Source organism: Dermacoccus sp. GAS27A (genome assembly GCF_044909235.1).
GTDB lineage: Bacteria > Actinomycetota > Actinomycetes > Actinomycetales > Dermatophilaceae > Dermacoccus > Dermacoccus nishinomiyaensis.
The window spans coordinates 1-57388 of sequence record NZ_JBIYDW010000011.1 but is presented as its reverse complement, the minus strand read 5'-3'; the positions used below and the strand labels follow the sequence as shown (position 1 = coordinate 57388).

The window sequence follows — 57388 nt, the reverse complement described above, 5'->3', positions numbered from 1 at the left end:
CCGACGAGCGCGATGAGCAGCGCGTTCTTGTACCAGGTGACGAACGGTCGCGCCTCGTTGCTGAACAGGTCGGAGAAGTTGTTGAGCGAGAAGCTCGTCGGCAGCAGCGTCGAAGAACTCAGCGTCCCCGCCTTGTTGAGTGCTGCCGAGAGCAGGAACAGGATCGGGAACAGCGCGAAGGCGAGCGCGCACAGCGCGAGCAGGTGGCGCCACCACACGCCGCCACCGAGGCGCGGCGCACGAGCATGCGTGCCACCGGGGGCAGCTTCGGGCACGCCCGTCACGGCTCCCGGTTCGGGCAGGCCGGCCGCAGGGGTGTTCATGGCAGACATCAGTTGACCTCCTCGAGGGCCTTGCTGCGCAGGAAGCCGGGGAAGCTCAGGAGCGCGACGATGATGAAGATGACGACGGCGACCGCGGATGCGAGACCGAAGTTCGGGTTCGTCCCGTCGATCGCGAGACGGTACGCGTAGGTGATGAGCAGGTCGGTCGAACCGATCTGGGCGCTGTCGCCGACGAACGGCCCGCCCTTGGTCAGCAGGTAGATGAGGCCGAAGTTGTTGAAGTTGAACGCGAACGACGCGATGAGCAGGGGGCCCACCGCGACGAGCAGCAGCGGCATCGTGATGGAGCGCAGCGTCCGGATCGGGCCGGCGCCGTCGATGCGTGCGGCCTCCATGACGTCACCCGGGATCGACTGCAGCGCGCCTGTGCACACGACGAACATGTAGGGGAAGCCCAGCCACAGGTTGGTCAGCAGGATGGCGGCGCGCGCGGCCCACGGGTCGCCGAACCAGTCGATGTCGAGGCCGGTCAGGTTGTTGATGAGGCCGTAGTCCTGGTTGAACATCGACGCCCACACGAGCGCGGAGACGAACACGGGCACGGCGTACGGCAGGATGAGCAGGCTGCGGTAGATGGCGCGGCCCTTGATGCGCGGGTCGTTGAGCAGCAGCGCGAGCAGCATGCCGAGCACGAAGGTCGACAGCACCGACAGGATGGCGAACGCCATGTTCCACGCGAAGATGCCGAAGAACCCCTTGCGAATCGTGTCGTTCGTCACGAGGTCGGTGTAGTTCTTGAACCCGACGCCCTGCTTCCACCCGACCGGCAGCGGGCTCGCGGAGCCGGACTGCGGCACCCAGCGTGCATCCTTCTCGACGTACACCGTGCCCGTGGCGGAGTCGGTGAGGGTGTTCTTCGCCTTGTCCCACTTCAGCGTCGGCGCGCCCTCGAAGGCCTGCGAGACACCACTGGCCTTGATGCCGTGGCCGTCACTCGTCGGCACCGCGAAGTTGGCGAGGTCCTTGCGCTTGTTCGCCTCGCCGAGCTTGAGGACGCGATAGCCCTCGGCCGACTTGAGGTGGCCGATGCCCATCTCCGTCTTGCCCGTGAGCGGCTGCAACCCCTTGGCGTCACCGACGAAGTGCTTGCCCTTCTCGTCGGTCAGCAGGAAGTGCAACGGCGCGGACGTCACGTCCTGGCCGTCCTTGACGGCGATCGACAGCCCGTACGTCGGCGACCCCGCGACCTGCTGGACGGAGTAGGCGATGTCCTGCTTCGTCGCCTCCTCCTTGGAGACGAGGTGGCCCTGGCCGTAGTTCGTGAACGACGTCGCGGCCGTGTACACGATGGGCCACACCTGCAGCCCGAGCAGCAGGATCAGGCCCGGGAACAGATACTTCGCGGGCACGTTGCGGCGCGTGCCGTACACGACGAGCACGGCCATCGCGACGAACGCGACACCGACGACGGCGAGGCCGTACCCCTTGTCGGCCAGCTGCGTCGCGAGATAGATGCAGAGGATGACGGCGGCCGCGACGAGCGCCCACTTGAGGATCGGCGCCCACACGGGGCTCTTGGCTGGCGGCAGACCCGACGTCTGCTCGGGGGCGGCGAGGGTCGCCATGTCCTTCTCCATCGCTCGGGGAATTCGTTCACCGGTGCTCACCGCACCAGCCTGGGGCGTGAGGCGCCTCGCGGGCGCCGTCAGGCCTGTCGTGATGGGCGTCGTCGTCGACGCTCGACGCGCCGTGAGCCGGCGACCGACGTGGTCACCGGCTCACGGATGCGACGTAGGTGGATCGTCAGCTGCCTGCCTTGATGGCGGCCTCGATCTCCTTCTGCGCCGCATTGAAGCGGGCGTCGGGGGCTGCCTTGCCGGAGATGACGTCGGCCATCGCCTGACCCATCGGGCCCCAGACGGCATTCATCGCGGGGATGTTCGGCATGAGCTTCGCGCCCTTGCCGGCCTCGGCCCACTTCGCGACGTCGGGGTTGGACTTGATGACCTCGTCGTACGCCGCCGTCAGTGCCGGCGGACGCTTGCCGACCTCGAACAGCGCCTTCTGCGCGGCCGCCGTGGTGAGGAAGGACGTCGTGAACGTCTGAGCGACGGTCGCATTCTTCGCCTTCGAGCTGACGTAGAACATCTGCACGCCGAGGAACGGCGTCATCTTTCCGCCACCGGCGACGGTGGGCAGCGAGGAGACCTCGTACTTGATGCCGGCCTTGTCGAACGTCGGCAGCGACCACGGGCCGGTGACGATGTACGGCGCCTTCTTGTCGGCGAACAGGGCATCACCGTTGGTCTTGTCGACGTTGGTCGACAGCACCTTCTTCTTGCCGAGCTCGGCGAGCAGGTTGGCGCCCTTGAGGCTCTCGGGCGAGTTGACGAGCAGCTTGCTCGCGTCGTAGTCGCCGTTGGCCTTCGTGCCGAAGATGCCGCCGCCGAAGCCGGTGAGGAACGGGATGCCGTGGTAGGCGTCGCCCTGCTTGCCCATCTCGAGGGAGAGGACGTTCGTCGCCTTCTTCTCGTCGACGACCTTCTGACCGGTGGAGACGAGCTCGTCGATCGTCTTCGGCGCGTCCTTGACCATGTCGGTGTTGCGCACGAGCGCCATGTTCTCGACGGCGTAGGGCACGCCGTAGGACTGGTTGTTGTACTTCGTCGCGGCGATGGCCTCCTTGTTGAAGCCGGAAGCGACGTTGGCGGGGATCTGCACGGGCGCGACGGAGCCGTTGGAGACGAGCTCACCCATCCAGTCGTGAGCGCCGACGATGACGTCCGGGGCCTGGCCCGCCTTGAAGGCCGTGCCGTAGTTGCCGCGCACGTCCGTCGAGACCTGGACGGAAACCTTGACGTCGTTCTCGTCCGCGAACTGCTTCGCGAGCTTGGAGACGACGGGGGCCGCGGTGCCGTCAGCCCAGATGACGAGGTCGGCGTTGGCGTCGCGCTTCGGGTCCTTGGCGTTGACGTCACTGCCGGCGGCAGCACTGCCCGACGCCTTCGCGTCGCCGGACTTCGACGAAGCCGCAGAGGTGTCGCTCTTCGACGAGTCGGACGAGGACGAGCCGCCGCCGCACGCGGAGACGGAGAGGGCGAGGACGCCCGCGAATGCGACAGCCACACTGCGCTTGGTCATGAGTACTCCGATTGTTCAGGGCCACACCTCGAGTGTGGCCTGCTTCACAGCATGCAGCGTGTACTCAGGGTCTGCAAAGTTTTTCATGGTCACGATTTGATCAAGGAGCGTTGACCGGGTGATAGGCAGGGCCGAGCGAGCATGCAGATCGACGCACCTACCCCTCGAGACGGGACGCTCAGATGAGCACTACTGAAACAAATGTGCAGAAGGGCTGGTCAAGAGCCACTCCCATCAGGCATGCTGTGTGCGGCGTCACATCCGTGCGCCGCCCGTTCACAACGGATCGTCCGGCACGTTCCTGCCGGTGAGCGCTAAGGAAAACCCCATGGCAACCGTCACGTACGACAACGTCACCCTCACCTACCCCGGGGCCGATCGTCCCAGCGTCAGCGACCTCAACATCGAGATCGCCGACGGCGAGTTCCTCGTCCTCGTCGGCCCGTCGGGCTGCGGCAAGTCGACCTCGCTGCGCATGCTCGCCGGCCTGGAAGAGGTGACGAGCGGCCGCATCCTCATCGACGGACGCGACGTCACGGCGCTGTCGCCGAAGGATCGCGACGTCGCGATGGTGTTCCAGAACTACGCGCTCTACCCGCACATGAGCGTCGCTGACAACATGGGCTTCGCGCTCAAGATCGCCGGCGTCGACAAGGGCGAGATCCGCAAGCGCGTCGAGGAGGCCGCGCAGATCCTCGACCTCACGCAGTACCTCGAGCGCAAGCCGAAGGACCTGTCGGGTGGCCAGCGTCAGCGCGTCGCGATGGGTCGCGCAATCGTGCGTCAGCCGCAGGTGTTCCTCATGGACGAGCCACTGTCGAACCTCGACGCCAAGCTGCGCGTGCAGACGCGCACGCAGATCGCCGACCTGCAGCGTCGCCTCGGCGTGACGACCGTCTACGTCACCCACGATCAGGTCGAGGCCATGACGATGGGTGACCGCGTCGCCGTCCTCAAGGACGGTCTGCTGCAGCAGTGCGACACGCCGCGCAACATGTACGACCACCCGAAGAACGTCTTCGTCGCGGGCTTCATCGGCAGCCCCGCGATGAACCTGTTCGAGGTGCCGGTCAAGGACAACAAGGTGCTGCTCGGTACCGCGTCGATTCCGCTGCCCGCGGACGCCCGCCCCGGTTCGAACCGTGTCACGCTCGGCATCCGCCCGGAGGACCTCGCGCCGTCCGACGCGGGTCTCGAGGTCGACGTCGTCATGGTCGAGGAGCTCGGCGCCGACGCGTACGTCTACGGCAAGACGACCGTTGAGGGCGAGGACCAGCAGGTCATGGCCCGCGTCGACGGCCGCCGCCCCCCGATGAAGGGCGACACGCTGTACTTCGCGCCGAAGACCGATCACATCCACCTCTTCGACGTCGAGACCGGCGAGCGCATCAACGACTGAACGCGCACCCGCGAGGGGCTGACATGACGATCGAGCGGACGATGGCGAGCGGACATCGTCCGCTCGACGTATCGACGGGTGGCCGACGCACCGTTTCGGGTGAAACACACCGTCACGCGGATGCAGGCAGCCGCCCCCGCGCGGTGGGAGGATGACGAGGTGGCACTCGACATCAAGGCAGCACGCCCCTACCCCGCGCTGTTCGCACTGCCGTGGAGCGTGCCCCTCGAGCAGTGGCCAGAGGATCAACTCGCGGCACTGCCGCGCGGCATCTCGCGTCACATCGTCCGCTTCGCGAAGGTCGACGGCCGCATCCTCGCCGTCAAGGAGATCAAGGCCGACATCGCGCTGCGCGAGTACGCGATGCTCAAGCAGCTGCGGCGCCTGCACCTGCCGTGCGTCGAGGCGATCGCCGTCGTCACCGGACGCACCGACGTGCACGGCGAACCGCTCGACGCGTGCCTGCTGACGCGGCACCTGCAGTTCTCGCTGCCGTACCGCGCGATGATCAGCCAGACGCTGCGCCCGGACGCGGCGACCCGCCTCATCGACGCCCTCGCGGTCCTGCTCGTCAAGGTGCACCTCGTCGGTTTCTGGTGGGGTGATGTGTCACTGTCGAACGCCCTGTTCCGTCGTGACGCGGGCGAGTTCGCCGCCTACCTCGTCGACGCGGAGACCGGTGAGCTGCGCGAGAAGCTGTCGAAGGGCCAGCGCGAGCACGACCTCGACATCGCGCAGGTCAACATCGCCGGGGAGCTGATGGATCTGCAGGCTGGCGGCATGGTGCCCGACGACATGGACCCCATCGAGGTGAGCAACACGATCGTCGAGCGCTATCACGAGCTGTGGGAGGCACTCACGCAGGCCGAGCGTTTCGACGCCTCGGACGCGTGGCGCGTCGAACAGCGCATCCGCTCGCTGAACGACCTCGGCTTCGACGTCGGCGAGCTCGACATCACGACCGACATCGACGGCACGACGATGTCGATCAAGCCCCAGATCGTCGAGGCCGGCTACCACACGCGCCGCCTGCGTCACCTCACCGGTCTCGAGGTCGGCGAGAACCAGGCGCGACGACTGCTCAACGACCTCGTCAGCTTCACGGCGAGCAAGAACCGCCAGAGCGACGACGAACGCGCCGTCGCGCATGACTGGCTCGCGACGATCTACGAACCGATCACCCGCACGGTACCGCCGCAGTTGCGTCAGAAGCTCGAACCAGCCGAGATGTTCCACGAGGTGCTCGAGCACCGCTGGTACATGTCGGAGCGTCTGCAGCGTGGCGTGACGATCGAGGAAGCCGTCGCCGACTACGTCGAGAACATCCTGCCGACGAAACCGGACGAGCAGAACGTCATCGCCCCCGACGCAACGCCCCTGCAGATGACCGCGCGCTGAGCGCGGCGCCCCGGTAACCTCGTGTGCGAAGGAGCACAGGAGGGAATCATCATGAGCAACAACACGAATGGATACGGCAGCCAGCCGTACGGTCAGAATCCGCACGACCCCGCCGCGCAGCCGGGCCAGTACGGCCGCGCGCTGCAGGGCCAGCCTGCTTACGGACAGCCGAGCCATGACCAGCAGGGTTACGGCCAGCAGGAATACCAGGAACAGAGCTACGGCCAGCCTGCCCAGCAGTACGGTGACGCGCAGTACGGCGCGCAGGGCCAGCAGTACGGCGGCGGCTACGGCCAGCCGGACGCCTACGGCGCACCGGGCTACGCCCAGCAGTACGGTCAGGGCGCGCCGAACATGCCGATCCTCGCGAGCTGGGGTTCGCGTGTCGGTGCGGCGTTGCTGGATTGGCTCATCACGATCCTGCCGACCATCATCTGCGTCGGCATCGCGCTCGGCACCGGAGATTTCCTCAAGGACGGCTGGGACGCGCCGGGCGCCGACCCCACCGATCCCTTCACGGACCGGGCCTGGGCGTTCATGGGCGCGGGCACGCTGCTCGGTCTGCTGTTCCGTCTCTGGAACGAGGGATACCTGCAGGGCAAGCGAGGCCAGAGCGTCGGCAAGAAGGTGCTCAAGATCGGCGTCATCAACGAGCGGACCGGCCAGTACCTGGGTGTCGGCCGTGGTCTCGGCCGCCTCGCCGTCGACATCCTGATCTCGCTGCCGTCGCAGCTGATCCCGCTGCTGTTCTTCATCCCGCTCGTCAACTACCTGTGGCCGCTGTGGGACGACAAGAACCAGACGTGGCACGACAAGGCCGTCCACTCGCTCGTCGTCCGCACGGCCTGAGCGGCCCACCCGCCATCGACGCCTGACGAGAAGGAACGGACATGAGCAACGGATACGACCCCTACGTTCCGCCGCCCGAGCACGGTGGCGCCCAGGGGTACGGCAGCGGCGCGCAGTCGCAGCCGGGCCCCCAGTACCAGCAGTACCAGGGCCAGCCGTACCAACCGCAGGGCTACCAGGGTGCGCCGCAGCCCGGCCAGCCGTACCAGAACCAGCCATATCAGGGGCAGCAGTACGGCGCGCCCGCTCGACGGGCGGGGTCTGCGCCCTACGGTTCATGGGGGTCGCGCGTGGGCGCCTACCTCATCGACAGCCTGCTGTCGGCCGTCCCGATGATCGTCATCTCCGGTCTCGGATTGTGGCTGGCGTTCAAGGACAGCTACTCGGTGGAAGACATCAATGGCAACTCGACGCTGCACAACGTCTCCGGCGGCGGTGTCGCGTTGGCGCTGCTCGGTCCGCTCGTCGCGTTGCTGTTCAACCTCTGGAACCGCGCCATCCGTCAGGGCAGGACTGGCCAGAGCCTCGGCAAGAAGATGCTGCACCTCAAGGTCGTCGACGAGCGCACGGGTCAGCCGACGGGCGCCGGTGTCGGCTTCGGGCGTTACCTGCTCGAAGCCGTCGCCGGCGGTATCAGCGGCGGACTCCTGCTCATCGTCGACCTGCTGTGGCCGCTGTGGGATGACACGAAGCAGACGCTGCACGACAAGATCGTCCACACGATCGTGGTGCGCGGCGACTGACGCCCGCCCACCGCGGGCGAGCCTCCAGCTCGCCAGACGTGAAACGGCCCGGTTCCCCTCTCCGAGGGAACCGGGCCGTTTCGCGTCAGGGCACGCGTCAGCGCAGACGCTGGTGGATGTCCTCGCTCATGCGAACGATCGCGACGTAGAACTCGAGCGTCATCCGGATGAAGACGAGGTACAGCAAGATGAGGACGGGGCCGATGATGAGAGCGAGCAAACCCGACGCCGCGTTGTCCGCGAAGCCGCCGATCACCATGAAGACCCACAACAGCCCCAGAGCGCCAACGGAGATGGCGTAGGCGAACTTGACGATCTTCGGCGTGATGAACGTCGAGAACGAGAAGTCGAACAGCGCCTTGAAGAACCCGGTGCCGGACAGGGACTGATCAGCGGGCACCTGCTGCCCGTACGCCTGGGCGCCGGCCGTGGGGTTGGCCTGCGTCTGGTCGTAGGACGTGTGGGCGCCGTACTGGTTCGACTGGCTCTGGTGCGGCTGACCGTACTGCCCGTACTGCCCCTGGTCACCGGTCTGGTCGTACTGGTTCGGCTGACCGTAGTGACCGGGGTTCTGGCCATCGCCGGGCTGGTATCCGTCGTAGGAGTCGTGGTTCGACATGGTGAAGGTCTCCCTCTCGTTCATCATGGTGCCTGGACGTACCACGATACGGGTCTGGAGCCTCCCGCATCCGACCTCCGGGGCTCAGCGCGTCGAGCCCAGCCCGCGGTTGACGGCCACCTGATACAGCGTCACGGACGTCGCGATGCCGGCGTTGAGCGACTCGACCGCGGAGCTCATCGGCACAGAGACGATCTGGTCGCACGTCTCGCTGACGAGACGCGACAGGCCCTTGCCCTCGGAGCCGACGACGACGACGAGCGGCCGGTCGGCGAGCTCGAGGCCGGGCAGGTCGACGTCACCGTCCATGTCGAGGCCGATGACGAAAAAGCCCGCCTTCTTGAACTCCTTGAGCGCGGCCGTCAGGTTGCTCGCCTGCGCGACGGGGATGCGTGCCGCGGCGCCCGCCGATGTCTTCCACGCCGACGCGGTCATGCCCGCGCTGCGACGCTGCGGGATGACGACGCCGTGGCCGCCGAACGCCGCCGTCGAACGCACGATGGCGCCGAGGTTGCGGGGATCGGTGATGCCGTCGAGCGCGACGACGAGCGGCGTGCCGGGCAATTCGGGGTCGATGAGGTCGCTCGGATGCGCGTACTCGTACGGCGGCACCTGCAGCGCGAGGCCCTGGTGCACCGCGCCGTCCGTGAGCCGATCAAGTTCACCGCGCGGCGTCTCGAGCATCGCGACGCCCTGCTCCTGCGCGATCTTGAGCGTCTCGCGCACGCGGTCGTCGGAGTCGATGCGGCTCGCGACGTACAGCGTCGCGGCAGGCACGCCGACACGCAACGCCTCGAGCACCGAGTTGCGCCCGGCGATGATCTCGCTCGACGTCCGGTCGCGGCGCGCACCGCTCGAACGTCGCGCGTTGGGCGCGTTCTTGGCGGCGCCGGAGCGCTGCGCCGACTTGTACGCCTTGTGGTTCGGGCGCTCCTCCGCGCGCGGCGTCGGGCCCTTGCCCTCGAGCCCGCGTCGGCGCTGACCGCCGCTGCCGGTCGTCGCGCCCTTCTTCGACGCTCCCTTGCGGATCGCACCGCGGCGCGATGAGTTGCCTGGCATCAGTCGTTGTCCTTTCGACCCGTACGCGCCACGCTCCAGCGGGCGCCGTCGGGGGTGTCTTCGACCACGACGCCGGCGTCGGCCAGCTGGTCGCGGATGATGTCTGCCGTCGCGAAGTCCTTCGCCGCACGTGCGGTCTTGCGTTGCTCGACGAGAGCGTCGACGAGTGCGCCGAGCGCACGCTTCGTCTCGTCACCGCCGGCCGATCCGTTGCTCGACCACTTCGGGTCGAGCGGGTTGACGCCGTGGACGTCGGTCATCGCGGCGACCTGCAGCGCGAGCTCTTCGACGCGCCGCACATCGGCCTCGTCGATGGCGGTGTTGCCCTCGCGGATGGCGTCGAAGCACGCTGCGAGCGCGCCGGAGACGTTGAGGTCGTCGTCCATCGTCGCGACGAACGCCTCGGGCAGTTCGACGTCGGCGAGGTCGGCGCTCGTCAGGACGGCGTCCTCGCCGAGGGCGCGACGCAGGAAACCCTCGATTCGCTCGACGGCGGCGTTCGCTTCCGCCAGCGAATCGGACGTGTACTCGATCGTCGAACGGTAGTGCACCGAGCCGAGGTAGTAGCGCAGCACGAGCGGGCGCACCGTCTTCGTCAGCTCCGTGACGGACAGCGTGTTGCCGAGCGACTTGCTCATCTTCTCGCCGCTCAGCGTCACCCAGCCGTTGTGCATCCAGTAGCGCGCGAAACCGAGACCTGCGGCGCGTGACTGCGCCTGCTCGTTCTCGTGGTGCGGGAAGCGCAGGTCGATGCCGCCGCCGTGGATGTCGAACGTGTCACCGAGCCAACGACGCGCCATCGCGGAGCACTCGAGGTGCCAACCGGGGCGCCCCTCACCCCACGGCGTCGGCCAGTTCGCGGACGCCGGCTCGTCGGCCTTGCGGCCCTTCCACAGCGCGAAGTCGCGGGGGTCGCGCTTCGCACGCGGGTCGGCGTCAGCGGCGTCTTCCATGTCGTCGAGCTTCTGCCGCGTCAGCGCGCCGTACTCGTCGAAGCTCTTCACGTCGAAGTAGACGTCGCCCGAACCGTCGGCTGCCGGGTAGGCATGGCCGCGTTCGATGAGCAGTTCCATGAGTTCGACCATGTCGGTGACGTGCCCTGTCGCGCGCGGCTCGTACGTCGGTCGCTGAACGCCGAGGATGTCGAGCGCGTCGCTCGTCTCACGTTCGTGAAGGTAGCTCCACGCGAACCAGGGCTCCCCCGCCTCCGCGGACTTGCGCAGGATCTTGTCGTCGATGTCGGTGACGTTGCGCACGAGCGTGACGTCGTAGCCGTGACCGCGCGTCAGCCAGTTGCGCAGCACGTCGAACGCGACGGCGAAGCGCAGGTGACCGATGTGCGGCGAACCCTGCGTCGTCAGCCCACAGATGTAGATGCCGACCTTGCCGGGCTCAACTGGTTCGAAGTCGCGCAGTTCGCGCGTGGCGGTGTCGAAGATCTGCAGGCTCACGCCGCACAGTCTATCGGCGACGCGCAGCCCTGACGCCCCGCCCGGGCGCCTGCCCACCATCGAGCGGCGCAGCGTCGATCAGTGGCTCAGGAGATCCACTGCTGCCAGGTGAGGTTCCAGTCGCCCTCGCCGTTCGTCACGGAGACGGGGTTGTTCGTGCCCTTGGAGACGAACAGGTTGCCGGGCAGCACCTTGTCGTAGAACCACTTCGCGTCGGCGGCCGACAGGTGGAAGCATCCGTGCGATGTGTCCGCCTTGCCGATGAGGTCGTCCCAGGGTGCGGCGTGCAGGTAGGTGCCCGATTCGGAGACCTGAACGGCGTTGTTGATCTGCTCGTCGTAGTAGTTCGCCTCGCCGGGCGTGCAGGAGATGCCGACGCTGCACGACGTCATGCGTACCGTCCGCTCCTTGCCCGTCACGACCATCTTGCCGGTGAGGCTCTCGAAGCCCTTCTTGCCACCACCCGACTTCATGACGCGGGTGACCTTGCCACCCTCGCTGACGGTGACCTCGTGCGTCGCGGGGTCGTACACCGCCTCGAGGTCGGAGGTGACGTCGAAGCCGACGTCACCGAGCGTGCCCGCGCCCCAGGTCTGGCCGATCGGCATGCCCTGGATCGAGCCGGTGACGGTGACGCTGTCGCCGACCGGCCACTTGTTCTTCGGGCGGTAGTCGAGGCGCGTCGGGCTTACCCAACGCCACGCGCCCTCCACGTTCGCCGTGTCCTTCACGGTGAACCGCTTGGCGACCTCGGCGCGCTGCGCCTGCGGCACGGCCTGGCTGAACGTCAGCACGACCGGCTGAGCGTTGCCGACGTTCGAGCGCTTGAACGGCGTGACGGCGTAGAGGCCGGTCGTGCTCTCACCGTTCGCGGCAGCGAGGAGGGTCCGCGAGTTCGTCGCGCTCTGCCCGTCCGAGGTCTTGGCCGTGGCCGTCACGGTGTACGAGCCGCTCTTGGTCAACAGGCCGGCCGGCGTCCAGGTGCCCGCGCTCGCGTCGTAGTTGCCCTCGACGCTCTTGCCCGCCGCGTCGGTGACGGTGACGTCCGTGACCTGTGCCGGGCTCGAATCGGCGCCCTTCGCACTCACCGTCACCGGCTGCGACAACCCCAGGGGCGAGCCCTGGGCGACGTTCGAGGCGATGGTGATGGTCGCCGCAGGCGCGGCACTCGACGAACTCGCCGGCGACCCGGGCGGTTCAGCGCCCGAGTGCGTTCCCGCCGCCGAGCCCCCAGCGCCCGACGACACGTTCGCCGCGGGCGCCGAGTGATTCGTGTCCGAGGAGCATCCGGCGCCGACGGCCCCGAGCGTGATGACGCCGACCAGGATCGCCCCGGTGTGCACGAGGCGACGATCGGGGCGGGTGTGGGCGAGGGGCAGGCTCGACGGGCGACGCATCCTCTCAGTCTGCGCCACGTCCGTCGAACCACCGCGCAGGAACACGCGGGTCACCCTCGGATGCTCACTGCTCGGACCCGGCTCCGATCGTGGCGCTCTCGGCCGCGATGCTCGTCGCGTCACCGTGGCCCGTCAGGACGGTGGTGTGGCCCGGCAGCGTGAACAACGACGTGCGGATCGAGGCGAGCAGCGTGTCCTCGTCCGAGTACGACCGACCGGTCGCACCGGGGCCGCCCTGGAACAACGTGTCGCCCGTGAACACGACGTCGAGCGCCTCGAGGTACAGACAACACGCGCCCGGCGCATGCCCCGGGGTGTGGATGACGCGCAGGGTGGCCCCTGCGACCCGCAGCTCGTCCCCGTCGCTCAGCGACTCGTCGGGCGCCCAGTCGTACGTCATGTCCCACAGCACGCGGTCGCCCGGGTGCAGGTGGACGGGCGCACCTGTCGCGGCGCGCACGTCGGCGGCGGCCGTGATGTGGTCATTGTGGGCGTGCGTGCACACGATGGCGACGACCTCGCGGCCCGCGACGGCGTCGAGGATGGGCGCCGCCTCGTGAGCCGGGTCGACGATTATCACCTGCTCGTCGTCGCCGATGAGCCAGACGTTGTTGTCGACGTCCCACTTACCGCCGTCGAGCTCGAAGGTGCCGGAGGTGACGACGCGTTCGATGCGCAGATCGCCGTCGGCGACGACGGCTTCCGGGCCCGCGGGGGCGCTCACAGTTCCACCACCGAACGCAGCACCGAACCCTCGTGCAGCTTCTCGAACGCCGACTCGACGGCGTCGATGCTGATGCGCTCGGTGACGAAGGCGTCGAGGTCGAAGCGGCCCTGCTTGTAGAGGGCCACAAGCGCCGGGAAGTCGCGCTCGGGCAGGCAGTCGCCGTACCAGCTCGACTTGAGCGCGCCACCGCGACCGAAGATCTCGATCATCGGCAGTTCGATCTTCAGATCGGGCGTCGGCACGCCGACCATGACGACGCGGCCGGCGAGGTCACGGGCGTAGAACGCCTGCTCGTACGTCTCGGGGCGTGCGACGGCGTCGATGACGACGTCGGCGCCGAACCCGCCGGTGAGTTCGCGGATCTTCTCGACGGCGTCGACGTTCTTCGAGTTGATCGTGTCGGTCGCGCCGAACTTCTTCGCCGTCTCGAGCTTCGCGTCGTCGATGTCGACGGCGATGATGCGCGCCGCACCGGCGATCTCGGCACCGGCGATGGCCGCGCACCCCACCCCACCGCAGCCGATGACGGCGACGGACTCACCGCGTTCGACCTGGCCGGTGTTGACGGCCGCACCGAACCCGGCCATGACGCCACAGCCGAGCAGGCCGACCGCGGCTGCGTCGGACTCCTCGACCTTCGTGCACTGGCCGGCGGCGACGAGAGTCTTGTCGATGAACGCGCCGATCCCGAGAGCGGGCGTCAGCTCCGTGCCGTCCTCGGCCAGCGTCATCTTCTGCGTCGCGTTGGCCGTGTCGAAGCAGTACCAGGGCTGACCCTTCTTGCACGCACGGCATTCGCCGCACACGGCGCGCCAGTTGAGCACGACGAAGTCGCCGACCTCGACGTTCGTCACGCCCTCGCCGATCTTCTCGACGCGCCCGGCCGCCTCGTGGCCGAGCAGGAACGGGAACTCGTCGTTGATGCCGCCGTCGCGGTACGACAGGTCGGTGTGGCAGACGCCGCACGCCTCGACGTCGACGACCACCTCACCGGGGCCGGGGTCGGGCACGACGATGTCGACGAGTTCGACCGGGGCGTTCTTGCTGCGGGCGATGACGCCCTTGACCGTCTGGGACATATCGAAAGATCTCCTCGTGTGGAAGGTGGCTCGACGGGTCGGTGCACCGCTTCGAGGTGGCTTCGGCGGATGTGCCCGACTTTGGTTCCAATGTAGTACCCGGCGCTGATAACCCCGTCATCACAAGGGTTTCAGCGCCCGAGGCGGGGAATCAGGAAACCGCCATCACGGCGTGACACAGCTCGAACGGGTGGCGCCTCAGGCGCGCGGCACGATGAGCGCGGTCGCGATGGCCGCGATTCCCTCGCCTCGGCCCGTCAGCCCGAGCCCGTCGCTCGTCGTGCCGCTGACCGAGACGGTCGCGCCGCCGAGCGCATCCGATAGCGCGGCCTGTGCCTCGTCGCGACGCGATCCGATCTTGGGGCGGTTTCCGACGATCTGCACGGCGGCGTTGCCGATCTCGTACCCGGCCTCGCGCACGAGGCGCGCCGCCTCGGCGAGCAGCGTCACGCCGCGGGCGCCGGCGAGTTCGGGGCGGTCGACGCCGAAGTGCTGCCCCAGGTCGCCCAGCCCGGCAGCCGAGAAGAGCGCGTCGCACAGGGCGTGCGAGGCGACGTCGCCGTCCGAGTGACCTTCGATGCCACGCTCCCCCGGCCATGTCAGACCTGCGAGGGACAGCTCCCGCTCGTCGTCGGCGAGCGGGTGGATGTCGACACCGATCCCGGTGCGCGGCAACGACGTCGACACCGGCGACTCAGGCTGACCGGACGATGAGACGGTGTGCGTCATGACTGACCTCTCGGGTGGGTGTCGGTGACCTCGCCGGCGACGGCATCGTCCGCGGCGAGCAGGTGCTCGGCCAGCACCATGTCGAGCGGCGTCGTCACCTTGAGGGCGAGATCGTCACCGGCGACGACGACGACGTCCGCTCCTGCGAGCTCGACGAGCGCGGCGTCGTCGGTGGCGTCGGCGCCGCAGGCGTGGGCCGCGAGCAGCGCCGAGCGCCGAAAGCCCTGCGGCGTCTGGATCGCGCGCAACGCGGCGCGTGCGGGAGTCGACGCGACGACCGTCTGTGCCGCCCGCGCCTCGACGAGCTTGATCGTGTCGACGACGGCGACGCCCGGCACGACCGCGTCAGCGCCGTCGTCGAGAGCCGCCAGCACCCGAGCCACGAGCGACGGCGGCGCGAGGCACCGCGCTGCGTCGTGGACGAGGACGGCGTCGCACGACGCATCGAGCGCGGCGAGGCCCGCCCGCACCGAGTCGCTGCGCTCCGCGCCGCCGCCGACGCGCGTGACGAGGGTGGGGTCGAACTCAGCGAGAGCTTCGTCGAAGTCGCTCTCGTGCGTCGCCGGAGTGACGACGACGACGTGCGACACGCCGCCCGCCGCGAGGATGCGGCGGACGGCGTGCGTCACGAGGGGAGCCCCCCTCAGGGTCACGAGCGCCTTGGGTCGGCCCGCCTTGAGACGGGTGCCGAGCCCGGCGGCGACGACGACGGCTCCGGCGTTCAGGACGCGAGGACCTCGTCGAGCGTGGCTTCGGCCTTGTCCTCGTTCGTGTGCTCGGCGAGCGCCAGCTCGGAGACGAGGATCTGGCGGGCCTTGGCGAGCATGCGCTTCTCGCCGGCGGACAGGCCGCGATCCTGGTCGCGGCGCCACAGGTCGCGCACGACCTCGGCGACCTTGATGACGTCACCGGAGGCGAGCTTCTCGAGATTTGCCTTGTACCGGCGCGACCAGTTGGTCGGCTCCTCGGTGTGCTCGGCGCGCAGCACCTCGAACACCTTCTCGAGGCCGGCCTTGTCGACCACGTCACGCACGCCGACGAGGTCGCAGTTCTCTGCAGGGACTTCGATGGTCAGGTCGCCCTGAGCCACGTTGAGCACGAGGTACTGCTTGTCCTCGCCCTTGATCTTGCGCACCTTGATCTCTTCGATCGTGGCGGCTCCATGGTGCGGGTAAACGACGGTCTCGCCGACTTTGAATTCCATGTGGTAATAGCCCCTTTCGCGACCCCAAGAATACCACGCAGCCGCGCCATTCCGGGCAAAACGACGGCGTCCCCAACCTCGCCACCGGCCCATAGCACACCCCGATGAGGCCCCTTCGCAGGTGCGTGCGGTGCGCGACACGCGGCGAATGGCGAAAAAGTTGTGTGTCGATTCGGTCACCTCTGCACCCGGTGCGCGCATGCGCGCGGCGGTGGCGATACTCTTGGGCACGTGACGCGACGAATCATGAACCCCCAGCGCCGCCGCGCAGGCGTGCTTCTTGCCGCCGTGACGCTCGGCGCCACCCTGACCGGCTGCGGCCAGGTCATCAACCCGTACACGACGGAGCTGCAGTACGACCCCGCTGACGGTGTCTCTGCCACGGTGGGTGACCTCAAGGCCGTCAACCTGCTCATCGTCAACGACGACAAGACGCACAAGGGTGCTCTCGAGGGCCTCGTCTACAACAAGGCGAACGAAGATCGTCAACTGACGCTCTCCGTCGCGGGCACCGACACGCAGGTCACCGTTCCCGCAGGCCAGAGCGTGCGCCTCGACGGCAAGGCGAACGGCAACGGCTCCGCCAAGGTCAGCCCCGTCGAGGTCGCCTCGATCGGCGACTCGAAGCCGGGCGACCAGATCGACATGACGCTCAAGGCCACGCCCGGCGGCTCGACGCAGGTCGCCGTCCCGGTCGTGCTCGACCAGTACCCGTACGGCTCAGCCTCGGTCGAGCACGCCGAGGACGTCGAGCCGAAGGAGGGCCACGACGTAGGCATCAGCGAATCGACCCCCGCCCCCACGGGCGAAGAGGAGAAGGGCACGTCCGTCACGAGCCACTAGTGTTCGCGTCCCACGCCTGACGAAGGCCGGCATCCTGCGCGGGATGCCGGCCTTCGTCGTGCGCCGGGGGTGCGGGTGGTACGCAGGGTCCTCCGCGTCAGGCCTCGAGCTTGTAGCCGAGCCCACGCACCGTCAGGATGTGCTGTGGCGAGCCAGGGTCGGGTTCGATCTTGGCGCGCAGGCGCTTGATGTGGACGTCGAGGGTCTTGGTGTCACCGACGTAGTCGCTGCCCCAGACACGGTCGATGAGCTGCATGCGAGTGAGGACGCGCCCCTCGTTGCGCATGAGCATCTCGAGCAGTTCGAACTCCTTGAGCGGCATCGCGACGCCCTTGCCCCCCACAGTGACGACGTGACGTTCGACGTCCATCGCCACGGGCCCGACGACGAGCTCGTCGCTCTCGCCCGCCTCCGCCTCGCCGCGGCGGCGCAGAACGGCCTTGATGCGCGCGAGCAACTCGCGCCCGGAGTACGGCTTCGTCACGTAGTCGTCGGCGCCCATCTCGAGGCCGACGACCTTGTCGATCTCGCTGTCCTTCGCCGTCAGCATGATGATGGGCACGCTCGAGCGGCTGCGCAGCTCGCGGCACACGTCGACGCCCGACATGCCGGGCAGCATGACGTCGAGCAGGACGAGGTCCGCGCCGCCGCGCTCGAAGGCGTCGATGCCCTCGGGGCCGGTGGCTGCGACGACGGCCTCGTAGCCCTCCTTCTTCAGCATGTACGCGAGCGGTTCCGAGTAGGACTCCTCGTCCTCCACGATGAGAATGCGCGTCACTGGACTTCCTTCGTCGGGGCGCCGCTCGTCGCGAACACCGGGCGGGCTGAGGGGGTGAGGGGCGCGTCGGGGTCGGCGAGGTGGTGCTCGCGCTCGGCGCTCCAGCAGGGGAACTGCATCTCGAACGTCGAACCTACGCCCGGTTCGCTCCAGACGCGGATGCGGCCGCCGTGGTTGGCGCACACGTGCTTGACGATGGCGAGCCCGAGACCGGTTCCGCCGGTCTGACGGGAGCGTGCGGGGTCGACACGGTAGAAGCGTTCGAAGATGCGCTCGACGTCGGCCGCGGACAATCCGATCCCCTGGTCGGTGACCTGCACGGCCACATCGTCGTCGTCGGTCGTGACGACCACGGAGATCCGCGTGTCCGCCGGCGAGTAGTTGACGGCGTTGCTCACGAGGTTGCGGATGGCCGTCGTCAGCAGGTTCTCGTCGCCGAGGACGACGTGCGATTCTTCGTCCGCGCGCAGCAGGACCTCGATGTTGCGGCTCTCGGCGAGCAGCCGTGTCTCCTCCGTCGCGCGGACGGCGCACTCGCCGAGGTCGACGGGCTTGGCCGCGGCGACGGTGTCGGCGCCCTGCAGGCGCGACAGGTCGACGATCTCCTGCACGAGGTTCGCGAGGCGCACCGTCTCCGTCTTCATGCGGCCGGCGAAGCGCGCGACGGCCTCCGCGTCGTCCGCGGCGTCCTCGACGGCCTCGGCGAGCAACCGCAACCCGCCGACGGGCGTCTTCAGCTCGTGCGAGACGTTGACGACGAAGTCGCGGCGCGTCTCCTCGATGCGACGCGCTTGCGTCCTGTCCTCGACGAGCACGACGACGAGGTCGTCGTTGAGGGGGGTGACGCGGACGCCGAGGTCGACGCGGGCGTCGTCGATCGGGCCGCGCGGCAGGTCGAGGTCGCCTTCGACGGTGCGGCGTTCGCGACGTGCGAGGCGCACGACCTGCTTCATCTCCTCGTGCCGCAGGTCGACGTCGCGCACGAGCCCGAGGGCGGAGGCGTCCTCGCTCGAGGCGACGACGCGGTCAGAACGGTCGACGAGGAGCCAACCCGAGCGCAGCAGGCGCAGCAGGCGCGCGGCGTCCTGCGACAGCATGCGCGGCACGAGGTCGGTCGTTGACGCGGCAGGGGTGTCGATCAGGCTCGGCGCGGCCACGGCTGTCGCCGCGCCCCTCGTCTCCCCTTGCGGCGGTCGTTCGGGACGCCGACCGAGCGCGTATCCCCCGCCCAGGGCCAGCGGAGCGGCGACGGCTGCACCGGCGGCGAGGGCGAGGAGGTCTGACACAGGGCAAGGGTACGCACACCATGACCGCGGGCGGCGCCCTGAGCGCGGGCGCCTCACACATGTCGCCGGATGTTCACCTTCGCGCTTGTCTTCGTTCATGAGGTCATGGAAACGTCTGCTGGGAACCACCGCAGGGTGGTCATCCGCCATGCCTGCACGCGCTCCACGGAGCCAGCCTGAGGAGGACGCGAATGCGCGACGCATTCCACGAGGATCTCGACAAGATCTCCGACCAGCTCGTCACGATGACGACGATGGTGGCCACCGCTCTCGAGCGCGCCACCGCCGCCCTGCTCGAGGGCGATCGCACCGTCGCCGAGAGCGTCATCGCCGCCGACGACGACATCGACACGCTGCGCCGGGAGATCGACGACCTCGCCGTCGACCTGCTCGCTCGCCAGCAGCCCGTCGCCACCGACCTGCGCATGGTCGTCACGGCGATGCACATGAGCTCCGACATCGAGCGCATGGGCGACCTCGCCCGTCACATCGCGAAGGTCGCCCGCATGGCGGCCCCGAACCTCGCCGTCCCCGACGACATGCGCCCGATCATCGCCGAGATGGCGGCCGTCGGTCAGCGTCTCGTCAAGGCGACCGGTGATGCGATCTCGTCCAAGGACGTCTACGCGGCCGTCGAGATCGGCCGTATCGACGACGCGATGGACGAGCTGCACAAGAAGGTCTTCACGACGCTGCTCGACAACTGGCAGCACGGCATGGAGGCCGGCGTCAACGCGACGCTGCTGTCGCGCTACTACGAGCGCTTCGGTGACCACGCCGTTGCCGTCGCCGACCGCATCGTCTACCTCGTGACGGGTCGCTACGGCAACCCGGACGAGGGCCTCTCGCGCGACGCGCACTGAGGATCAAGCTCGTCGTCGCGGGGCTGAGGGCCGAGCCTGCGAGGCCAGCCAGCTCCAGCGTCGGCGAGCGTTGACGAAGCGCGCAAGACAAAACGCGCACTGAGGATCAAGTTCGTCGTCGCGGGGCTGAGGGCCGAGCCTGCGAGGCCAGCCAGCTCCAGCGTCGCCGAGCGTTGACGAAGCGCGCAAGACAAAACGCGCACTGGGCACCAGATCTGATGAAGCCCGCCACACCGATCGGTGTGGCGGGCTTCATCAGATGCGGGTGCTTACTTCTTGCCCTGATTGGCGACGGCGGCAGCGGCTGCGGCGGCGGCTTCGGGGTCGAGGTAGCGTCCACCCTTGGTGACGGGCTCGAAGTTGTCGTCGAGTTCGTAGACGAGGGGCATGCCGGTGGGGATGTTGACGCCGACGATGTCGTCGTCACTGATGCCGTCGAGGTGCTTGACGACGGCGCGCAGCGAGTTGCCGTGCGCGGCGAGCAGCACCGTCTTGCCGTCCTGCAGGTCGGGGACGACCTCGTCGTGCCAGTAGGGCAGGAAGCGCTCTATGACGTCCTTGAGGCATTCCGTCAGCGGCGCGTCGTCGCCGAGGTCGGCGTAGCGCGGGTCGGCGTCCTGGCTCCACTCGCTGCCCTTCTCGATGGGCGGCGGGGGCGTGTCGAAGGAGCGGCGCCACGTCATGAACTGCTCTTCGCCGTACGTGGCGAGCGTCTCGGCCTTGTTCTTGCCCTGGAGGGCGCCGTAGTGCCGCTCGTTGAGGCGCCAGCTGCGCTTGACCGGGATCCAGTGACGGTCGGCTGCGTCGAGTGCGAGGTTGGACGTCATGATGGCGCGGCGTAGCAGCGACGTGTGGACGACGTCGGGCAGGATGCCGTTCTCGACGAGCAGTTCACCGCCGTGCGTGGCCTCGGCCCTGCCCTTGTCGGTGAGGGGCACGTCGACCCACCCGGTGAACAGGTTCTTGGCGTTCCAGTCGGACTCTCCGTGACGGAGCAGGATCAGCGTGTGCGTCATACCTCCAGCCTATCGCCGACGCCCGCGCGAGGGTGGGGCGTCACTGCTCGGTGGTCGGATCTTTCGCCGTCGCCTCATCGTCCGCCTTCGCCTCGTCGTCGCGGTCGTTCTCGAGGAGGTGGCGGAAGGCGTCGAGGTTGCGCGTCGACTCGTCGTGCGTGACGCGCCAGTGCCATTCTTTTTTCATCGACGACAGGAAGCCACGCGCGAGGACGTCGTTGAAGATGCCGTCGCTCGCCTCGAGCATCGCGCCGAGCAGGACGTCGAGGCCCGCCGCGTCGAGCCCCGCCAGCGGCAGTCGGCCGGTGAGGTAGACGTCGCCGGAGGAGTCGATGCCGTAGGCGACGCCCGGCAGGCGCAGGTTGCGCTGCAGGAGTAGCCGGTAGACGTCCTCGTGGTTCTCGTCGGGGTTGCGCACGACGAACGCCATCGCCTTGAGCGTGCGATCCCCGACGACGAGCGAGACGACCGTCTTGAGCTTCTTCTCCCCCGGCAGCGTGACGACGAACTCGCGCTCGCGCGCCCCGAGATCCCATTCGAGGCCGGATGCCTCCAACCATTCGCGCACGAGGGTGGTGGCGGCTTCGACCAGGTCAGCGTCAGACATGACACCAACCTACGCGGCCGTCGCCGCTCGCGGCATCACCCCGTCAGGCCTTCACCCCGTCAGGCCGTCGGGCTCTCAGACCGTCAGACCGTCACGGCACGATGGCGCTGGGCACCCCGGCGAGCGCACGGGAGGCGTCGATGTCGGAGCTCGTCTCCCGCCGGCACGCGTCCTCATAGACGGCGAGGAGCTTGTCGACGCTCGCGTCCCAGCTGTGGTCCTGAGCGTGGCGGGCGGCGCGGCGGCCCAGTTCATCGATGCGTGGCGGGTCGTCGAGCAATGCGGCGAGCTCCTGCGCCCACGTCGCCGGGTCGTGGCCGTCGACGAGGACGCCGCCGTCTCCGACGGCCGCCGGCAGCCCACCGACCGCCGCGGCCACGACGGGCGTGCCGGAGGCGGACGCCTCGATCGCGACGAGCCCGAACGACTCGCTGTGCGACGGCACCGCGACGACATCCGTCGCATGGAACCAGGTGACGAGTTCGCGCCGCGAGACGGGCGGCACGAAGTCGACGACGTCCTTGACGCCCAGCTCGCGCGCGAGCGCCTGCAGCGCGAGGGGCTTGTCGAGGCCTGAGCCCGACGGCCCGCCGACGATGACGAGTCGCAGCTTCTCGCGGCGCCACGGGGCGTCCTCGATCATGCGAGCGACGGCACGCACGAGGACGTCGGGCGCCTTGAGCGGCTGGATGCGGCCGACGAAGAGGACGACGTCAGCGTCCTCCTCGAAACCGAGTTCCGCTCGCGCAGCGTGACGTTCGGCGACGATGTCCTCGCCCGCGCTGAACACGTCGAGGTCGACGCCGGGGGTGACGACGGTGACCCTCGCCGGGTCGGCTCCGTAGAGGTCGATGAGTTCCCGGGCCTCGCCGGGGGTGTTGGCGACGAGCGTCGTGGCCGCGTCGACGACCTGCTCCTCACCGATCTCGCGCCCCGCCGGCTCGGGAGTGTCGCCCGCGGCGAGCTGACTGTTCTTGACCCTCGCCATCGTGTGCATCGTGTGGATGAGAGGCACCCGCCACCGGTCGGCCGCGAGCCACCCGACCTGGCCGGAGAGCCAGTAGTGGGAATGCACGAGGTCGTAGTACCCCTCCGGCTTCGACGCGCCGACCCGCATCATGCCGGCCGCGAACGCGCACAGCTGGCCCGGCAGATCGTCCTTGCCGAGCCCCTCGTACGGCCCGGCGGCGATGTGGTGGACGGTTACGCCGGGCGCCAGTTCGACCTGCTCACCCACGGACGCGCTCGTGCGCCGCGTGAAGATGTCGACGGCGACGCCGCGTTGCGCGAGCCGCTTCGCCGTCTCGACGACGTAGACGTTGAGGCCGCCCGCGTCACCCGTCCCGGGCTGCGACAGCGGTGAGGTGTGGACGCTCACCATGGCGACGTGCTTGACCTCGCGCTCAGGAGCCTCACCGGACGCCGAGGTGGCCGGACTCGTCGTTCCTCCGCGCCCGTCCGACGGTGCGGCGGAGGCGCTCCGCGGCCCCGGCCGGGCAGCTGCATCGTTCACGTCGGATTCGTCCACGACATCGGCAACGGTAGATTCGCCACGTGCATTCCCGACCCGTCGGCGCCGTCACCCGCGGCACGACCAACGCCAACCGGCTGCGCCGCCAGGACCGGTGGCTGGCGGGGCCGCAGGCCTGGCGCCTGCGCCGCTCGGAGGGCCCGCCCGTTGTCGTCGATCTCGGGTACGGCGCCTCCCCCACCACCGCCGTCGAATTGCACACGCGGCTGCGCGCGGCGCGCCGCGACGTGCGCACCGTCGGCATCGAGATCGAACCGAGCCGCGTCGAGATGGGCCGCCGACTCCTCGCGCGCACACCGCTCGAGGGGTTGAGCTTTGCCCGCGGCGGTTTCGAGGTGCCGCTACCGGGCGGCGAGCGCCCTGTCATCGTGCGGGCCGCGAACGTGCTGCGTCAGTACGACGAGAGCGGGGTGGCCGACGCCTGGGCGCACGTGCTCGAGCGGTTGGCGCCGGGCGGGCTGCTGCTCGACGGCACGTGTGACGAGCTGGGGCGCCGCTCGACGTGGGTGGCGCTCGAGGCGAGCGGGCCCGTCAGCCTCACGCTCTCCTACCGCCTCGCGGGCCTCGCCGACCCCGCGGACATCGCCCCGAGGCTCGTCAAGGCCCTCATCCACCGCAACGTGCCCGGCGAGCGCATCCATGACTACCTCGCTGCACTGTCACACCACTGGACGCTCAGTGCGCCGCTGGCGCCGCACGGGGCTCGTCAGCGGTTCATCGCGACGGCCCGCGCGATGCGGGCGTCGGGCTGGCCGCTGCTCGACGACGTCCACCGCTGGCGCCTCGGCGAGATCACCGTCGCCTGGGCAGCCGTGGCACCCGCGGACGACGGCGCCCGCATCACTCGTCGTTGAGCGTCGCGACGAACAACCTCGCGCCCCGCTCACCGGTGACGCGCGCCGGTGGGTCGCCCGCCGGCCACCACGCGCACTCCAGGGGCCCGAGCACGAGACGCTCGTCGGCGCACTCGACGCTGACGGGCGCATCGAGCGCGAGCAGGAGACCGGGCGCGCCGTGGGCGGGCACGTCAAGGGGCTCACTCTCGGGTCGAAGCTCCCACAGCGCGAAGTGCGGCACCTCGGAGTGGTACCGCGACATCCCGGGCTGCGGGCGCCGGGGTTCGTCCGCCGTCACGGGCGTCGACACGTCGACGATGGCGAGCAGTTCGGCGACGTCGACCTTCTTCGGCGTCAACCCGCCGCGGACGACGTTGTCCGAGTTCGCGAGGATCTCGACGCTCGTGCCGCGGACGAAGGAATGCAGGACGCCGGCGCCGATGAAGTAGCTGCGCCCGGGCGTCATGAGGTGGTGCTGCATTGTGAGCAGGACGACGACGCCGATGTCGCCCGGAAACTGCTCGTGCACGGTGAGGACCGTGCGCAGGGCGCGCGCCTCGGCGTCGTCCTCGATCGTCTTGACGACGCTCTCGAGCGCCGCGACGACCTCCTGCACGAACGGGCCCTGACGCTCCGTCTCGAGCGTGAGGATCATGCTGAGCAGCGCGTGCTCGGGACGCTCGGTGCCGCGCGCGGCGTCGATCATCGCCTCGAGGCTCACGAGGCCGAGCACGCGGAGGCGCTCCTGCACCTGCGCGAAAGGCAACGAGCCGGCGAACGCCTCGCTCTCGACGAGGGGGATCCACGCCTCCGGCTTCGGCCACGCATCGGAGTAGGTGCCCTCCGGCGCCGACGCCGCGCGACTCGCGTCCGGGTGCGCCTGGATGGACAGTGCCTTGTCGGCCGCGAGGATCTTGAGCAGGAACGGCAGACGGTCGCCGAAACGCTCACGCGAGCGGGCACCGAGATGGTGGGCGTGGTCGCTCGCGATGTGCTCGTCGAGGCCGCAGCGACGTCCCCCATGATCGAACGTGCCAGGCCCCGCTTCGTGGGCCCCCACCCACAGCTCGGCCTCGGGTTTCTCGCTCGGCGCGCGCCCGGCGAGGCTCGCCAACGCCTCACGCGAACCCCACGCGTAATCCTTGATGGCCGGCTCGAACTTCAGCACGGTGCCCCCTGCCCCACTGCACCCATGACGGGCGTCATCGTATGTCGTCGGCGGGAGGGTCGAAGAACTCCCCCACGACCTCCCGCACCCGCGCGCGGTGCCCCCACAGCAGCCCGTGCTCGTCGAAGACCTCGAGACGCGCGTTCGGCAGATGCTGCGCGAGACGCTCGGCCGAGCTCACCGGGTGCACCTCGTCGCCGCGCTGGGCGAGGATGAGCACGGGCAGCTCGAGGCTGCGCAGCGCCTCGACGTCGGCGACCGGGACGGCGTGCGGCATGTCGCGCAACGCCTCGGCCATGCCGGGGCGCAGGAACACCTCGGTCTGCTGATCGACCCAGGCCTGCGCCGCGTCACTTCCACGCGCCGACGCCGGCAGCTCGCGCTCCAGCTGGGCACGGATCGTGGCGGCGTCGCCGTCACGCGAGGCCTGCGCCATCGCCTCGTAGCGCACGAGGCCCACGCTGTTGCGCGGCGAGTCGACGACGGCGGGGATCACGAGGACGACCCGCTCGAAGCGTCGTGGGTCGCGCAGCAGGACGCGCAGGATCGAACCGGCACCCATCGAAACACCCAGCGCCCGCGTCGCCGCGACATGGTCGCTGACGGCCAGGAGTTCGTCGGCGGTGTGGTCGTAGTCCCACCCGTCGAACGCCGGCGCCGAGCGGCCGTGCGAACGGAAGTGGAAGAAGACGCGCGTGCCCGAGACGCCCGAGGCGTACGGACGCGTCGAGGGGATGGAGGCGCCCATGCCGTGCGCGAACACCGTCACCGGCTCCCCGCGACCGGAGCGCACCACCTCGAGCGGGCCGCTCGGGCCGTCGACGAAATCAGCAGCCACCGCGGATCACCAGGGGCCGTACGGGCCGTTGGAATTCGGCTTGTTCGGTCGGACGATGGGTCGGACGTCGGCGAGGAACACCCCGGCGGCGACGATGCCGATGATGCCCGGCAGGCTGACGGGCCGCAGCAGCGAGATGAAACCGAGCAGGACGGCGACCGCCGTGATCGCCAACCACGCGGGCTTCGAGAGCTTGCCGTGCACCTGATACATGATCGCCGAACCGCGCGCGGCCTCGATGAGCGCGAAGATCTCGACGCCGAGCACGATGACGCCCAGCGCCACCATCGCGTACGCCTGGATCTGAGAGATGACCTCCATGCCTCCAGCCTAGGCGAGAGGTCCGACAACCCGCGCCGGACGGGGCGTTCTCGAGGTGGCGGCCGGGGACGTCGCTCTCACACTTCGACGACGACGGTGAACGGCCCGTCGTTGACGAGGCTCACACGCATGTCAGCGCCGAAGCGGCCCGTCGCCACGCGCAACCCCTCGCCGCGCAGCGCCGCCACGACGGCGTCGACGAGCGGTTCCGCGACCTCACCCGGCGCAGCCGCTCCCCACGACGGGCGCCGACCCTTGCGCGTGTCGCCGTACACCGTGAACTGGCTGACGACGAGCAGGCGGGTGCACGCCTCACCTGTCTCGAGGTCGCCCGCGTGCAGGTCGCTGACGCTTACCTCCCCGGGCATGATGCGCAACCCGGCGATCTTGCGCGCCATCGCCGCGACCTGGGCGCCGCCGTCGTCATGGGTGGCGCCGAGCAGGACGACGACGCCCGGCGCGTCGAGCCGGCCGACGACCTCGCCCGCGACGCTGACGCTCCCCTCGAGCGCTCGCTGCAGGACGGCCCTCATCCGTGCGTCGCCGCGAGCGAACCCGTCGTGGGCTCCGGCAGCACGGCCGTGACAGCGCCCACGGGCTCACCGTGGCCGAGGATCGGTGCCGACGCGAGATCGTCCAGTACCGGCGCGTCCACCCCCATCGTCCGCAGGATCGCCGCAGCCACGACGGGGCGCACGCGCTGGGAGCCGTCGGCGATCTTGACGCTGACGCCGCGTCCGTCGGCGAGGCCGATCGCGTAGACGGCCTCCGCCCCGTCCTTCGCGATGAGGCCGTCGACGCCCTCGACGAGTTTCGTGACGTCGCGGCGTGTGCCCCCGAGGTAGCGCGGCGCGGCGCGCATCGCGTCGGCCACCCGCGCCTCTGCGCTGCCGGGCGCCGCCGCGGCAAGTCGCCCGAAGGCACGCGCCAGCCCGGCCATGCTCAGCGTCATGACGGGAGCACCACAACCGTCCACGCCAGTCGCCTCGACGGTGTCGTCGGCGATCTGCTCGAGCGTGGTGGCCATGAGTCGCTGCAGCGGGTGGTCGACGTCGCGGTACGTCGTCGTGTCCCAGCCGTTGACGACGCACGTCGCGAGCATGCCGGCGTGCTTGCCGGAGCAGTTCTGGGCCAGCGACTCGGGCTCGCGGCCCTCACGCAGCCACTGGCGACGATCGACGTCGTCGTACGGCAGGTCGGGGGTGTTCTGCAGGTCCTCGACGCTCAGGCCGTGCCGTTCGAGGATGCTGCGCACCCCCTCGAGGTGGAAGCGCTCACCCGAGTGGCTCGAGCACACGAGCGCGAGCAGCTGCGGCGGCAGATCGAGGCCGGCACCCACCATCGCGAGCGCCTGCAACGGTTTGTTCGACGAGCGAGGATAGATGACGGCGTCCGGCTCGCCCCACGCGGCCTGAACGGCCCCCTCGGCAGTGGTGACGCACGCGAGCGCACGGTGGACGGACTCGACGAAACCCGAGCGGTCGACGCGGGCCATGACCGGCGCCCCGGCGAGCATTGCGGTGATCTGATCAGCGGTGGGCGAACTCATGCTCCGACCTTACGGGCTGGCGCGGGCATGACGAAGGCCCGTCACTCCCCCAGGGAGCGGCGGGCCTTCGTCTGCGACTAGCCGAGGCTAGATACGGTCAACCTCAGTGGTTGTCCTTCACGTCGCGAACCTTGTCCTTGGCCTTGTCGGCGAAGGAGCGGTCGTCACCGTCGCGGACGCCGTCGGTGCCACGGACATCGTCGGTGCCACGCGTGCCCTCGACTCCGTTCTCGACGCGGACCTCTTCGTGACCGACCTCCGCCTGGACGCGCTGCGTCTCCTGGACCTGGTCGACGTCGAGGCCGACGCGCTCCGTGGCGACGGTCTCCTTGTCGACGACCGGTCGCTCCTCGTGCAGCGTCACCGTCTGCGTCTCCTCGCCGAGCTGGACGTTGCCGTCGACGCGCTCGTTGACGGGCTCACGGGTCACGTGAACCTCTTCGCGGGTGACGGGGACGTCGACCTGCTGCTGCTCGGTGACGACGTACTTGCGCAGGCGAGCCTTGCCGGCCTCACGACGCTCCTTGGCGACGTTGAGGCGCTCCTCGTGAAGAACGACGCCGTTCTCGTCGCGCTCGAGGTTGCGCTCGTCACGCTCGACGCGACGCTCGTCGTGCTCTTCCTTGCGGAACTCGTGGTCGGCGCGAGCCTCGTCGACGTGACCCTCCACTCGGTCCTTGGCGTCGTGGTCGTGGTGACCGGCGGCGTAACCGGCGGTTCCGGCCGTGCCGGCGGCAGCGGCGTCGCGGCCGTCGAAGTCACGACGGTCACCGTCGTGCGTCGTGCCAGCGTTCGACAGGCCGTAGTAGCGGTAGAGCGCCTCTTCCTGCTCGACGTCGAGGTGCTTGTCAGCGTCCTGACGCGGGGCGTCCTTGATCTTGGCCTTCGTGTAGGGGAGGTGCAGGTCCTCACCCTCCACGCGGGCGCCCTCGAGCGGGACGAAGGACTCGGAGGTACCGAACAGGCCCGTGTTGACCGTGACCCAGGCGGGCTGGCTCGTCTGGTCGTCCAGGTAGACCTCGCCGACCGAACCGATCTTGTCGCCGTCGCTGTCGTAGGCCTTGCCGGATCGGGTGGCCAGAACGTCGTCAACGGAAAGCATTTTCGTTCTCCTTCGTGATGGCGGATGCACGCCGATCCGACCGGATTCGCATCCGTCCAGGTCGCCGTGCGGCTTGGCATCAGCCGATCATTTTTCCTGGCCGCTGTCACCACCCCCGGCCGCGAAAGGGGTCTGGACAGGATGCAACCTGGGGGTCTCCTCCGCGTCACCCGCCCCTCGGATCTCACCCGTGGGAGTGGACCCCGACACGCTTCAGGGCCGTTTTGCGGCCTCATAGGGGTGACAGCTCCACCCCTATGGCCAATACAGACAACCGCTACCCATCGGTTTTGTGACATGAATCACATTTTTTGCATCCCGTCCCGGTAGACTCATCTGAGACCCTGCACGGTCAGGACCCCTTGACTCCGCCCCGAGCATCACGGCCGCGAACACTCAGGGCGCGACGATGACGGTCTGCGCGGCGGCCACCCCGCCGATCAGCAGCGGCGCGTCGGCCGGGGTAGAGCGCTTGAGCACGACGAGGCCGATCGGCCCGTCGATGTGGTGACGCGCCACTGACGTCAGCCGACCCGCAGCACGGGGGGCTCCGGGCACCATGACCTCGGCGCCGACCTCGGGCAGCGTGTGGTCGCTGCCGTCGAGATGGACGAACGCCAACCGCCGCGGCGGGCGACCCAGGTTGTGGACGCGGGCGACGGTCTCCTGCCCCCGGTAGCACCCCTTCTGCAGATGCACGGCGCTGCGCAGCCAGTCGAGCTCGTGCGGAATGGTCCGGTGGTCGACCTCGAGCAGCCCGTCGGGTCGCCAGGCCGCGACGCGCAGCGCCTCCGCGGCCCACAGGCCCGCCGGCTGAGCCTCGGCGAAGACCGCCTCGAACCGCTCGCGCGGCACGATGAGTTCGCGCCACCGACGCTCCGAACCAGGGTGCTGCGCGCTCGGACCGTACGCCGCGCTCACGGGGCCGAGCGCCGGCCACGGGTCACGCCAGGCGATGACGCCGGTCTCCCGCACCTGCTCGGGGGTCGACTCCTCGTCGTTCACCTCACCGATGACTGCGTGTTCGTCGGAGACGTCTGCCACCTCGACGCGCAGCATGAACTGCATGCGTCGCAGCCATGCGGCCAATTCGGCGCTGCGACCGGGATCGGTCGTCAGCCACGTCGCCTCACCGTCGTCGACGACGTGCAGGGCGAACTCGACGTGCCCGTGCGGGCTGAGCACGAGCGTCTCCGTCGAGGTGAACGGCGCCAGGTCGGCGAGGTGCTGCGTCGTCATCGAGTGCAGCCAGGAGAGGCGGTCGGGGCCGGCGACCCGCACGACGCCGCGGGCCGACAGGTCGACGTGAGCCCGGCCCTGCTCGAGCGCACGCTGCTCGGCGACCGGGTTGCCGTAGTGGGCGGGCACCGACGCCCAGACGCCGTCGGCCGCCACGGCGCCGGGCAGGTCGAGGGACGGCGAGCGGTCGCCCGCGTGGGCCGCCTCATGCTGCGGCGCGGGGGCGTTCGTCGTCGCGCCGGCATGGGCGGTGTCGACGGTGTCCGGATTCGTGGCCCGGTCCGCGTCCGAGACCTCAGGGGGCAGGGGCTGCATATCACTCACCGCACCACCGTACGCGCGGGTCCGCGCGGCTCCCAGGTGAGCCTCGGTCGGCCCACCTATGCTGGGGCCATGTCAGACGAGACCTCGATGCCGCACGCCGACGACGCGCCCGGCACCCCGGGCCCTTCGCCCCACGACGGCACGAGCGCGACGGGCGAGACGAGCGACGGCGCCAGCTCCCGCGCGACGAAGGCCCCCGGCCGGCGACGGAGGCGTAGCAAGCTGCGTGTCCTGCTCTACACGCTGCTCGCGCTGCTGCTCATCGTCGCCCTCGTCATCGGCGGGTTCTTCCTGTACCTCAAGTACGTGTTCGACTCGAACGTCTCGCGCGAGAAGCTCCTGCCGAGCTCGAACGTGACGCGAGACGCCGCGGCCGGGGACGCCCAGAACATCCTGTTGCTCGGCTCGGACAGCCGTAACACGAGCCTGCGTGACGGAAGCCGTTCCGACGTCATCCAGCTCGTCCACATCAGCAACGACCGCAAGCAGGTCTCCGTCGTGCACTTCCCGCGCGACTACTACGTCGACATCCCGGGCCACGGCAAGAACAAGATCAACGCCGCCTACGCGTACGGCGGCCCGACCCTGCTCATCCAGACGATCGAGAAGGCGACGAACGTCCACATCGATCACGTCGCGCAGATCGGGTTCAAGGGCTTCGAGAAGCTCACCGACGACATGGGCGGCGTCGACATCTACGTGCCGCAGGCCTTCGACGAGAAGGGATACGGCAGCTGGTCCAAGGGCATGAACCACATGAACGGCACCCAGGCCCGCCACTACGTCCAGGAGCGTCACCAGCTCAAGAACGGCGACATCGACCGTGGCAAGAACCAGCAGGCCTGGATTCTCGCCATGTTCAAGAAGGCCAAGACCCAGGGCGTCCTGACCAACCCGGTGACCATCACCAAGCTCGTCGGCGACATCTCCGACAACTTGGCCGTCGACGACGGATTCACCTCTGGGTACATGACGAGCCTCGCCTACAGCCTGCGCGACCTCGACACGCAGAACATCACCTTCTACACGGCGCCGTACACCGGTTTCGGCAACGAGGGCGCCGCAGGATCGGTCGACTACGTCGATGAGGCGGGCCTCGAGAAGCTGAGCGACGGCCTGCGCAAGGACGACATGTCCGGCGTCCCGAACGGGCGCGTGGGCGCTGCGAGCTGAGGCCCAGGACGCGGAAAGCCCCTGCGCGCGGCTCGATCGAGAGGCACGTCACCGGATAGCCTGGTGCCGTGCCTTTCGAACTTGATGTCAACATGCCCATCGAACTCGCCCCCCTCGCCTGGCTCGTCGGCCGCTGGGAGGGCGCCGGTGTCATCGGCTACCCCGGCATGGAGTCGGCCAACTTCGGCCAGGAACTCGTCGTCAGCCACGACGAGCGCCCCTTCCTCGAGTGGCACTCGCGCATGTGGAAGCTCGACGAGCAGGGCAACAAGACGGACGCCATCGACACGGAGTTCGGCTACTGGCGCCCGCTGGAGAACAACGAGGTCGAGTTCATGGTGACGCACCCGAGCGGCATCGTGGAGATGTACTACGGCAACACCTCCCCCGCGAAGATCGAACTGCGCACCGACGGCGTCATCCGCTCGCCGCAGGCGCCCGAGTACACGGCCGGCGCGCGCATGCTCGGCTACGTCAACTCCAACCTCATGTGGGCCTACGACGCGGCGCTCAACGGCGAACCGCTGCAGAGCTACGCCTCCGCCGAGCTCAAGCGCGTCGACTGACGTTCTGCGCTCCTGCCTGACGCGCCGATGGGCGCCGCCTCCCTCACCGGGTGCGGCGCCCATCGGCGTCCGGGGTGGTTCGAGCGGCAATCGTTTCGAGCGGCAACCGTGCCGACGACCCGGTGCGGACAACCGGGCTGCGGGCGCTCAGACGAGACGCGCCACCGCGACGGGCACGAGGCCACAGACGAGGACGCACGCACACCCCGCGGCGAACTGCGCCCGCGTGTGGGCGGACGTCGCGAGCGTCACCGTCGTACGCAGGCACGCCCACGACAACAGGCCCGCCGCGCCACCAGCCAGGGCGGCCGACGCGACCGATGCGCCCGCGATGACGGCGCCGCACCCGGCGATCGCGCCGAGCACGCACTGCGCCGCACCCAGTTCGAGGCGCCGTGACGTCGCCCCCGCCACGCCGTCGAGGACGCTGCCGACGAGCGTCGCGAGGCCTGTGGCGAGCATGAGGTGGCGCGTCTGCGACGAGTCGGCGGCATCGATGAAGTAGGCGCCGGCCCCGAGCACGCCGAGGCCGAGCGCCGTGCCGGCGAGCGTCATGACGAGGCGCGGACGCCCGTCCTCGCGCAGCAGTTGGTGCAGGAAGCTCGCGATGAGCCCGACGCACAGGACGGCACCGGCCCACCGCGTGCGATCCCCGGCGCCACTGGCGAGCATCGTGACGGCGAGCGCCACGGCGGTGCCCGTCAGCACGAACGTCGTCCCGCGCGGGCTCGGTAGGTTGACCAGTCGCGGCCACCCACAAGCGAGCCCGCACCCGAGTACCACGAAGACGAGCGCGATCAGCGTCACCGGCGCGAAGGACGCCGCGCAGATCGCGGCGGACGCAACAGCTCCGGCGCACGCGCCGGAGGCGCGCATCGACGGCGTCGGTGGTTTGGCGGAGGTCACGCGCCCATCCTCGCATCCCGCGCGCCGGTGCTCATCCCCTGACGGCTCATCCCCCGACGAACGGGGGCAGCACCTCGACGACGTCTGCCGGCTCGAACGAGGCGTCATCGGCGAGGCGACGGCCGCCGTGCAGCAGGCTGCAGCGTGCGAGCACGGCCTCGATGTCGGGGTGGGCCCGCATGATGAGCGCGCGTACGTCGCGGCCGGTGAGCTCGGGGCTCTGGGGCGCCTCACCCACCGCGAGCGGCAGGTTCTCCTCGTCGCACCCGGCGGCCTGCGCCGCACCCGCCCAATAGCGCACCCGCACACTCGGGCGAGCGTCCACGTCTGTCGTCATCCGATGTTCCATCCTTCGACCATGCTCCTGCAGCCTCTCCACGCTAACCGTAGTCTTGACGCGTGGCGCACCTCCTGCTTCTGACGACGGCTCGCGGCGCGAGCGTCGAGGTGCTTCCTGCTCTGGGGCTGCTGAGCCACCGGGTGCGCGTGAGCACGCCCGACCCGGATCGGCTCGCCGCTCCGCTCGACGCCGACGTCGTCATCGTCGACGCGCGTATCGACCTCGTCGCGATGCGCGGCGTCACCCGCATGGTCGAGGCCGCGTGGCCGGGTACGCCCGTCCTCGCCATCTTCACCGAGGGCGGCCTCGTCGCCCTGACCCCCGAGTGGTTGATCAGCGACGTGGTCCTCGATGTCGCGGGCCCCGCCGAGGTCGACGCCCGCATCCGTCTGGCTCTGGCCCGCGCCGGTTCGCAGCCCGACGAGGCGAACACGCAGATCACCGCCGGCGACCTCGTCATCGACGAGGAGTCGTACTCGGCGCGGGTGCGTGGGCGGTCGCTCGACCTCACCTACAAGGAGTTCGAGCTGCTCAAGCACCTCGCGCAGCACCCGGGGCGGGTCTTCACCCGCGCGCAGCTGCTGCAGGAGGTCTGGGGCTACGACTACTACGGCGGCACGCGTACCGTCGACGTCCACGTGCGACGGTTGCGGGCCAAGCTCGGAGCCGAGCACGAGACGTCGATCGGCACGGTCCGCAACGTCGGGTACCGCTTCGTCGATGGTGGCGTGAACGGCGAGTGACGCTTCCGGCCGGGCCGACGCGAGCAGCGCTCCCGGCGCGATCTTGGCTTCTGAATCTCCCGTCGTTCCGCGGTTGTCACCCGTGCGCGCTAGCGTGAACGCCATGAAGATCGACGCACAGAACCTCGACGTCCACCCGGCCCGCCCCGACGAGGTCGACGCCGTGCTGGCGCTCGCGCGCTCCGCGGCGAGGAGCGACGGTGTGGCCGCCCTCAACGAGGAGTCGCTGTTCGCGCTCGAGCGCCTCGCGCCACCGGCCCGCGTCCTCGTCGCCTCCCGGGAGGGCTCACCGGTCGGCGTGCTCGTCGACGCGCAGTCAGATGCAAGCGGGTGCGATCTCGTGACGGCGCCCGACGCCCGCCGCGCGGGTGTCGCACGGGCTCTGCTCGTGGCCCTGGACGAGTCCAGGAGCGATACCGCGACGCCCGTACGCCTTTGGGCCCACGGCGATCTGCCCGCCGCCCAGGCGTTCGCCGCGAGCCTCGGTGCGCGCAAGGCGCGCGAGCTGTGGCGCATGACGCGTCCGCTCACCGCCGACGAGACGTTCGACGTCGCCCTCCCCGCGGGTCTGGTCGCGCGCGGTTACGACGGCAGCGAGCGCGAGGCGCAGGCCTGGGTCGATCTCAACGCGCGCGCCTTCGCGCATCACCCCGAACAGGGGCGCATGACGCTCGCCGACTTCCGCGAGCGCGAGGCGCAGGAGTGGTTCGACCCGGCGGGTCTGATCCTCGTGTGGGACGAGGCGAGCGGAGAGCTCGTCGCCTCGCACTGGACCAAGCACGAGCCGGGCGACGAGACCGGCGAGGTGTACGTCGTCGCGGTCGCACCCGAGTGCCAAGGACGAGGCATCGCCGGGCCGCTCACTGCCCTCGGCCTGGCTCACCTGCGTGACGCGGGGGCGAGCAGCGTCGAACTCTACGTCGAGGGCGACAACAAACCGGCCAAGGCCACCTACGTGCGGCGTGGGTTCGTCCGTGCTGCCCACGACGTGATGTACGTCCACACGCCTGCCCGGGCGATGTGAAGATAGAGCCATGAGCACTGCGCCCAAGACCGCTGCCTCCAAGGAACCGCAGGATGCGGGCCGCGACGACGACTCGGCGCCTGAGACCACTCCCTCGTCTCCGTCGACGGCCGTCGCCCGGTTCAAGCCACGCGCGGCCTCTCGCCCGCGCAACGTCGCGCGCTCGGCGGCCACGACGGAGAAGGCGAAGTCGACGAAGACCGCCTCTGCTGACGAGCCGGAGCTGCCCGCAGACCGTTTCCTCGACCGCGAGATGTCGTGGCTGCAGTTCAACGAGCGCGTCCTGCAGCTGTCGACCGACCCGAACGTGCCGCTGCTCGAGCGGGCCCGCTTCCTGTCGATCTTCTCCTCGAACCTCGACGAGTTCTTCATGGTGCGTGTGGCGGGCCTCAAGCGCCGCATCGCCGCCGGCCTCGCGGTGCGCTCGGCGTCCGGTCTCGAACCGCGTGAGCTGCTCGACGACCTGACGCGCGCCTCGCACGACCTCATGGATCTGCACGCCGGCATCTTCCAGCGCCAGGTCCGCCCGGCCCTGGAGGATGAGGGCATCCGCCTGCTCAAGCTCTCGCAGCTGACGGACGCGGACCGTGACTACCTGGGCACCTACTTCGAGGCGCAGGTCTACCCCGTCCTCACCCCGCTGGCCGTCGACCCGGCGCATCCTTTCCCGTACATCTCGGGCCTGTCGGTCAACCTCGCGGTGCTGCTCATCGACCCCAAGACGGGCCGCGAGCACTTCGCTCGCGTGAAGGTGCCGCCGTTGCTGCCACGCATGGTCAAGCTGCCGACGGGCGAAGGCGAGGACCCGCTGTACGACGCGCGCTTCGTCACCCTCGAGGACGTCATCGCCGAGCATCTCGACGTGCTGTTCCCCGGCATGGAGGTGCACGAGCAATTCACCTTCCGCGTCACGCGCAACGAGGATCTCGAGGTCGAGGAGGACGACGCCGAGAACCTGCTCACCGCCCTCGAGAAGGAGCTGACGCGACGCCGTTTCGGCGCGGCGGTGCGTCTCGAGGTCGCCGACGACATGGACGATCACGTCCTCGACCTGCTGACGCGTGAGCTGGGCGTCAGCGACGACGAGGTCTTCCGCCTGCCCGAGCCGCTCGACCTGCGCGGCCTCGGTGACATCGCCGATCTCGACCGCAGCGAGCTGCAGTGGCCGCGGTTCATGCCGAAGACCCACCCGCTGCTCGCGCCGGTCGAGCGCTCCGAGGCCCCCGACATCCTCGGCGCGATGCGTTCGAGCGACATCCTGCTGCACCACCCCTACGACTCGTTCTCGACGTCGGTGCAGGCGTTCGTCGAGCAGGCCGCAGCCGACCCAGACGTGCTCGCCATCAAGCAGACGCTGTACCGCACGAGCGGCAACTCGCCGATCATCTCGGCACTCATCGACGCAGCGCAGGCCGGCAAGCAGGTGCTCGCCGTCGTCGAGATCAAGGCGCGCTTCGACGAGGAGAACAACATCACGTGGGCGCGCAAGCTCGAGCGCGCGGGCGTGCACGTCGTCTACGGCATGGTCGGGCTCAAGACGCACGCGAAGCTGTGCCTCGTCGTGCGGCATGAGGGCGACGGCATCCGCCGCTACTGCCACGTCGGCACCGGCAACTACAACCCCAAGACGGCTCGTCTCTACGAGGACCTCGGGCTGCTCACGACCGACCCCGATGTGGGCGAGGACCTGGGCCGGCTGTTCAACCAGCTGTCGGGCATGGCGCCGCGCGCCAAGTTCAAGCGCCTTCTCGTGGCGCCGCGTTCGGTGCGTTCCGGCTTGATCGAGCAGATCGACCGGTGCATCGAGGCGGCCAGGGCCGGCAAGGCCTCGAGCGTGTCATTCAAGGTCAACTCTATCGTCGACGAGCAGATCATCGACGCCTGCTACCGCGCCTCGCAGGCCGGGGTAAAGGTCAACGTTCTCGTGCGCGGCATCTCCGCGCTGCGTCCGGGCGTACCCGGACTGAGCGAGAACATCGAGGTGCGCTCGATCCTCGGGCGCTTCCTCGAGCACAGCCGTGTGTTCGTCTTCGACGTCGAGGGCCAGGAGCCGATCGCCTACATCGGCAGCGCCGACATGATGCACCGCAACCTCGACCGCCGCGTCGAAGCGCTCGTGCGGCTTACGGACGAGCGCCAGGTCGCGACGGTCGTCGACCTCGTCGCCACCGGCATGAGCCCGCAGACCTCGTCGTGGCGTCTCGACGCCGAGGGCCGCTGGATCCGGGAGAACCTCACGCCCGACGGCGCGCCGAAGAACGACTACCAGGCCGATCTGATCGAGGCGTACTCGAAGCGTCGTCGCAAGGCCCGCCGGCGGTGACGCGCGGCAGGAACCCCGAGCTGGTGCCTGCTGCCGGGGCGCTCGTGTGGCGCCGCCGCCGCAGCGGCATCGAGGTGGCGCTCGTGCACCGTTCGCGCTACGACGACTGGTCGTGGCCGAAGGGCAAGCTCGACCCTGGTGAGACGTTCGCTCAGGCCGCTGCGCGTGAGGTGCTCGAGGAGACGGGGCTGCAGGTGCGTCTCGGCATCCCCCTGCCCGAGCTCGTCTACGGCCTCGACAACGGCGCGACGAAGCTCGTCCGGTACTGGGCCGCCCAGGTCGTCGGCGGCAGCGGAGTGCTCGAGCACGAGGTCGACGAGGTGCGCTGGCTCGATGTCGAGACGGCTCGACGAACGCTCACCTACGCACGCGACCGCATCCCCCTCGACGCCCTGCTCGAAGCCGAGCGTGACGGCCGCCTCGAGACGTGGCCGCTGCTGCTCGTGCGTCACGCCCACGCCCAGGCGCGCGCCGCGTATCGGGGTGACGACGACGCCCGCCGCCCGCTGAGCGAGCGCGGCCGCGCACGGGCCGCTGCGCTCGTCCCCGTCCTCGGGGCGTGGGCTCCTGAGCGCGTCGTGTCGTCGTCGTCGACGCGGTGCGTGCAGACGGTCAAGCCGTTCACGTCCGCGAGCGGGACGCGGTTGCAGACGAAGAGCGCGCTGTCGGAGGAGACGTTCGCCGCTCACCCCCAGAAGGCCGCCCGCCAGTTGACGCGCGCCCTCGAGCGCGCCGATGCGACGGCGTTGTGCACTCACCGCCCCCTCATCCCCGATCTCGTCGCGGGGTTGTCCGCACTCGCGTCGACCGGGTCGGCGACGCGTCGCTGCCTCGACCACATCAAGGCGCACGGGATGGACAAGGGCGAGGTGCTCGTCTGCCAGGTCCTCGGTGGCGGCCAGGAGGCGCGGATCGTCTCGGTGGAGCGGTTGCGCACCCCACCCCTGGAACGCTGAGCACCGATTCCGACCGGCAATCTCCCACTGCCCAAGGCCTCTCACACCCCTCAGACTGCGTTCACTCAACGTTTACCTCGAAGGGGGATTCGCGACACGTGAACGACCTAGGTTCCAAGCGTCCAGGCACGTGCCCGGAAATACTTTGTGACGAGAGGTCTGTATCCCGTGAAGATCACGAGCATCGCCCGCATCTCCGGCGTCGCGCTGGCCGGCGCCCTTGCGCTGTCCGCCTGTGGCAGCGAGTCGTCCGACTCCGCCACCGACAGCGCCAAGTCCGCAGGCTCCAGCGCGACGGACGCCGCCAAGTCCGGCGGCGACTCGGGTTCGGCCGACTGCGGCAAGAAGGACCTGAAGGCCGAGGGTTCCTCCGCCCAGGACAACGCGATCCAGGACGCCATCGAGAAGTACGGCAAGACCTGCGACAACAACGTCACGTACAACGCGACCGGTTCCGGCAACGGCATCAAGCAGTTCATCGCCGGCCAGGTCAACTTCGCCGGCTCCGACTCCGCGCTCAAGACGAAGCCGAAGGACGGCAAGATCGAGACCGACGAGGCCAAGACGGCCTGCGGTTCCGAGGCCTGGAACATCCCGATGGTGACCGGCCCGATCGCCGTCTCGTACAACCTGAAGGACGTCAAGGACCCGATCACGCTGACGCCGGCCGTCCTCGCCGACATCTTCAACGGCAAGATCACGAAGTGGAACGACCCGGCGATCGCCGCGGTCAACAAGGGCGTCACCCTGCCGGCCAAGGACATCAAGGTCTTCTTCCGCTCGGACGAGTCGGGCACGACGGAGAACTTCACGAAGTACCTCGCCGCCTCCGCGAAGGACAACTGGACGGCCGAGCCCGGCAAGAAGTGGACGGGCAAGGGCGAAGGCAAGGCCAAGACGGCCGGCGTGACCTCGTCCGTGAAGTCGACCGACGGTGGCATCACGTACGCCGAGTGGTCGGCCGCGAAGGACAACGAGCTGCAGGTCGCGAAGATCGACAACGGTGCGGGCGCCGTCGAGCTGACCGGCGCCTCGGCGTCCAAGGCCATCTCCGCCGCGAAGATCGACGGCACGGGCAACGACCTGCGCCTCAAGCTCGACTACGCGACGAAGGAAGCGGGCGCCTACCCGATCGTCCTCGTCACGTACGAGGTCGTCTGCTCGAAGTACAAGGACGCCGAGATCGGCAAGTCCGTGAAGTCGTTCCTCACCTACTTCGCCGGCGACGACATCCAGAAGAACCTCGAGTCCCAGGGTTACGCGCCGCTGCCGGCCGACATCCAGGGCAAGGTCAAGACGGCCGTCAACGCCATCCAGTGACGCACAGCGCCTGACGGGGTGCTCGGGCGCTTCGGCGCCCGAGCACCCCGTCTGCGCGTCGGAGCGAGTCCATAGTCTCGCGTTCCACCCGTACCAGCTCGAGCAGAGGCAGGAAACCTCATGAGTTCAATCACCGGCGTCTCGGTGGCCGACGCACCCGGCCCCGACGACGGTCACACCCCCGGGGAGGGCCCCGGCGAGCGCGCCCCCTCCGGTGACCGCGCAGCGACGGGCCGCAGGGGCGACATGATCTTCGGTGGCCTCGCGCGCGGCGCGGGCCTCCTCGTCGTCGTCCTCGTCGCGCTCGTCGGAGCCTTCCTCGTCATCCAGGCGGTTCCCGCCATCATGGACGACCACTCGAACTTCCTCACCTCCCAGGACTGGGACGTCGACTCGAGCCCGATGCACTTCGGCATCGCCCGCCTACTGTGGGTGACGGTCACCTCCTCGGTGCTCGCCATGCTCATCGCCGTGCCGCTCGCCGTGTGCATCGCGCTGTTCCTCACGCAGTACGCGCCGAAGTGGCTGGCGAAGCCGGGCGCTGCGCTCATCGACCTGCTGGCGGCCGTGCCGTCCATCGTCTACGGCCTGTGGGGCGTGTTCACCGTCGGTCAGTACTTCGACCCGGTGGCCAAGGTCATCCAGGACGTGCTGGGCTGGTGCCCCCTGTTCGCCAAGACGGACACCTCCCCCGCGAGCACCATCGCCTTCGTCTCGATCATCCTCGCCATCATGATCCTGCCGATCATCACGGCCCTGACGCGTGAGGTCTTCGCGCAGACGCCGCAGGCCCACAAGGATGCGGCGACGGCGCTCGGCGCGACGAAGTGGGAGGTCATCCGCACCGCGGTGCTCCCCTTCGGCAAGCCCGGCATCATCAGCGCGTCCATGCTCGGCCTCGGGCGCGCGCTCGGTGAGACCGTCGCCGTCATGATGATCGTCTCCGCCCTCAACGGCAGCGAGGGTTGGAACTTCTCGATCTTCAAGGGCGGTGAGACCTTCGCCTCGAAGATCGCCAACAACGCCGGCGAGTTCGACAACCCCTCGAAGACGGGGGCCTTCATCGCGGCGGGCCTCGTCCTGTTCATCCTGACGTTCGTCGTCAACGCGATCGCCCGTGTCGTCATCGAGCGCAGGAAGGCGTTCACCGAATGAGCACCGCAGCCCACTCCCTCGAGAAGAACCCCGCTCCCGAGCCCCGGTCGAAGAACTCGCTCTCCGGCAAGGGCCAGTCAGGCGGCCGCGCGACGAAGAACACGATCGCCACCGTCGTCATGTGGGCCGCGTTCCTCGTCGCCCTCGTACCGCTGGTGTGGATCATCGCCACCGTCATCATGAAGGGCGGCGAGCTGCTCCTGCACGTCGACTGGTGGACGAAGAGCCAGCGCGGCGTCGGCCGCCGCGAGGTCGCCGGCGGCGCCGCCCACGCCATCCAGGGCACCCTCATCCAGGCCTTCGTCACGGCTCTCATCGCCGTGCCGATCGGCGTGATGACCGCCGTCTACCTCGTCGAGTACGGGCGCGGCCGTGCCGCGAAGATCGTCAGCTTCATGGTCGACATCCTCACCGGTGTCCCCTCCATCGTCGCCGCGTTGTTCGTCTACGCCGTGTGGGTGACGACGTTCGGCTTCGACCGCATCCCGTTCGCCGTGTGCCTGGCGCTCGTGCTGCTCATGGTTCCCGTCGTCGTGCGCTCCACGGAGGAGATGTTGAAGCTCGTGCCGAACGAGCTGCGCGAGGCCGCGTACGCCCTCGGCGTGCCGAAGTGGAAGACGATCCTCAAGATCGTTCTCCCGACGGCGTTCTCCGGCATCGTCACCGGTGTGCTGCTCGGCCTCGCCCGCGTCATGGGCGAGACGGCACCGCTCATCATCCTCGCGCCGTACTTCAAGTCGCTGTCGACGAACCTGTTCGGCGGCCTCATGGGCACGCTGCCGACGATGATCTACAACGGCAAGGACAACATGGCCGTCGACGCCTCCGCGCAGCGCGTGTGGGCGGCGGCGTGCACCCTCATCCTCCTCATCCTTCTTCTCAACCTGCTGGGCCGCTTCATCAGCCGCTTCAGCAAGGTCAAGAACTGACATCCGCTCGCGCGGATACGACTCGTAAAGGAACCCGAGTTCAATGAGCAAGCGGATCGACGTTCACAACCTCAACGTCTACTACGGCGACTTCCTCGCCGTGAACGATGTCTCCATGACGATCGAGCCCCGCTCGATCACGGCCTTCATCGGCCCGTCGGGCTGCGGCAAGTCCACGTTCCTGCGCACCCTCAACCGCATGCACGAGGTCATCCCCGGCGGCCGCGTCGAGGGTCAGGTGCTCCTCGACGACGAGGACCTGTACGCGCCGGGCGTCGACCCGGTGGCGGTGCGCCGCACCGTCGGCATGGTGTTCCAGCGCCCCAACCCGTTCCCGACGATGTCGATCGGTGACAACGTCGTCGCGGGTCTGCGCCTCAACGGCGTGAAGGACAAGAAGGTGCTCGCCGAGAAGACGGAGCAGTCGCTGCGTGGCGCGAACCTGTGGAACGAGGTCAAGGATCGCCTCGACAAGCCGGGTGCCGGCCTGTCGGGCGGTCAGCAGCAGCGTCTGTGCATCGCGCGTGCCATCGCGGTGTCGCCGGACGTGCTCCTCATGGACGAGCCGTGCTCGGCTCTCGACCCGATCTCGACGCTCGCCATCGAGGATCTGATGCTGGAGCTGAAGAAGGACTACACGATCGTCATCGTCACGCACAACATGCAGCAGGCGGCGCGTGTGGCTGACCGGACGGCGTTCTTCAACCTCGAGGCGACGGGCAAGCCCGGCATGCTCGTCGAGATGAACGACACGCAGAAGATGTTCAGCAACCCGGATCAGCGGGCGACCGAGGACTACATCTCCGGTCGCTTCGGCTGACAGCCGGGCGAAAGGGCCGTGAGGACCGGGGCGCAGCGAAGCGAGCACCGGCCCGGCGCGGCCCTCCGAGCCCGTCAGGTGAAAGCGAAAGGGTGCCGAGGACACGAACGAAGCGAGGTCCGCAGGCGCCCCCGAGCTCAGCCCGAGAAGCACTGCTGATCCATCGTGCGTTGTGCGCCCCCCACCGTCGTGACGGTGGGGGGCGCCTGCGTTGCCGGGCAGCGTTCCTGCGGCGTCAACCTGACTTCACGCTGGGAGGCGCTGCAGGCGTCGCTGCACGTCGGGATGCAGAATGACTCACATCACATATGAGCGGGGGCTATGACCGTGTGCCGATCGAGTTTCCCTGGGGCGCAACCCTCTTCGGCATAGCGCGAGCCGGCGCTGAACATCGTGCCCGGGGTCGGGCAAATCGACTCAATGCTTCAGGGGCCGTTCATCCCGATTTCATGCACACTGTGCTTGTGCCGAAGGATGCAACTCGTATTGGAACGTGGTCGCGCAAGTCGCTGCTCAAGAACCGCAAGAAGCAGGCGATCGCGCGCGGCGCTCACCCGACCCCTGACGAGATCGTCTTCTCGGACACCCCGGGAATCGTCGACGACGGCAACTTCAGCTACGGCGTCTGCCACGTCTGCGACTGGAAGGGCGGTGGGCGTCGCGCCCGCGAGAAGGCCCGCCGCGACGCGGCGGAGCACTACCTCCTGGCGCACTGACCACCACGGCACGGTCGAATGCCAGTACATCCCGGCGCTTCGCCGCTCGCGATGAGGTGCGGTAGCGGCGCAGGGGATGGCCGCGCCGCGAGAGATGTGAGACACGCTGGACCGGGAGCGCCTCTCGGCACTAGGCCGCTCGTAGCGGCTGAATTTGGGACCCGGGGCTGCCGCGGCCCAGCGTGCTCATCCACCTTAACGAACATCACCGGCCCTCGCATTCCCGGCGGCTGCGAGAAACGTCACGCAGTGCAGTGTCGTCCCGGAGCCGGCGACGCCTGGCGAGGCGTCACCACCGGTCGAGACCAGACAGCGCAACCCATGAACCGGTCGAGATGCACCGCTCGAGACGGGCCGCCCGGGTCGAATGACCTGAGTCGAGTCAGTCGGGTCGGATCAGTCGAGGTTGCCGATGCGCCAGGCGGAGGCGGCCTTCGTCAGGTCACGGGCTGTGTCGCCGAGCCGTGCGGCGCTGAGCGCCTCGCGCGCGGCCAGGGCATCGTCATGGCCGTCGTGACGCTCGGCGCGTTCGGCCCGGCCGGAGGCGACGACGCGACAGAAGGCTGCGGCGCGTTCGAGCGCGACGGCGAAGTCGCCGGTGTAGGCGCCCTCGAGGATGCGGTCGGCGAGCGCCTTGATCTCGGCAGGTCCGCTCGGGTCGGCCGATCCCGCGACGGCGTGGGAGACGTGAGCGTGCCGGATACCGGCGTTGTAGTCGCCCGCGGCGCCTACAGCGTCGCGGCGCACCCATTCGCGCAGCGTGTAGAGGCGCCACAGCACGCCGGGCAGGCTGACGGCGGGGCGCCCGGCCCACAGCTGCGCGAGCGTCGACAAGCCGATCTCGTCCGTCAGCGCGATGAGCCGGGCCGTCACCTCCGGGTCCACGTTGGTGCGCCCGGCGCCGACCAGGATGGCGGCGCTCTCGTGCGCGATGGCGGTGACATCGGCGGGGTCGGGTGCTCCCTCGAACGCCTGGAACTCGCGGTCGGTGAAGAACAACGGCTTGTGGTGGGAACGCGTCACGGGTACGGCTGGCTCCTTCGGTGCCTCGACGAGGCGTCGAGTGCGTCATCGGGTCAACGACACGCGGGCGGCCGGCATTCCGCCGGCCGCCGTCGAGACATCCGCCGGACGCCGTCGCCGAGAACTCCGCAGTGTCGCACCCGGCGGCACGACACTGTTACGGGTCAGCGGACGATGGCCACCCCGTCGGCCGGGATGACGACGCGCACTCCCCTGCCGTCGGTGGGGCGCTCGTCGACGATGTGCCATGCGGCGATGACACGGTCGGCGTCGATCGTCGTCGCCTCGCCCGAGAGGTTGACGACGACGCGGCAGTCGCCGCGGTGCACCGTCACGACGCTCGTCGGGCCCTCGCCGTCACGCTCGACCCGGCTCGTACCGAGGGTGGGGTCGGACAGGTCGGGCACCTCGCGGCGCAGCCTGATGAGGGTGCGGTACCAGTCGAGCAGGAGCGACTGCTCGCCGTCGGGGTCGTCGATCTCACTCCAGCGCAGCACCGAGTTGCGGAAGGTCGACTCCTCCTGGGGGTCGGGCACCGCGTCACCCCAGCCGTGGGCCGCGAACTCGGCCGCGCGCCCGCGTGAGGTGCCCTCGGCGATCTCGGGGTCGACGTGGTCGGTGAAGAACTGCCAGGGGGTCTGCGCACCGTACTCCTCACCCATGAAGAGCATCGGCGTGTACGGCGACGTCAGCAGCAGCGCCGCCGCGCAGGCCAGCCGGTCGACGCCGACGAGCTGCGACAGGCGCTCGCCCGTCGCGCGGTTGCCGACCTGATCGTGCGTCTGCAGGGACGCGACAAAGCGCCAACCCGGCGTCGCTTCGGGATCGACGGGGCGGCCGTGGCGGCGCTCGCGGAAGCTCGAGTACGTGCCGTCGTGGAAGAACGGCGTCGCGTACATCTTGGCGAGGGCCGCGGGGGCCGCGAAGTCCTCGTAGTAGCCCTGCGTCTCGCCAGTGAGCAGCACGTGCAGGGTGTGGTGGATGTCGTCGGCCCACTGCCCGCTCAGCCCGAGGCCAGCGCTGCCACCGTCGGCGACCGCGAGTCCGTGCTGACCCGAGCGCGGTTCGCGCGCACGCGGCGTGACGGTGGCCGGGTCGTTGCGGTCGGACTCGGCGACGACGACGACGTTGCGCCCCGTCTCCTCGGCGGCGAGTTCCAGTGCGGCCGTGAGCTCTTCGAGGATGTGGACGGCCGTGTCGTCGGCGAGTGCGTGGACGGCGTCAAGGCGGAACGCGTCGACGTGGAACTCGGTGAACCACATGAGCGCGTTCTCGATGATGAAGCGGCGCACCTCGTCACTCTGCGGGCCGTCGAGGTTGACGGCGGGGCCCCACGGCGTGTGGTGCAGCGCATTGAAGTAGGGGCCGAACTCGGGCAAGTAGTTGCCGCTCGGGCCGAGGTGGTTGTAGACGACGTCGAGGCAGACGGCGAGGCCGCGCGCGTGGCACGCGTCGACGAAGCGCTGGAAGGCGGCCGGGCCACCGTAGGCGGCGCTCGTCGCGTACCAGTTGACACCGTCGTAGCCCCAGTTTCGCGCTCCCGGAACGCCGTTCACCGGCAGGATCTCGACGTGTGTCACCCCGAGCGTCACGAGGTGATCGAGCCGTTCGATGGCCGAGTCGAACGTCCCGGATTCGGTGAACGTGCCGATGTGCAGCTCGTAGAAGACCGCGCCGCGCATCGCGTCGTCGTGCGAGGCCGCGTCCGCGTGGTGGCCGCGCCAACCGTCGTCCTGCCAGTCGTGGGCCGCGAGGTCGACGACCTCGCTGGGGCCGTGGATGCCCTCGGGCTGCAGCCGCGAACGCGGGTCGGGGCGCGGGTCGCCGCCGTCGATGCTGAAGGCGTACTCGCTGCCGACGCGCACCGGCTCGGGCGAATGCCACCAGCCGTTCTCGCCGGCCTTCATGGGCGCCTTCACGCCGTCCGCGACGAGGTGCACCATGCGCTCGGCGGCCGGCGCCCACACCGAGATCGTCTGGGTCGCGCCGTGAAAACCGGGCGAGGAGTATGTGTTCATCGCTTCTCCTGAACGAGGACGTGGACGTGGCCGAACTCGTGGTCACCGAGATCGCCGAACGCGACCGGCTCGTCGGTGATGGTGAGGCGTTCGCCGGTGAAGGCGTGCCGCCACTCTCCGGCAGGCAGGCTGACGTGGGCATCGGCCAGCGCGCCCGTGCGCAGTGCCCGGGATGCGGCGCGCACCCCGATGACGGCGACGGCGAGCGGAGTCGCGTCCGCCTCGGCGGGCGTCGGTGCGTCAGTCTGCTCGCTGCCCTGGGCACGCTTGACCAACTTGCTCACCTGACGCCCCGCGGCCTCGACGAGACGCCCGGCCTCGGCGATCTGACGGCGCACGACGGACGCTGCCGGCACCGTCCTCTCGAACGCGACGAGGAACTCGCTGTCGGACTCGAGCGGTTCGTAACCCGACCCCGGGTTCGCCGGTGCATGGACGTCCGCGGCGAGGCAACGCTGCACGAGGCGCGGACGCGAGCCCTCGACGTCGAGGAGCTGCTCGAGTTCGCCGTAGTCGACCGGGCGACGATTGTCGGGGTCGACGAGGCTGAGCGTCGGACGTTCCGAGCCCTGGTAGGTGTCGGGGATGCCCGGAAGGAACAGCTCGAGCACCTTCTGCGTGTGCCCGGTCAGCGTGATCGCCTCGGCGTTCCGTCGACGCGCGTCGAGGAGGCTGCGGCGTAGATCCGCGGCAAGCGTCTCGGCGGCCAGCGCCGATGCAGCGCTCTCCCCCGTTCGAGGGGCGGCGGCGTCGTCAGCCTCGAGGACAGCGGTGGCGAAGGCGAGAACCTGCTTCTCGTACGCCTCGTCGCCGTCGGTCCAGGCCGTGTAGACCTTCGCCTCGCGCAGCGCCTTCGTCAGGTACTCGCTCAGGCGATCCGCGTCGATGCCGAGATCGCGCCGCCCGTGGGCGGCGTCGGGTGCGGCGCCGTCAGCATCGGTGGTGTTGAACGGGCCGTAGGCGGTGGAGAATCCAGCGATGGTCTGCCACGCCAGCGCCGCCGCGGGCCGGTCGACGCCCATCGCGTCGGCGAGCGCGAACGCGGCGTCGCTGCACGCCGTCCACGCCTCGTCGTCACCGGCGATCGCGAGCAGCGCCGCGCGAACGTCCTCGCTGCGCTTCGTGTCGTGCGTCGACAGCGTCGTCATCGTGCGCGGCCAGTATTCGGCGTTGTGCTGCGCCCAGGCGTTCAGACGGTGCGCGCCGGCGTCCACGAGGACGTCGACGTCGCCGCCGACCTCGTTGAGGGCGGTCAACGCGTGCCACCGGTAGAAGAGGGTGTCCTCGATCGACTTCGCCATGACCGGGCCCCACGTCTGCTGAAGACGCACCGCGAAGTCGGACGCGGCCGGCTCGATGTCGTCGAACTCGTCGGCCCCGGCGTGCGGACGCACGAGCGCGATGCGCTTGAGAGCATCGAGCTCGTCGGCCAGATCGGGGCGGGCCTCGCGCGCGGCCTCGAGCGCCTCGTCGAGGTGGTGCTTCGACTCCGGCGCCATGCGGGCGCCCGGGACGAGGTAGGCGCGGTAGACGGGCGCCGCGACGAGCAGCTCGACGATCGCGGCACGCAGTGCTTCGCGCTGCAGGTCGGGGCGCACCTCGGCGGCGCGACGCGTCAGCCGCTCGACCTCCGGCACGAGACCGTTCTCGACGACGAAGCGCTTCGCCTCGCGCGTCGCGACCTCGACGTCGCGGGCGTCGCCGTCACCGAGCGCACGCTGCCAGCAGGCCTCGATCGTCGGGGCGGCGACGTCATCGGCCAGCGCGGCGGTGATGGCGGCCATCGCGTCGTAACCCGTCGTGCCCGCGCAGGCCCAGTCGCTCGGCAGGTGCTCGCCCGGTTCGAGGATCTTCTCGACCCAGATCGGCGTGCCCCTGCGGCACTCCTGCGTCAGTCGCGCGAGGTATCCGGCCGGGTCGGCCAGTCCGTCCGGGTGGTCGATGCGGAAGCCGTCGATGTGGCCGGCGTGATGCAGTTCGAGCAGCAGCGCGTGCGTCGCGTCGAAGACGTCGTCGGTCTCGACGCGCACGGCGATGAGCTCGTTGACCTCGAAGAAGCGACGATAGTTGAGCACCGCGTCACGATCGCGCCAGAACGCGAGCCGGTAGTGCTGACGCTCGAGAAGCCGGGCGAGTTCGTCGCCCTGCGGCGCCTCGCCGATGCCGTCGAGGGAACCGTCGGCGACGGGGAAGACGTGTTCGTAGTAGCGGATGACGGGTTCGTCACCGCTGCGGTCGAGCGTGATCGAGCCGTCCGCGATCTCCTCGTCGAGCGGCTTGCCGAGGATCGGGACGCCGAGCGCGCCGTCGAGCGCGTCCCAATCGACGTCGAACCAATGCGCCGTCGAGGCGTCCTTCCCCCCTGCCAGCAGCGCCCACAGCGGCGCGTTGCTCGACTCGGGCGCGACGAACGCCATGTGGTTCGGCACGACGTCGACGACGACACCGAGCCCCAGCTCGTGCGCGGCGTCGGCGAACCGCTCGAACGCTTCGCGGCCGCCCAGTTCCGGGTTGACACGGGTGTGGTCGAGCACGTCATAGCCGTGGACCGAACCGGAGACGGCGGTGAGGATCGGCGAGCAATAGGCGTGCGAGATGCCGAGCTTCTTCAGGTACGGCAACTGCGCGCGGGCAGCGTCGAACGGGAAGTCGGCGTGCAGCTGGAAGCGATAGGTGGACGTCACGGGCGCGCTCATGCCTCCAACCCCACCACCATTCGCGCGGAAAATCGAGTCGGGGCCGCAGCATCCCACCGCAGGGGTGAGGTGGGGCGTCAGTAGGTACGGGCCCGGGCTCGCCCGGCCCGCGTGAGGAGGTACGCGACGAGCAGCACGAGGACCCAGCCACTGCCGATGAGCGCCGCCTGACGCATGTCGTCGACCTCGAACGCGGTGGCCATCACGGCGAGCACGCCGACGACGCCGAGCGCCGCCGTCACACTGCCGCCGGGCAGGTAGACGCTGCCATCGACGTCGCCGCGGCGCTTGAACGCGATGAAGCTGGCGAGGGCGAGCAGCCACGTCACCATGACGGAGAAGATCGCGATGGAGGCGAGCTTGGTGAAGATGTCGGCAACCCCCGTCTGTGCGAGGTAGATCGCGAGGACGAGGCCGAACGTCGAGACGAGCGTGGCCGCGAGCGGCACTCCCCGCAACGTCGTGCGGGCGAGGAATCGCGGTGCGAGACGATCGACGGCGAGCGAGTGCACGAGCCGACCGGCGCCGTACAGCTGCGCATTGCCCGTCGACAGCGCGGCGACGAGGATGACGGCGTTCATGATGCCCGCGGCGGCCGGGAGCCCGACGGCGTCGAACGCCTTGACGAACGGGCTCGCCGTCAGGCCCTTCGCGGACGCGACGTCGGTCCAGGCGTTGAGCGTGACGATGAGACCCACCGCGATGACGTAGAACAACCCCAGCCGGGCGACGAGGGCGCGCATCGCGGTGCGGACGCTGCGGCGCGGGTCGTCGGCCTCGGCCGCGGTGATCGGCACGACCTCGACGCCGACGAAGGCGAACATCACGATCGACATCGACAACCAGATCGACTCCATACCGCCGGGCATGAACCCGCCGTGGTCGGTGAGGTGAGCGAACCCGGTGGCGGGATGGCCGGGCACGCCGAACAGCACGAGGACGAGCGCGACGAGGATGAACGCGACGAGAGCCGTCACCTTGAGCGTGGAGAAGACGACCTCGGCGCGGCCGAACGCGCGCACGGAGAGCAGGTTGATGACGATGATCGCGAGCGCCACGAGGGCGACGAACACGGAGAGCGACGTCTGCGGCCACCAGTACTGCAGATATGCGCCGGCCGCGACGACCTCGCCGCCGAGCGCGATGACGCTCGCCGCCCAGTAGCACCAGCGAGAGACGTAGCCGGCCCACTCCCCGAGGTAACGCCCCGCGGCGGCGCCGAAGCTGCCCGGCTCGGGGCGGGCGGTCGCCATCTCCGCCATGGCGAGGCCGATGACGGCGACGAGCAGCGCGCCCAGCGCATAGCTGACGACGGCCGCCGGGCCGGCCACCCCGATCGCCGCGCCGGAACCGAAGAACAGGCCCGTGCCGAGCGCCGAACCGAGACCGATCATCAGCATGGTGCGATGCCCGAGGCTGCGCGTCAGGCCACTCGAACCCTCTGAGCTCGCCGGGGCGTCCGTGCTCGCCGAGCCCTTGACCGCGTGGGCGCCGACCTGCTGATCCACCGTGTTCTCCTTCGACGAGCTGGGGTGAGGCGTGGCTGTCTCATTGAAAGCGTCGCGCTGGGCACGCTCGTGCGACACCGCGCCGGCCGACAACCGGGTCAGGGTACGTGCTCGACCCGAGCCCGTGCGTTCGGTGTTCGTCGTCAGGGGCTCCCCGTGCTCACAAGATTGGCTCGGTTGCTTTTCGTCCTTGGCCGGTATGCGGCTCTCGATGACCGCCGCTCGTCGCGGACGCGCGTCAGTCCCCGAGGCGGTTGAGGCCGACCACGACGACGAGCGGGACGCCCGCCTCGTCGGAGGCGGCGAGGTCGACCTCCGCGTCGATCCCCCAGTCGTTGTCGTCATCGGGGTCGTGGATGACCTGGCGGATCTCCCATTTGTCGGGCTGCTCGGTGATGCGCAGCATCCTCGGCCCGCGGGCGTCCGCGTCGAGGAGGATCTCGTCATGCTCGTCGTAGTAGGCGCCGAGGTCGGCATCCCACGCGTCGGCATCCATGACGATCTCGGTCGGCGGGTCGGTCGTCGCCGCGACGGCGGCGTCGAGCGCGGCGAGGCCGTCGACGTCGTCGCGCGCTGCGAGCTCGACGCGCTTGAACATCGCCTTGCGGATGGCGACCTTCATCGCGCGCGGGTTGGCCGTGAGGGGACGCTGCTTCAGCACCGTCTCCTGCTGCACCGGCGCGTCACCCGGGTGCGTCAGGGCCTCCCACTCGTCGAGCAGGCTCGAGTCGGTCTGACGGATGACCTCCCCGAGCCACTCGATGAGGTCGGCGAGTTCCTCGTTCTTCTTCGACTCGGGCACGCTCTGACGCAGGGTGCGGTACGCGTCGGTCAGGTAACGCAGGACGACGCCCTCGCTGCGCGCGAGGTCGTAGAAGCGGATGAGATCGCCGAAGCCCCAGGCATTCTCGTACATCTCGCGCACGACGGACTTGGGTGACAGTTCGTACATGCGCACCATCGGCTGGCTCTGCGCGTACGTCTCGAACGCCGCGTCGAGCAGGTCGGAGAGCGGCTTCGGCCACGTCACGTCCTCGAGGCGCTCCATGCGCTCGTCGTACTCGATGCCGTCGGCCTTCATCTCGGCGATCGCCACGCCGCGCGCCTTGTGCTGTTGCGCCATGAGCACCGGGCGAGGGTCGTCGAGGATCGACTCGATGACACTGACGACGTCGACCGCGTAATCCTGTGCGTTCGTGCGCGCCGCGGCGCGTGCGCCCTCGTTCGTCGAGGTGTCGACCTCCGGCGCGTCACCGCGGGCGGGGGCGGCGTCGTCGGGACTCAGCATGTCGAGGACGGCGAGGGCGAACGGTGCGAGCGGCTGGTTGAGCGCGAAGTTGTCCTGCAGGTCGACCGTGAGGTCGACCTGGCGCCCGTCGGCCTGCGGTTCGTCGAGTCGCCGGACGACGCCGGCGGCCAGCATCTCGCGGTAGAGGCCGATCGCGCGGCGAGCGAGCTTCGCCTGCCCCTTGCGATCCTCGTGGTTGTCGCGCACGAGATCGCGCACGGCGACGAACGGGTCGCCGTCGCGGGCGATGAGGTTGAGCAGCATCGAGTGCGTGATGTGCATGCGACTGACGAGGGCTTCGGGCTCGCTCGCGACGATGCGCTCGAAGCTCTCCTCGCTCCAGTTGATGAAACCCTCCGGCGGCTTCTTGCGCTGCACCTTCTTGAGCTTCTTCGGGTCGTCACCGGCCTTCGCGATGTTGCGCGTGTTCTCGATGACGTGCTCGGGCGCCTGCACGACGACGGTGCCGCTCGTGTCGAACCCCGCACGGCCGGCCCGCCCGGCGATCTGGTGGAACTCGCGCGACTTGAGCATGCGCTGGCGGGTGCCGTCGAACTTCGTCAGGCCGGAGAGCACGACGGTGCGGATCGGCACGTTGATGCCGACGCCGAGCGTGTCGGTGCCGCAGATCACCTTGAGCAGACCGGCCTGCGCGAGCGTCTCGACGAGACGCCGGTACTTCGGCAACATGCCGGCGTGGTGCACACCGATGCCGTGACGGATGAGTCGTGAGAGCGTCTTGCCGAAGCCGGTGGAGAAGCGGAAGTCGCCGATCATCTCGGCGATCCTGTCGCGATCCTCACGGGAGGCGACCTTGAGCGACATGAGCGCCTGCGCGTTCTCCAGCGCCTGGGCCTGCGTGAAGAACACGACGTAGACGGGCGCCTGACGCGTCTCGAGCAGCTCCTCGATCGTCTCGTTGAGTGGTGTCGTCGACCAGTGATAGCTGAGCGGCACGGGACGCTCGGCCCCCGCGACGGTGACGGAGGCGCGGCCGGTGCGACGCGTCATGTCCTCCTCGAAACGGCGCACGTCACCGAGCGTCGCGGACATGAGCAGGAACTGCGCCTGCGGCAGTTCGAGCAGCGGCACCTGCCACGCCCAGCCGCGATCGCCCTCGGAGTAGAAGTGGAACTCGTCCATGATGACGAGGCCGACGTCGGCGTCCTTGCCCTCGCGCAAGGCGATGTTGGCGAGGATCTCCGCGGTGCAGCAGATGATGGGCGCGTCGGCGTTAACCGAGGCATCGCCCGTCAGCATGCCGACGTGCTCGGCACCGAAGATCTCGCACAGCGCGAAGAACTTCTCGCTCACGAGAGCCTTGATCGGCGCGGTGTAGAAGCTCACCCGGTCGGCTGCCAGCGCCGCGAAGTGCGCCGCCGTCGCGACCATCGACTTACCCGAGCCCGTGGGCGTCGCGAGGATGACGTTCTTGCCGTCGAGCACCTCGATGATGGCCTCTTCCTGGTGCGGATAGAGGCTGAGGCCACGATCGCCCGCCCAGGCGGTGAACTCCTCGTAGATGCGGTCGGCGTCAAACGTCTTCGGCAACCGCTGCGTCAGCGTCTTGACGCGCGGGTTCGCCTCCCGCGCAGCGGCATCCGCGGACGCGGCGAAGTCGCCCGCGACGTCCTGCGCGCCGGGGTGGACGGTCTCGACGGCGCCGGCCGCGGCGTCGTCGGGCGATTCGTTCGTCATGTCAGCCTTGCTGCTCGGTGTGGTCGACGGGGCATCCCGCTGCGCGAAGTCGTCGTGCGGGATCGCGGACGAGGTCGAGGGCGCGGCTCACCAGATGTGGCGCTGGCCCGGCAACAGCCGCAGGTCGCCGTACTCGAAGGTGCGCTTGCGCGATTTGCCCTTGCCCTTGACGGGCGCGAGCACCATGAGCTGCACACCCTCGGCGTGCTCGAGGTCGACGCGCACCGCGTCACCGAACTCGGGCACGACGACGTACAGGACGATGGCCGTCGCGCGCTGCGCGACCGTGCGGTTCTCGTTCTCGGCGCGCACCGCGAGGACGCGGCGCAGCTCGGCCAGCACCGCTTCGGGCTCGGGCTGCTCGCCCAGCGCGGCGGGGTCGGCGAAGACGATGTCGACGTCCGGCGCGACGGCCTGGTTGCTCGCGGCCGTCGGCTCACCGGTGGAGTCGATCGTCGGTTCGCCGTCGACCGACATCGCGAACGGGTAGAACTCGCCGTTCTTCTCGAGGTGCTCCATCGCCGCGCCGAGCGCTGCGGAGAGCAGTTCGTCGAGGTCGGCCTGCGCCTGCGGTGACGCGACGTCGCGCCACGTGTCGTTCGAGCGGTCGTCGGATGCTGCGGGGGTGTCGTTCACCATCGGTGCGCCTCCTCGGCGTCGGTGTGGTCGGGTTCTCCTCGTCGACAACAACCCAACCACATCATGCCGACAACCCCGGAATTCCGCCGAATCCGAGCCCCTGAGGCTCAGGCCGCTGACCACCCGCCGTCCGAGGTGAGCACCGCGCCGTTGATGTTGGTCGAGTCGTCGCTCAGCAGGAAGGTGATCGAGGCGTGCTCCAGCCATTCACCGATCGTGTGGCCGGCGGTGATCGGGGTGTTCGTCATCGTCTTCTCCAGATCTGAGGCGCCCACGGCGCCCGAGGGGTTCGGTGTCGATCGAACAGCAAGGGCTCCTCATCGCCCCCTTCGATCGTGTCACCTCGACGGGGCGCGTGGATGAGGTCTGGGCGGACGTTCATGTGTTCGTCGATTTGTCAGGGCTGCCCGTCGTCGGCGGGATGCGACCATCTGTCGACGGGTTGTGCGACGTTGCAGCGACGCGCCGTCGTCAGGCCCTCGGATCGTCGATCCGGGACGCGTCCGAGCGTGGCAGCCGAGACGGGCGCCGGCAGCCTGTCAGACTGGAGCGGCCCGCTACCCCGGCCTTGCGGAGGGGATGCGTACATCGACAGGGTTCTACGCCCCCTGATCGTTTGGCAGCGTGTGAGGCAGCAGCGGGCAAGCAGCCGGGTTCGGCCGAGAGTCGGACCTCAAGACGCGCGAGACGAGAGCGAACGAGAAGATCATGACCCCACGACGCGCCGCGTCATCGTCCGCGCCCATCCGTCTGACGCGGCGTGGGCGCATCGTCGTGACGTGCCTCGTCGTCGCGCTGTGCGCGGGATTGCTGCTGCTCATGACGTCGACACGCTCGGACCCGCAGCTCGTCCCGTCGTTCGACGCGCCCCTCGGCGCGCTGGACGAGTCGAAGGTGCCGAACGGCTGGGGGCCGCTCGTCGCGGCGGCGTCGCGCGAATCGGGCGTGCCCGGCGCTGTGCTCGCTGCGCAGCTCGAGGTCGAGTCGAAGTGGAACCCGAAGGCCGTCTCGCACGCGAACGCCAAGGGGCTCGCCCAGTTCACGCCCGACGCGTGGGCCAGCCACGGCAAGGGCGACCCGTTCGACCCCGCCGACGCCATCGCCGCACAGGGGCGTTTGATGCGTGAGCTGAAGCAGCGGGCCGAACGTTCAGGCATCGCCGACAACCCCATGCGCCTCGCGCTCGCCGGCTACAACGCAGGCTTCGGCAACGTGACGAAGTACCAGGGCGTCCCGCCGTTCGCGGAGACGGAACACTACGTCGCCGCCATCGCCCGCACGATGCGCAAGTACGCCAAGCCCCTGCCGCCGACGAGTGGTGCGTCGATGGGCGGGGCCGCGAGGAGTGGAGCGACGCGACCTGCGTCGTGACCCGCGTGTCTGCTGGACCGAATGTCGTTGCAAATCGCAGAAGGGACGGGCAGGTCGGGACCTGGCACAACGGCGGTTTTCGTCCACATTCGTCGCGCCGACGAGTGGTGGGCCCTGTGGGGCTCGAACCCACAACCTACGGATTAAAAGTCCGCAGCTCTGCCAATTGAGCTAAAGGCCCTTGCTGCTCGGCTCCTGGCACCCAGATCCTTGCATCGGGCTCGATGCGCCAGAAGAGAATCGTGACGAGTCGTCCGACTCACGATCGTCGACTCGCACGGCCACCGTGCAGCGCGAGACAGCCTAGCCCCGCCCGACGCGCCACGACGAACCGGGCGGGGCGAGCCTTGCGAGCGGGTGCCGACGAACGGGGCGAGCGGCTGCTCAGCTGTAGGCCGGGCGGTCGCCGTCCTCGGGTTCGACGTGCGTGCGCCGCTCCTCGTCGGTGCTGGTCACCGCACCGGGCAGCGCGTGCTCGGCGATGATGCGACCGGAGTCATCGCTGATGACGACAGTGCTGTGCTCCGCCATCGTCAGGTTCTCGGCGAGCTGGTCACGCGTGAGCTTCGGCATGTTCATGCCCAGACGCTCGAAGCCTGCGTCGAGCAGTTCCATCGCGCCGTCACGATCGCCCGGCCGCACTCGCCCGGCGACGTCGCCGAGCATGTCCGCGAACCGGCTGAGCGAACCCTCGCCGTACTCCTCGGTGAACTTCTCGTTCACCACGTAGTTCCACGTCCCCATGACGCACCACCTTTCCTCACTGCCACGCTACTGCGTTGTCGCACTATGGAACACCCCCGGGGCCGCCCGAGGTCACACTGGGCATCCCCCGCGTCGCCATCGATCGCCGCGTCGTCCCGAGGCCGCGCTGGAGCTCGGGGTGTCATCGGTCTCCGACGACGCCCCGAGCTCACCCGCGCGCCCGGATCGCCGTCGATCACCCACGGCGCCCGAATGGCTGCCTCAGCCCACCGATGCCGCCGCCGTCAGCGGCACGCCCGTCCTCGACTCGAGCTCGGCGAACGTCACGTCCGGTGCGAGTTCGGTGACGACGAGACCGTCGGGCGTCACGTCGATGACGGCGAGGTCGGTGATGATGCGCTCGACGACACCGAGCCCCGTGATCGGCAGGGTGCACGCGGGCAGGATCTTGGGCGATCCGTCCTTCGCGCAGTGCTCCATGAGGACGATGACCTTCTTCGCGCCGTGCACGAGATCCATCGCGCCACCCATGCCCTTGACCATCTTGCCCGGGATCATCCAGTTCGCGATGTCACCGTCCGCCGACACCTGCATGGCACCGAGGATGGCCGCATCGACCTTGCCGCCCCGGATCATGCCGAACGACATCGCCGAGTCGAACGTCGAGGCGCCGCGCCGCAGCGTCACCGTCTCCTTGCCCGCATTGATGAGGTCGGGATCGACGGCGCCATCGCTCGGATACGCGCCCACCCCCAGCAGCCCGTTCTCCGACTGCAGGACGAGTTCGACGTCGTCCGCCACGTAGTTCGGCACGAGCGTCGGCAACCCGATGCCCAGGTTGACGTAATCGCCGTCCTGCAGCTCCGCCGCAGCACGCGCCGCCATCTGCTCTCGCGTCCATGCCATGTCAGTCCCCCTCCGTCTCGCGGGTCGTGCGCTTCTCGCACTCTCGGTCGAACGCACGCCCCCCGAACAGTCGCCCATCCATCTCAGTCACCCTCCGTCTCGCGGGTCGTGCGCTTCTCGCACTCTCGGTCGAACGCACGCCCCCCGAACAGTCGCCCATCCATCTCAGTCACCCTCCGTCTCGC

Annotated in this window: 53 protein-coding genes, 1 tRNA gene and 1 pseudogene (1 of these 55 cut by a window edge); 19 read left to right on the top strand and 36 right to left on the bottom strand. The window is 69.2% G+C overall.

The window, feature by feature from the left end; genetic code table 11:
• From ABH936_RS11940 to ABH936_RS11930, 3 genes are all read right to left on the bottom strand, one after another.
• On the bottom strand, positions 1 to 332 hold the start of the coding sequence (locus tag ABH936_RS11940) for a sugar ABC transporter permease (protein ID WP_346030633.1). The gene continues 613 nt to the left of window position 1, outside the view; only the first 332 of its 945 coding nucleotides appear in the window; it begins with the start codon at positions 330 to 332; its stop codon lies off the left edge, out of view.
• Positions 332 to 1951, bottom strand: coding sequence for an ABC transporter permease subunit (locus ABH936_RS11935; protein ID WP_313489842.1), 1620 nt, complete (start codon positions 1949 to 1951; stop codon positions 332 to 334). Before ABH936_RS11935 ends, ABH936_RS11940 begins: the two co-directional genes overlap by 1 nt.
• 136 nt (positions 1952 to 2087) lie before the next feature.
• Positions 2088 to 3425 carry an extracellular solute-binding protein gene (locus ABH936_RS11930; protein ID WP_404603343.1) on the bottom strand — a complete coding sequence of 446 codons (1338 nt, stop codon included), beginning with the start codon at positions 3423 to 3425 and terminating at the stop codon, positions 2088 to 2090.
• A 328-nt stretch (positions 3426 to 3753) separates the two neighbouring features.
• On the opposite strand from ABH936_RS11930, the gene ABH936_RS11925 reads away from it, so the two are divergent.
• The 4 genes from ABH936_RS11925 (at position 3754) to ABH936_RS11910 (ending at position 7814) form a co-directional block, all read left to right on the top strand.
• A complete protein-coding gene (locus ABH936_RS11925; RefSeq protein WP_006946417.1) occupies positions 3754 to 4824 on the top strand; it encodes an ABC transporter ATP-binding protein in 1071 nt (356 codons plus the stop codon).
• 159 nt (positions 4825 to 4983) lie between these two features.
• Positions 4984 to 6222, top strand: a complete 1239-nt coding sequence (locus tag ABH936_RS11920; RefSeq protein ID WP_040014913.1) for a DUF4032 domain-containing protein — start codon at positions 4984 to 4986, stop codon at positions 6220 to 6222.
• Between the two features lie 51 nt (positions 6223 to 6273).
• Positions 6274 to 7071, top strand: coding sequence for an RDD family protein (locus ABH936_RS11915; RefSeq protein ID WP_404603342.1), 798 nt, complete (start codon positions 6274 to 6276; stop codon positions 7069 to 7071).
• A 41-nt stretch (positions 7072 to 7112) separates the two neighbouring features.
• Positions 7113 to 7814, top strand: coding sequence for an RDD family protein (locus tag ABH936_RS11910; protein WP_115297019.1), 702 nt, complete (start codon positions 7113 to 7115; stop codon positions 7812 to 7814).
• Positions 7815 to 7911: 97 nt separating this feature from the next.
• Here the strand turns inward: ABH936_RS11910 and ABH936_RS11905 are convergent, their stop codons facing one another.
• The 9 genes from ABH936_RS11905 to ABH936_RS11865 form a co-directional block, all read right to left on the bottom strand.
• The gene (locus tag ABH936_RS11905) at positions 7912 to 8433 is read right to left on the bottom strand and encodes a DUF4282 domain-containing protein (protein WP_404603341.1); all 522 of its coding nucleotides are present in this window, start codon (positions 8431 to 8433) and stop codon (positions 7912 to 7914) included.
• Between the two features lie 84 nt (positions 8434 to 8517).
• The gene (gene rlmB, locus ABH936_RS11900) at positions 8518 to 9492 is read right to left on the bottom strand and encodes a 23S rRNA (guanosine(2251)-2'-O)-methyltransferase RlmB (protein WP_006946440.1); all 975 of its coding nucleotides are present in this window, start codon (positions 9490 to 9492) and stop codon (positions 8518 to 8520) included.
• On the bottom strand, positions 9492 to 10943 hold the full coding sequence (cysS, locus tag ABH936_RS11895; RefSeq protein WP_404603340.1) for a cysteine--tRNA ligase: 1452 nt from the start codon (positions 10941 to 10943) through the stop codon (positions 9492 to 9494). Before cysS ends, rlmB begins: the two co-directional genes overlap by 1 nt.
• A gap of 86 nt (positions 10944 to 11029) precedes the next feature.
• Positions 11030 to 12394: an Ig-like domain-containing protein gene (locus ABH936_RS11890; RefSeq protein ID WP_404603339.1), complete on the bottom strand. Its 1365-nt coding sequence runs from the start codon at positions 12392 to 12394 to the stop codon at positions 11030 to 11032.
• A gap of 10 nt (positions 12395 to 12404) precedes the next feature.
• Positions 12405 to 13064, bottom strand: coding sequence for an MBL fold metallo-hydrolase (locus ABH936_RS11885; protein ID WP_051806139.1), 660 nt, complete (start codon positions 13062 to 13064; stop codon positions 12405 to 12407).
• Positions 13061 to 14146 carry an S-(hydroxymethyl)mycothiol dehydrogenase gene (locus ABH936_RS11880; RefSeq protein ID WP_038569317.1) on the bottom strand — a complete coding sequence of 362 codons (1086 nt, stop codon included), beginning with the start codon at positions 14144 to 14146 and terminating at the stop codon, positions 13061 to 13063. The genes ABH936_RS11885 and ABH936_RS11880 overlap by 4 nt, the downstream gene beginning before the upstream one ends.
• Positions 14147 to 14344: 198 nt before the next feature.
• Positions 14345 to 14875 (bottom strand): 2-C-methyl-D-erythritol 2,4-cyclodiphosphate synthase, encoded by a 531-nt coding sequence (ispF, locus tag ABH936_RS11875; protein WP_051806141.1) that lies wholly within the window; start codon positions 14873 to 14875, stop codon positions 14345 to 14347.
• On the bottom strand, positions 14872 to 15600 hold the full coding sequence (gene ispD, locus ABH936_RS11870) for a 2-C-methyl-D-erythritol 4-phosphate cytidylyltransferase (protein ID WP_165583998.1): 729 nt from the start codon (positions 15598 to 15600) through the stop codon (positions 14872 to 14874). The genes ispF and ispD overlap by 4 nt, the downstream gene beginning before the upstream one ends.
• Positions 15597 to 16079: a CarD family transcriptional regulator gene (locus ABH936_RS11865; protein ID WP_006946459.1), complete on the bottom strand. Its 483-nt coding sequence runs from the start codon at positions 16077 to 16079 to the stop codon at positions 15597 to 15599. The genes ispD and ABH936_RS11865 overlap by 4 nt, the downstream gene beginning before the upstream one ends.
• A gap of 246 nt (positions 16080 to 16325) precedes the next feature.
• Here ABH936_RS11865 and ABH936_RS11860 point away from each other — a divergent pair, with 246 nt between their 5' ends.
• Positions 16326 to 16922 (top strand): hypothetical protein, encoded by a 597-nt coding sequence (locus ABH936_RS11860; protein ID WP_038569326.1) that lies wholly within the window; start codon positions 16326 to 16328, stop codon positions 16920 to 16922.
• Positions 16923 to 17019: 97 nt separating this feature from the next.
• Here the strand turns inward: ABH936_RS11860 and ABH936_RS11855 are convergent, their stop codons facing one another.
• Both ABH936_RS11855 and ABH936_RS11850 read right to left on the bottom strand, forming a co-directional pair.
• Entirely contained in the window at positions 17020 to 17700 is a 681-nt protein-coding gene (locus ABH936_RS11855; RefSeq protein WP_038569328.1) for a response regulator transcription factor, read from the bottom strand.
• Complete coding sequence (locus ABH936_RS11850; protein WP_235181945.1) at positions 17697 to 18986, bottom strand: cell wall metabolism sensor histidine kinase WalK; 1290 nt, start codon at positions 18984 to 18986, stop codon at positions 17697 to 17699. Before ABH936_RS11850 ends, ABH936_RS11855 begins: the two co-directional genes overlap by 4 nt.
• A gap of 191 nt (positions 18987 to 19177) precedes the next feature.
• Here ABH936_RS11850 and phoU point away from each other — a divergent pair, with 191 nt between their 5' ends.
• Positions 19178 to 19849, top strand: a complete 672-nt coding sequence (gene phoU, locus ABH936_RS11845; protein WP_038569331.1) for a phosphate signaling complex protein PhoU — start codon at positions 19178 to 19180, stop codon at positions 19847 to 19849.
• A gap of 269 nt (positions 19850 to 20118) precedes the next feature.
• On the opposite strand, the gene ABH936_RS11840 is transcribed toward phoU, so the two are convergent.
• The 3 genes from ABH936_RS11840 to mshA form a co-directional block, all read right to left on the bottom strand.
• Positions 20119 to 20865: a phosphoglyceromutase gene (locus ABH936_RS11840; protein WP_038569333.1), complete on the bottom strand. Its 747-nt coding sequence runs from the start codon at positions 20863 to 20865 to the stop codon at positions 20119 to 20121.
• 40 nt (positions 20866 to 20905) lie between these two features.
• On the bottom strand, positions 20906 to 21472 hold the full coding sequence (locus ABH936_RS11835; RefSeq protein ID WP_038569334.1) for a YbjN domain-containing protein: 567 nt from the start codon (positions 21470 to 21472) through the stop codon (positions 20906 to 20908).
• A 91-nt stretch (positions 21473 to 21563) separates the two neighbouring features.
• Positions 21564 to 23000, bottom strand: a complete 1437-nt coding sequence (gene mshA / locus ABH936_RS11830) for a D-inositol-3-phosphate glycosyltransferase (RefSeq protein WP_081873733.1) — start codon at positions 22998 to 23000, stop codon at positions 21564 to 21566.
• A 26-nt stretch (positions 23001 to 23026) separates the two neighbouring features.
• Here mshA and ABH936_RS11825 point away from each other — a divergent pair, with 26 nt between their 5' ends.
• Positions 23027 to 23857: a methylase gene (locus ABH936_RS11825; RefSeq protein WP_038569336.1), complete on the top strand. Its 831-nt coding sequence runs from the start codon at positions 23027 to 23029 to the stop codon at positions 23855 to 23857.
• On the opposite strand, the gene manA is transcribed toward ABH936_RS11825, so the two are convergent.
• The 7 genes from manA to ABH936_RS11790 all read right to left on the bottom strand — a co-directional run bounded on the left by manA (position 23844) and on the right by ABH936_RS11790 (position 30371).
• Complete coding sequence (gene manA / locus ABH936_RS11820; protein WP_051806143.1) at positions 23844 to 25007, bottom strand: mannose-6-phosphate isomerase, class I; 1164 nt, start codon at positions 25005 to 25007, stop codon at positions 23844 to 23846. The genes ABH936_RS11825 and manA overlap by 14 nt on opposite strands.
• A 34-nt stretch (positions 25008 to 25041) precedes the next feature.
• Positions 25042 to 25845, bottom strand: a complete 804-nt coding sequence (locus ABH936_RS11815; RefSeq protein WP_038569337.1) for an alpha/beta fold hydrolase — start codon at positions 25843 to 25845, stop codon at positions 25042 to 25044.
• A 6-nt stretch (positions 25846 to 25851) separates the two neighbouring features.
• Entirely contained in the window at positions 25852 to 26166 is a 315-nt protein-coding gene (locus tag ABH936_RS11810) for a DUF2516 family protein (protein ID WP_006946484.1), read from the bottom strand.
• A 77-nt stretch (positions 26167 to 26243) separates the two neighbouring features.
• Positions 26244 to 26699, bottom strand: coding sequence for a D-aminoacyl-tRNA deacylase (dtd, locus tag ABH936_RS11805; RefSeq protein WP_038569338.1), 456 nt, complete (start codon positions 26697 to 26699; stop codon positions 26244 to 26246).
• Complete coding sequence (locus ABH936_RS11800) at positions 26696 to 27715, bottom strand: asparaginase (protein ID WP_038569340.1); 1020 nt, start codon at positions 27713 to 27715, stop codon at positions 26696 to 26698. Before ABH936_RS11800 ends, dtd begins: the two co-directional genes overlap by 4 nt.
• Positions 27716 to 27818: 103 nt before the next feature.
• Positions 27819 to 28817 (bottom strand): DUF2382 domain-containing protein, encoded by a 999-nt coding sequence (locus ABH936_RS11795; protein WP_081873735.1) that lies wholly within the window; start codon positions 28815 to 28817, stop codon positions 27819 to 27821.
• Between the two features lie 396 nt (positions 28818 to 29213).
• Positions 29214 to 30371 (bottom strand): YgfZ/GcvT domain-containing protein, encoded by a 1158-nt coding sequence (locus ABH936_RS11790; protein WP_404603368.1) that lies wholly within the window; start codon positions 30369 to 30371, stop codon positions 29214 to 29216.
• 78 nt (positions 30372 to 30449) lie between these two features.
• Between ABH936_RS11790 and ABH936_RS11785 the strand changes: the two genes are divergently transcribed.
• On the top strand, positions 30450 to 31553 hold the full coding sequence (locus ABH936_RS11785; protein WP_050786567.1) for an LCP family protein: 1104 nt from the start codon (positions 30450 to 30452) through the stop codon (positions 31551 to 31553).
• 68 nt (positions 31554 to 31621) lie between these two features.
• A complete protein-coding gene (locus ABH936_RS11780) occupies positions 31622 to 32119 on the top strand; it encodes an FABP family protein (RefSeq protein ID WP_038569341.1) in 498 nt (165 codons plus the stop codon).
• Between the two features lie 147 nt (positions 32120 to 32266).
• Here the strand turns inward: ABH936_RS11780 and ABH936_RS11775 are convergent, their stop codons facing one another.
• The gene (locus ABH936_RS11775) at positions 32267 to 33025 is read right to left on the bottom strand and encodes a hypothetical protein (protein ID WP_404603338.1); all 759 of its coding nucleotides are present in this window, start codon (positions 33023 to 33025) and stop codon (positions 32267 to 32269) included.
• Between the two features lie 46 nt (positions 33026 to 33071).
• Positions 33072 to 33362 carry a hypothetical protein gene (locus tag ABH936_RS11770; protein ID WP_038569344.1) on the bottom strand — a complete coding sequence of 97 codons (291 nt, stop codon included), beginning with the start codon at positions 33360 to 33362 and terminating at the stop codon, positions 33072 to 33074.
• Positions 33363 to 33424: 62 nt separating this feature from the next.
• On the opposite strand from ABH936_RS11770, the gene ABH936_RS11765 reads away from it, so the two are divergent.
• From ABH936_RS11765 to ABH936_RS11725, 9 genes are all read left to right on the top strand, one after another.
• On the top strand, positions 33425 to 34108 hold the full coding sequence (locus ABH936_RS11765) for a response regulator transcription factor (protein ID WP_281711921.1): 684 nt from the start codon (positions 33425 to 33427) through the stop codon (positions 34106 to 34108).
• 103 nt (positions 34109 to 34211) lie between these two features.
• Positions 34212 to 35132, top strand: a complete 921-nt coding sequence (gene mshD / locus ABH936_RS11760) for a mycothiol synthase (protein WP_404603337.1) — start codon at positions 34212 to 34214, stop codon at positions 35130 to 35132.
• 10 nt (positions 35133 to 35142) lie between these two features.
• A complete protein-coding gene (locus ABH936_RS11755; RefSeq protein ID WP_404603336.1) occupies positions 35143 to 37455 on the top strand; it encodes an RNA degradosome polyphosphate kinase in 2313 nt (770 codons plus the stop codon).
• On the top strand, positions 37452 to 38411 hold the full coding sequence (locus ABH936_RS11750) for an NUDIX domain-containing protein (protein WP_404603335.1): 960 nt from the start codon (positions 37452 to 37454) through the stop codon (positions 38409 to 38411). Before ABH936_RS11755 ends, ABH936_RS11750 begins: the two co-directional genes overlap by 4 nt.
• A gap of 168 nt (positions 38412 to 38579) precedes the next feature.
• Positions 38580 to 39731, top strand: coding sequence for a phosphate ABC transporter substrate-binding protein PstS (gene pstS / locus ABH936_RS11745; protein ID WP_404603334.1), 1152 nt, complete (start codon positions 38580 to 38582; stop codon positions 39729 to 39731).
• 120 nt (positions 39732 to 39851) lie between these two features.
• Entirely contained in the window at positions 39852 to 40886 is a 1035-nt protein-coding gene (pstC, locus tag ABH936_RS11740; protein ID WP_038569351.1) for a phosphate ABC transporter permease subunit PstC, read from the top strand.
• Complete coding sequence (gene pstA / locus ABH936_RS11735; RefSeq protein WP_006946437.1) at positions 40883 to 41815, top strand: phosphate ABC transporter permease PstA; 933 nt, start codon at positions 40883 to 40885, stop codon at positions 41813 to 41815. The genes pstC and pstA overlap by 4 nt, the downstream gene beginning before the upstream one ends.
• A gap of 43 nt (positions 41816 to 41858) precedes the next feature.
• Entirely contained in the window at positions 41859 to 42635 is a 777-nt protein-coding gene (pstB, locus tag ABH936_RS11730; protein ID WP_006946474.1) for a phosphate ABC transporter ATP-binding protein PstB, read from the top strand.
• A gap of 449 nt (positions 42636 to 43084) precedes the next feature.
• Positions 43085 to 43351 (top strand): hypothetical protein, encoded by a 267-nt coding sequence (locus ABH936_RS11725; protein WP_062258103.1) that lies wholly within the window; start codon positions 43085 to 43087, stop codon positions 43349 to 43351.
• Positions 43352 to 43747: 396 nt separating this feature from the next.
• Here the strand turns inward: ABH936_RS11725 and ABH936_RS11720 are convergent, their stop codons facing one another.
• From ABH936_RS11720 to ABH936_RS11690, 7 genes and pseudogenes are all read right to left on the bottom strand, one after another.
• Positions 43748 to 44374 carry a hypothetical protein gene (locus ABH936_RS11720; RefSeq protein ID WP_404603333.1) on the bottom strand — a complete coding sequence of 209 codons (627 nt, stop codon included), beginning with the start codon at positions 44372 to 44374 and terminating at the stop codon, positions 43748 to 43750.
• Between the two features lie 164 nt (positions 44375 to 44538).
• On the bottom strand, positions 44539 to 46392 hold the full coding sequence (gene treZ, locus ABH936_RS11715; RefSeq protein ID WP_404603332.1) for a malto-oligosyltrehalose trehalohydrolase: 1854 nt from the start codon (positions 46390 to 46392) through the stop codon (positions 44539 to 44541).
• On the bottom strand, positions 46389 to 49088 hold the full coding sequence (treY, locus tag ABH936_RS11710) for a malto-oligosyltrehalose synthase (protein WP_404603331.1): 2700 nt from the start codon (positions 49086 to 49088) through the stop codon (positions 46389 to 46391). Before treY ends, treZ begins: the two co-directional genes overlap by 4 nt.
• 77 nt (positions 49089 to 49165) lie before the next feature.
• Positions 49166 to 50596, bottom strand: coding sequence for an amino acid permease (locus ABH936_RS11705; protein ID WP_404603330.1), 1431 nt, complete (start codon positions 50594 to 50596; stop codon positions 49166 to 49168).
• Positions 50597 to 50834: 238 nt separating this feature from the next.
• A complete protein-coding gene (locus tag ABH936_RS11700; RefSeq protein ID WP_404603329.1) occupies positions 50835 to 53582 on the bottom strand; it encodes a DEAD/DEAH box helicase in 2748 nt (915 codons plus the stop codon).
• 87 nt (positions 53583 to 53669) lie between these two features.
• Positions 53670 to 54221, bottom strand: coding sequence for a hypothetical protein (locus tag ABH936_RS11695; RefSeq protein WP_144694194.1), 552 nt, complete (start codon positions 54219 to 54221; stop codon positions 53670 to 53672).
• 107 nt (positions 54222 to 54328) lie between these two features.
• Positions 54329 to 54415: pseudogene (locus tag ABH936_RS11690) on the bottom strand (short-chain dehydrogenase); the annotation flags it as partial.
• 514 nt (positions 54416 to 54929) lie between these two features.
• On the opposite strand from ABH936_RS11690, the gene ABH936_RS11685 reads away from it, so the two are divergent.
• A complete protein-coding gene (locus ABH936_RS11685; protein ID WP_115297000.1) occupies positions 54930 to 55592 on the top strand; it encodes a lytic transglycosylase domain-containing protein in 663 nt (220 codons plus the stop codon).
• Positions 55593 to 55697: 105 nt separating this feature from the next.
• Here the strand turns inward: ABH936_RS11685 and ABH936_RS11680 are convergent.
• The 3 genes from ABH936_RS11680 to ABH936_RS11670 form a co-directional block, all read right to left on the bottom strand.
• Positions 55698 to 55773 (bottom strand) — tRNA-Lys (locus ABH936_RS11680).
• A 203-nt stretch (positions 55774 to 55976) separates the two neighbouring features.
• Positions 55977 to 56336 carry a hypothetical protein gene (locus ABH936_RS11675; protein ID WP_074045672.1) on the bottom strand — a complete coding sequence of 120 codons (360 nt, stop codon included), beginning with the start codon at positions 56334 to 56336 and terminating at the stop codon, positions 55977 to 55979.
• A 222-nt stretch (positions 56337 to 56558) separates the two neighbouring features.
• Positions 56559 to 57203: a CoA transferase subunit B gene (locus ABH936_RS11670; protein WP_038569361.1), complete on the bottom strand. Its 645-nt coding sequence runs from the start codon at positions 57201 to 57203 to the stop codon at positions 56559 to 56561.
• Positions 57204 to 57388 lie beyond the last annotated feature (185 nt).

Coding starts and splice junctions, on each gene's coding strand:
- ABH936_RS11795 (WP_081873735.1), bottom strand. CDS start 28,817: ATGCTTTCCGTTGACGACGTTCTGGCCACCCGATCCGGCAAGGCCTAC.
- mshD (WP_404603337.1), top strand. CDS start 34,212: ATGAAGATCGACGCACAGAACCTCGACGTCCACCCGGCCCGCCCCGAC.
- pstA (WP_006946437.1), top strand. CDS start 40,883: ATGAGCACCGCAGCCCACTCCCTCGAGAAGAACCCCGCTCCCGAGCCC.
- pstB (WP_006946474.1), top strand. CDS start 41,859: ATGAGCAAGCGGATCGACGTTCACAACCTCAACGTCTACTACGGCGAC.
- ABH936_RS11755 (WP_404603336.1), top strand. CDS start 35,143: ATGAGCACTGCGCCCAAGACCGCTGCCTCCAAGGAACCGCAGGATGCG.
- ABH936_RS11685 (WP_115297000.1), top strand. CDS start 54,930: ATGACCCCACGACGCGCCGCGTCATCGTCCGCGCCCATCCGTCTGACG.
- ABH936_RS11800 (WP_038569340.1), bottom strand. CDS start 27,715: ATGAGTTCGCCCACCGCTGATCAGATCACCGCAATGCTCGCCGGGGCG.
- dtd (WP_038569338.1), bottom strand. CDS start 26,699: ATGAGGGCCGTCCTGCAGCGAGCGCTCGAGGGGAGCGTCAGCGTCGCG.
- ABH936_RS11880 (WP_038569317.1), bottom strand. CDS start 14,146: ATGTCCCAGACGGTCAAGGGCGTCATCGCCCGCAGCAAGAACGCCCCG.
- ABH936_RS11790 (WP_404603368.1), bottom strand. CDS start 30,371: ATGCAGCCCCTGCCCCCTGAGGTCTCGGACGCGGACCGGGCCACGAAT.
- ABH936_RS11785 (WP_050786567.1), top strand. CDS start 30,450: ATGTCAGACGAGACCTCGATGCCGCACGCCGACGACGCGCCCGGCACC.
- ABH936_RS11840 (WP_038569333.1), bottom strand. CDS start 20,865: ATGACGCACACGCTGATCCTGCTCCGTCACGGAGAGTCCGACTGGAAC.
- ABH936_RS11905 (WP_404603341.1), bottom strand. CDS start 8,433: ATGTCGAACCACGACTCCTACGACGGATACCAGCCCGGCGATGGCCAG.
- ABH936_RS11860 (WP_038569326.1), top strand. CDS start 16,326: ATGAACCCCCAGCGCCGCCGCGCAGGCGTGCTTCTTGCCGCCGTGACG.
- treZ (WP_404603332.1), bottom strand. CDS start 46,392: ATGAACACATACTCCTCGCCCGGTTTTCACGGCGCGACCCAGACGATC.
- ABH936_RS11770 (WP_038569344.1), bottom strand. CDS start 33,362: ATGACGACAGACGTGGACGCTCGCCCGAGTGTGCGGGTGCGCTATTGG.
- ABH936_RS11725 (WP_062258103.1), top strand. CDS start 43,085: ATGCACACTGTGCTTGTGCCGAAGGATGCAACTCGTATTGGAACGTGG.
- ABH936_RS11915 (WP_404603342.1), top strand. CDS start 6,274: ATGAGCAACAACACGAATGGATACGGCAGCCAGCCGTACGGTCAGAAT.
- ABH936_RS11865 (WP_006946459.1), bottom strand. CDS start 16,079: ATGGAATTCAAAGTCGGCGAGACCGTCGTTTACCCGCACCATGGAGCC.
- ABH936_RS11670 (WP_038569361.1), bottom strand. CDS start 57,203: ATGGCATGGACGCGAGAGCAGATGGCGGCGCGTGCTGCGGCGGAGCTG.
- treY (WP_404603331.1), bottom strand. CDS start 49,088: ATGAGCGCGCCCGTGACGTCCACCTATCGCTTCCAGCTGCACGCCGAC.
- ABH936_RS11910 (WP_115297019.1), top strand. CDS start 7,113: ATGAGCAACGGATACGACCCCTACGTTCCGCCGCCCGAGCACGGTGGC.
- pstC (WP_038569351.1), top strand. CDS start 39,852: ATGAGTTCAATCACCGGCGTCTCGGTGGCCGACGCACCCGGCCCCGAC.
- rlmB (WP_006946440.1), bottom strand. CDS start 9,492: ATGCCAGGCAACTCATCGCGCCGCGGTGCGATCCGCAAGGGAGCGTCG.
- phoU (WP_038569331.1), top strand. CDS start 19,178: ATGCGCGACGCATTCCACGAGGATCTCGACAAGATCTCCGACCAGCTC.
- ABH936_RS11930 (WP_404603343.1), bottom strand. CDS start 3,425: ATGACCAAGCGCAGTGTGGCTGTCGCATTCGCGGGCGTCCTCGCCCTC.
- ABH936_RS11835 (WP_038569334.1), bottom strand. CDS start 21,472: ATGTCTGACGCTGACCTGGTCGAAGCCGCCACCACCCTCGTGCGCGAA.
- ABH936_RS11925 (WP_006946417.1), top strand. CDS start 3,754: ATGGCAACCGTCACGTACGACAACGTCACCCTCACCTACCCCGGGGCC.
- ABH936_RS11810 (WP_006946484.1), bottom strand. CDS start 26,166: ATGGAGGTCATCTCTCAGATCCAGGCGTACGCGATGGTGGCGCTGGGC.
- ispF (WP_051806141.1), bottom strand. CDS start 14,875: ATGACGCACACCGTCTCATCGTCCGGTCAGCCTGAGTCGCCGGTGTCG.
- ABH936_RS11675 (WP_074045672.1), bottom strand. CDS start 56,336: ATGGGGACGTGGAACTACGTGGTGAACGAGAAGTTCACCGAGGAGTAC.
- ABH936_RS11695 (WP_144694194.1), bottom strand. CDS start 54,221: ATGGTGAACGACACCCCCGCAGCATCCGACGACCGCTCGAACGACACG.
- ABH936_RS11700 (WP_404603329.1), bottom strand. CDS start 53,582: ATGACGAACGAATCGCCCGACGACGCCGCGGCCGGCGCCGTCGAGACC.